Genomic DNA, 52117 nt, shown 5'->3' with positions numbered 1-52117 from the left:
GCGAAGGTCTGCGGGGCGGATACGGACAGCGTATGCGGAAGGGCCATGGGTGAATTCCTCAGCTTTTTTAGGCAGGCCATTGCTCCGCGGCAGTCTCTGCTCGGCGGCTATGGCCCCCCTATCGGAGAAATCCGGCATAGAGGGCTCATAGCGCGCGAGCGCACGCTACTGGTGCGGGCACTGTGCCCGCGTATCGCCGGCCCCGGGGGAGGAAGGAGAAAGTGAGGTGACACGACTGCCCGCAGAAGAGGCTCATGTCTGGTGGTGGCCGACGCAGGAGCGCATCGCTCCCGAGGACCTGGCGCTGCTGGGAACCGACGAGTTCCACCGCGCGCTGTGCCTGCTGCAGGAGGCGGACGCGGCCGCGTTCACCGGCACCCGGGCGGGCGTACGGCGCGCCGTCGGCGCCCTGCTCGGCATGCCGGCCGAACGGATCGGCATCGACCACCACGCGTGCGGCCGCTGCCGGTCCCGCTCGCACGGCCCGCCCCGGCTGACCGGACCGGCCGCGGGGCTTGCGCTCAGCATGTCCCGCACCGCCCGCTGCGCCGCCGCCGCGGTCGCCCCCGACGGGCGCATCGGCATCGACGTGGAGGCGCTGCGCCCGGTGCGTACCGCACTGCTCGCCGACTCCGCGCTCACCGAGTCCGAGCGCCGGCACGTCCTCGCCTTAGCGCCGGGACCCGCCAGGGACGCCGCCTTCCACCGCTGCTGGACCCGCAAGGAAGCCGTGGTGAAGGCGAGCGGGGTGGGCCTGGCCGGCACCGAACTGACCCGGCTCGAAGTGCATCCGGAGCGCTGGGGCCCGCTGCGGGTGCGGCATGTCTTCGAGGGCCGGGCCACCGCGTGGCTGGTCCAGGACCTGCCGCTGTCCCCGGCCCTGGCCGCCGCGCTGGCCCGCCCGGCGACGGCCCAGGGGCCGGTGCGGCTGCATCCGCCGGTGGATGCCGAAGTACGCGTGCCCGTCCAGTCCTTGTAGCCGTCCGACCGCGCCAAGTCCTTGTAATCGCCCGACCGCGCCAAGTCCTCGCAATCGTCCGACCGCGCCAAGTCCTCCGAGAAGGGATTCCGTACGCCATGACCGTGCAGACCATGGAAAGACCGCGCCTCAGCACAGCGGACCTGATCGCCTACCACGTGCAGCTCTCCGAACTCGCCGACAGCGCCGACCCGGGCCCTGCCGCCCCCGGCGGCTGGGAGCAGCGGGAGCGGCTGCGGGTGTCGACGTGGGTCCGGCACGCGTACGACAACCCGCTCTCGCCCGCCGTGTTCTCCGCCCCCGCCGGCGAGGCCGTGCGCGAGCTGCAGCGCAGCCTCGCGGCCGGCCTCGCGGACCGGATGAGCGGCACCGGGCACGGCACCATGCCCTCGGCCGAGGTGCGGGCGATGGCCGCGGTGGGCGCCATGTGGGCGATCACCACGGAGGCGCTGCTGCGCGAGGACCGGCTGCCGCGGGAGCGCCTCGTACGGGAGGTGTGGGCGCTGGTGCGCCAGACCATCGCCCCGCCAGAGCGCCCCGGCCCGCGGTTTGTGCGGGCCAGGGGCTCCTGGTAGTCGTCCTCGGTGGTCATCTGAGCGGTCACCTGACCGCCGCCGCGTGGGCGGGCATCCGGGCGGGGACGTCGGCCGGGAGCGGGGACGGCATCTTGGTGGCGGCATCCGCCACCGCGCCGGGCACCGCGCTGGAGGGCAGCCCCGCCGCGTACAGCCGGATCAGCTCGTGCCAGCCGTACAACGGCCGCTCCGCGCCATCGAGTCCGGCCGCGGTGAGCAGCGCGGCGTCGGTCAGATACTCCAGCACCGCCTCCGTCTCCGCCTCGCCATCGCCCAGGGCCGCGGCGGCCGCGGTGGCGGTGAACGGCCCCACCGGACCCCAGTCGCCGAGCCGCGCCAGCGCCGCCCGTCCCGGCTCGTCCAGCCGCCGCAGGGAGGCGGCGAAGCTGCGGTCGACGGCCAGGTCGCCGAAGGCGAGTTCGCGCAGCCGGGTGCCGCTGGGGGCGAGCCGGGCCGCCAGCCTGGCGGCCGGCCAGTGCGGCCGGGCCGCCAGCCGGGCGCCCGCGATCCGCAGCGCGAGGGGGAGTCCGGCGCAGTACGCGACCAGGTCGTCCGCCGCGTCCGGGTCGGCCTGCAGCCGATCCGCGCCGGCGACCTGCGACAGCAGCCGGAACGACGCCTCCCCGCCCAGCGGCCCGAGCGGCACGGTGTGCGCGTCCGCGACGCCGGCCAGCCGCGACCTGCTGGTCACCAGCACGGCCGCCTCCGGCCCGGCGGGCAGCAGCGGCGCCAACTGCCCGTCACCCGCGGCGTCGTCGAGCACCACCAGCAGCCGGCGCCCGAAGGTGCGGGTGCGATAGCAGCGCACCAGATCGTCGAGCCCGGCGGGCGTCGCCGGCTCGCCCAGCGCCTGCAGCAGCGTGCGCAGCACCTCACCCGGATCCTTCGGCCGGCCGTCCGGATGGCACAGCTCGGCGAAGAGCCGCCCGCCCGGATAGTGCCCGGCGGTCTCTTCCGCGGCCCGTACCGCAAGCGCGGTCTTGCCCACCCCGGCCATGCCGGTGACCAGCAGCCGCCGGCCGCGCCCGGCACCGTCGGCCAGAATGCGGGTCAGGTCGCCGAACTCACGGTCCCGCCCGGCGAAGTCCTCGATGGCGGCAGGGAGCATCACCGGCTCCCCGGTGGGCGGCGCGGAGTGCGCGCTGCTACGGGCCCGGAGCGCGAGTCGCCCGTCGAGCGCGGCCTGGTACGTATCGCCCAGGTCCTCACCGGGGTCCACGCCGAGCTGCTCGGCGAGCAGCTCACGGCCGTCGTAGAAGGCCTGCAGCGCGTCGGCCTGCCGCCCGCACCGGTAGAGCGCCGTCATCAGCTGCGCCCGCAGCCGCTCCCGTACCGGGAACTCGGCCACCAGACCGGTCAGTTCGGAAACGATCTCCTCATGCCGCCCGAGCGCGAGATCGGCGTCCACCCGGCTCTCCAGCGCCAGCATCCGCGCCTCTTCCAGACGCGGCCCCTCGGCCTCCAGCAGATGATCGGTCACATTCGCGAGGGCGGGGCCGCGCCAGAGGTCGAGCGCCTCGCGCAGCAGCGTGCCGGCCCCCTCGTACTGCCGCAGCTCCAGCGCCTTCCGCCCGGACCTGGCCAGCCGCTCGAACTCCTCCAGATCCACCCGGCAGCCCTCCGCCCGCAGCAGATAGCCCGGCTGGCGCCGGGTGATCTCCACGGTGTCGCCGAGATGGGCGCGCAGCCGCGACATATAGGTATAGATCTGCGCCGCCGAAGTGGCGGGAGGATCCCACCCCCACAACAGCGTCCTGAGCCGCTCATCGGAGATCACCCGCCCGCGGGCAAGCAGCATCGCCGCGAGCACGGTGTGCACCTTTGAGCCGGACAGCTCGACCCTGGTCCTTCCGCGTCTGGCCTCAACGGGCCCGAGAAGTGAGAAGTCCATGTGGTAACCCCCGTTCCGACAGGTAGGCAAGGTGCCTGACCCAGAAACTAGGGATGACCGCTATCCCGGCTTTATCGCCGCGATAAGCACCGCGATAAGCGCGGCCCTCGGCTACACCGGATCCGAGGCAGCTGTGGCCTGTGTGCCTGCTTGCGGGTCCCAGACGGCGCCGAGAGGCATCAAGTCTTCGATGCGTACGCTCCTGACCCCCTCGGAGGTCGGCAGGATGACGCGGATGCCCGGGTGGTAGTCGAGGAGCACCTGCCGGTCCCGCCCGCAGGGCCCGACGGGCCCGCGGCCGCCGTCGCCCACCGCGACGATGGCGGCGAGCTCGCGCGCCCCTGACGCGCGGGCATGCCCGAGGGCGACGAGCTCGGCGCAGGGGCCGCCGGTGAAGTGGTAGAGGTTGATCCCGCCGAAGACCCGGCCGTCGGCGGCCCGGACCGCGGCGCCCATGGTGTGCACCCCCCGCTCACCGTCGCCGTGGTCCGCCACGATCTGCCGGGCATGCTCGACCAGCTCATGATCCGCCGCCGTCAACTCTTCACTGGGGATGCGCATCGCCGCAGCGTAACCTCCCCTCTCGCCTCCGCGACGAACAACAGAGGCCGGGCTAGGATCGCCGCATGGTGCAGAGCGCGGCGGAGGACGTCGACGGCTACATGGCCGAGGTGCCGAAGGAGCGCCAGGCAGCCCTGGCCGCACTACGCCAGGCATGCCGCGACGAGCTGGAAGGCTTCACCGAAGTCATGGCCTACGGCATGCCCGCGTACGAGCGCCACGGCACCGTCGAAATCGCCTTCGCCAGCCAGAAGCAGTACATCTCCTTCTACCTCCTGCGCACCGACGTCCGAGAGGCCTTCAAGGACCGCCTGGCCGACCAGGACATGGGCAAAGGCTGCCTACGCTTCCGCAAGCCGGACGCAATCGACGACAAACTCATCCGGGACCTTCTGAAGGCCACAGCGGCAGCCCCCGGCAAGATCTGCTGACGCCCGGGACGCCGCCCGCACGAGCTCCTGGGCGCGGTGCCAGGGAAGCGCCTGACGGGGCGGGAAGTCGTCCTGTCAGGCGCGTAGCGTCGCCAGTGCGGCTGCGGCGGCTACCCGTCCCATCGGCACCGTCCACCGGTGAGACGACCCTGGGCAGCGCCGCGGGGCAGGGTCCGGGACCCGACGCGCTCTCCAGGCACCACCAGCACGGGATCGCTCGCAAACTCGTGCTGTCTCCTGAGTACTCCCCGCCGGACCCCAGCCCCATGGGCCGAACGGGCCCAACGGCCATGCCCCTCCGATCGGCTTCGGCCGGATGGAGGGGCATTGCGTTGAGGGGGCGCCCCTGCCTGTGCGGGGACAGACAGAGGCTGGGGCCCAGCCGCTCGGGGGAAACGGCGAAGCCTTGGCCACAGTTTCGCAGAAGGATCGGTTCCAGATCCTCAACTCCCGTGAAAACAGGGGCAGTTGACGCAGTTGACGCAGTTGACGCGATACCCAACCTCGGGAACGATGGCACTCCCCTCCGCCCAACAGAGGCCGGGCAGCAGGAATGGCACCGATTGCGTGCCTACAGGGCGAGGACCCGCAGGACGTAGCCGCCGCCCACGCCGATGGCGGCGGCCACTCCGCCAGCCACCCAGCGGAACTTCACGGTGGCGTCCTGGCCCCGACCTACGGCCTCAGCCGCCGAGGCACTCGTGCGAGTCGCCGCCGGAACGGCACGCCCCCATCCCGCCGGACCCGGCGGGCGTATCCGAGGTGGGCGTGGACGCCGGCTCGTTCAACCGCCGGTCGTACGCCTCTCCGCCGACCGCCGCGAGCGCAAGCGCCAAGGCGACCACGACCTGCACGGTGGCCGAGATCGGCGCCCGCGCCCGTATCAGCCCTACCGCGAACAGCAGAGCCACGGCGGCGATGACGCCGATCCCGACGTACATCGGCGTCATGTCGTACGGCTCAGCATCGGGGGCATTGCTGCTCTGGTTGTGTCCCCAGCTGGCGATGGCGTGGTAGTACCAGAGGGCGACGACCGCGAACACCTCCAGGACGAGCAGGCCGAGCGCGGAGGCGATATCGGAACCGGCGCGCATCCGGGGTCTGCGGGCGGTCGACCGTGAACCGGTTCTTTACCCCACCTACGGGCGCCAAGCCCGCAGCTACTCCGCCGGGGGGCGGCGCCATAGCCGGATCTCATAGGATTCCAGCCCGCTGAAGACGGGTGGATCCGACGCATCCTGTCTCTCCCGCACCGCTGGCCCGCCACCGTGCCGGTACACGCGCAGCGCGTATCGGCCGGGGCCGTCCAGTTCCAAGATCGGTTCAACAGGGCCGTGCGGAATACTCCAGGCGGCCACGGATCCCGAGCGGAACTCCAACTCGACTTCCGCCAGCTGCGCCTGTTCGACGGCGGGCGGCTGCTCATCCCACAGTTCGAGGCGCACCTCCGCGTCGTGCATCCCGACGGTGCTGGTCACGGTGGCGCAGCCATCGCCGACGGCGATGTTCTCGCCACTGATCCGATCCGGAAGCCGCGGCGGCTCCGCGGCATCGGACACGGCGAACTGCCGCCGCTCGACCGCCACGACCTGATCAACCGACCTCACAACCCGAGCCACCGCACACTCCTTCGCCATACAGCGAGCGATGCGCAATCCGCAGATTCGGTCACCAGCCGGCGTCTGGCGCCGGTGCGACTCCGCCGAAGATTACGCCCGCCTGGGTCGCCTAGGCAGTCGCCTAAGCAGGGGTGCCTGTGACTGAGCGCTTCCGTCGGCGAGTCTGGTCGGCACCCTCTCGCGATCGTCTTCGTGCTGCTCGCAGCCGAGCCGCTGGAGCGTGCAAGTCGCGGCGACGCGGAGGCGACCGCCGCTGGTGCCGGTTTCGAAGGGACCAGCGGCGGCCGCTTTGGCCACGGCCGAGGTGAGGTTGAGCCGTGGCGGCCTCTCGGTGCAGCAGGATCAGCGAGCCGGTGCCGACCCAGCCTGGCGGCGGCCGGTCGCCCTGTGCGTCGAGCGGTTGCGGTCCCTGTTACCCGACCATCCGCGTGCGACCCAACTTCATTCCTGCCGCTGTAGGTGTCGACTGCGCCGGGCACGGGTTGACGATTTGGGTGAGGGTTTTCGGTGCGAAAGCCTCACGCCTATCTGACTTCGTTGTGTGTGGTTTGTGGGTTCGGGGTAAGAGCCGCAGCGCCGGCATCAAGTGCCCGTAGTTCTGTCGAGAGGGGATGCGCATGTCTGCAGGTGTTGTGGTGATTCTCGCATTTGTTATCGCGGTCGTCGTGGCCCTGATGCGGGCGCCCACCATCTTGTTCAGTAAGCGGTCGCTGCGGCGCAGATTCGGGCCCGAGTTTGAGCGAGCGCTGGCGGAGCACGACGGTGATTCCCGCGCCGCCTGCAAGGAGCTCAGCGAGCGGCTGCACCGGCACGGTGATGTGCGCGAGCAGGTGCTGCCGGCCGCGGAGCGGGAGAGGTTTCTGCTGGGCTGGGCGAAGGTGCAGGTGCAGTTCGCCCACTCGCCGGGCCCGGCCGTCGTCGCGGGGGCGCAGTTGCTGCGGCACCTGGCGGCGGACCGCGGCTATCCGGCCGACGACGACGTGGAGCAGGTGGAGGCGTTGTCGGTGCGCTACGCCGATGACGTCGCCGGAATGCGCCGGCTGTATGTCGTCGCTGAGCGCATCACTGCTGGTGCGGAGGAGGTGGGCGAACTGACGGGCGTTCTTGCCGGCGCGCAGCCGCTGTTCCACCGCCTGGCCGAGGGTGGCGTGATGGTGCACCAGGGGCGGCTTCGCCGGGGTATCGGGACGATGTCCGCGCGGTGGGCGAAGCCGTCGCAGCCGGTCTAGCCGCCGCAGACAGAGGAAGGGGCGCCGGGAGCCTTCAGTGGCTTCCCGGCGCCCCTTCGTCACGCGGGTGGGGTACGGGCGCGATGCGGCTGTGGATGCGGTAGCGGCGAGCACGGGGAGCGGGGGCGGCCTGCAGGTCGACCCGCACTGGTCCGCCGAAGCTGTAGTGCTGTTCCGCGGCATGCCGGCGCACCAGCCGGGCCAGATGGCGTTCCAATTCCTTCTGCTGTTCCGCCAGAGCGTGAAAGCAGGTATCGGGAACGACCACGGTGAAGTGGTTGGGCACGAGCGTCCGCCCGCGTCCGATAACCATGATGTGTGCGTCGCATTCACGGCGCAGCATGGCGACGACTTCCACGGATTCTTTGTCCGGCCGCACAATCGCGGCCCAAAAGGTCGTGCTCCAGCGTTCTACCGCTCCTTCGATGGTGCCTACGAATCCCATATAGGGGCGCGTGCCCCGGGCAGGCGCCGTGTATGTTCCCTCAATGGAGTGCCCTGCCGGGGAACAGGTGGCAGTTCCCCGTGCGGACGGCCGGAAAAAGGGGCACGGCGGCGTATCGGGGGCAAGAGGGTGTGCGGAAGGAGCCGGCCGCGGCCCGTGGCGGTGGCCGGTTTCGCAAACGGCACGGAAGGGAGGCCGCGATGTCCGCTCAGCGCAGCTACTTGAGCATTTCCGGCCTGGCCAGCAGTGACGGGTGCGCGATCCTGCGGGTGTCCGGGCAGCTGGATCATCACTCCGAGCACGACTTCCTGATTACCATGGGTGCGGCGGTCGCCGATGTACACCGCTATCTGATCCTGGACGTCACGGCGCTGACGTTCTGCGATTCGCGCGGCCTGAACTGCCTGCTGGGGCTGCACTGGATCCTCGATCGCCGCGGCGGCAGGCTGCTGTTGGCCGGCGCCGGCAGCCGGCTGTCTCAGCTGCTGGAGCTGACGGGCAGCTCGGCGCTGCTGCCCACCTACCGGGTCGTACGGGAGGCGCTGCAGCACATCCCCGACGGCCACCGCCCGATCTGGCCGCCGCCGACGCCGGCGGGGGAAGACGATGATGAGCGCGCCCGGCAGCCGGGCTGAGCACATGCGGTGGCTGCGGCCCGCGCAACGCGGGCCGCAGCCACCGTCAATCGAGGATCAGTCGTTAGCGTTCGCTCACGTTCAGCCGCCTGCGCAGCCGGCCTAGGATCCGGGCCAGGAGGCGGGAGACGTGGGTCTGGGAGATGCCGAGTTCGGCGCCGATCTCGCTTTGGGTCATCTCCTGCCCGTAGTGCATGGCCAGGATCTGGCGGTCCTGAGCAGGGAGTTCGTCAATGGCCGGCTGCAGGGCGATGAGGTTCTCGACCTTCTCCAGGTCCGGATCGTCGTAGCCGATCCGGTCGGCCAGGGCGTCCTCGGTCCGGTCTGCCCCACCTGGTGCGTCGAGGGAGGCGGCGGTGTAGCCGTTGCCGGCGCGCCGGCCCTCCTCGACCTCCGCGGGGCTGAGATGGAGGTGCTCGGCGAGTTCAGCGGTGCTCGGGCGGTGGCCCATCCGCTGTTCCAGGGTGCTGGTGGCGGCGGCCAGCTGCAGGCGCCGCTCCTGCAGTACCCGCGGGACCCGCACCGCCCAGGAGGCGTCGCGGAAGTGGCGCTTGATCTCGCCGAAGATGGTCGGCAGCGCGAACGTGGGGAACTCCACCTCGCGTTCGGGATCAAACCGGTTGATGGCCTTGATCAGGCCGATGACGCCGACCTGGATGATGTCCTCGCTCGGCTCCGGGCGCGAGAAGTAGCGCCGGGCGGCGTAGTGGACCAGCGGCAGGTTCAACTCCACCAGGGTGTTGCGGACGTAGGAGTATTCGGCGGTGCCCTCCTCGACCTCGTGCAGACGAGTGAAGAGCGGCTTGGACACCGCGCGCGCATCCACGGGTGTGATGTGTTCTGCGTGCAGAAGCGTCTGAAGATCTGCGCACACCTGGTGCGCCGCGGGGGACGGGGCGGGGTCCTGCCCCGGAGTATGTCGCTCCGAGGACGTGGTGTCCGTACGGGCTTCTCTCGTGCTGCGCATCGTCTCACCCCTGCGATCAGGCGCCCCCGGAGGGCTTCGACCGGCCGGGAGCGCGTCGTGTGCATCCTGTTACCCCCTACCCGGCCCGTTATGCATCTGTGATGTCGCCCGCGTGTGGTCCAGGCGTTCCGGGGCACCGGCGCCGAAGTTGCGGTGCAAGGCCGCCTGTCAGGCTCGTTGACCGACGCCCCGGCCTCTGGCGGCCGTCGGCGGTTCACCCGAACGAACCACCCCGCCCAGCGTCCTGACCTGCCCCGATTGATCACCAGGGGTGCGATCCGGTTGCCCCAGAAAGGCCGGGGTAACTGCTTGATCACACCGAGCGTCTGATCGTCCGCGACGCCACAAACGGAAGGGACGAAGACGATGACACCGACCGCACCCGCTACTCCGGACCGCCTTGCCACCCATCCCGTGGTCCACCGACATACCGCGGGGCAGGGCCCCACCCCGATCGACCACGCGCTGCCGGACCTTCCGGACTCCTTCGATCCCGGCAGCCTGGACACCGACGACGCCCGCGCGCTGTCCGCGGTGCTCTTTACCCGGCTGGCCGGTCTGGAGGAGGGCACCGCCGAGTTTTCGTACGTGCGCAACACGCTGGTCGAGCTGAACATGCCGCTGGTGCGCTTCGCCACCCGCCGCTTCCGCGCCCGGGGCGAATCCATCGAGGACGTCATCCAGGTCGGCGCGATCGGCCTGATCAAGGCAATCAACCGCTACGACCCCGCCCGCCGCGTCGCCTTCAACACCTTCGCGCTGCCGACCATCAACGGCGAGATCAAACGCCACTTCCGCGACACCACCTGGGACGTCCATGTGCCGCGCCGGCTGCAGGAGTTGCGCACCGAGCTGACCTCGGCCGGCGATGAACTGGAGCAGGACCTCGGCCGCCCGCCGAGTGCGGATGAGCTCGCCGTCCGGCTGGGCCGCAGCCCGCAGGCGGTGGCCGAGGGGCTGGCCGCGGCGAACGCCTACACCGCCGCCTCCCTGGACGCCCGCCTGGCGGACGAGGACGCCGACAGCGCGCTCACCGAGCGCCTCGGCTATGAGGACGAGGACCTGGAAAAGGTCGAAGAGCACCAGATGCTCCGGCCTGTACTCGCCGAACTGCCCTCCCGCGACCGGAAGATCCTCGCGATGCGCTTCGGCGCCGAGATGACCCAGAGCGAGATCGGCGAAGAGCTCGGCCTGTCCCAGATGCACGTCTCGCGGCTGCTCTCCCGGATCCTGGCCCGGCTGCGTACCCGTCTGCGCGTTCGCCCCGGGCAGCTGACCACGGTCTGATTTCCGACCCGCACCGTCCGAAGCAGGCCTCTCCCCCCAGCCGTGGCGTGCCACCGACGCCGTACACGCCTCACCACGGAGGTTTCCTGTCATGCGTGTAGAGGAGTTCCTCGACCTGGTCCAGTTCCGCGGCGGCTACGACACCCCGCACAGCGCCGCCCAGGCCACCCAGGCCGTCCTCGAAGTCCTCGGCTCCCACCTGGTCGGCGACGACCTCACCGACCTGGCCAATCTGCTGCCGGCTCAGTGCACGCCCGTCCTGGTGGGCACCGCACCGGCCAGCGAGCCGCTGACGCCGGACGGCTTCGTCGCCGCGGTCGCGATGCTCACCCACAGTGAGCCGCTGACCGGCCGCCGCCACACCGGGGCGGTGCTGGGCGCCATCGCCACGGTCGCCGATCCGGCGCTGGTGCGCCGTCTGATCACCCAGCTTCCGCCCGGCTACGGCGAGCTGTTCGCGCTGCCGAAGGCGCAGCCGGCGACCGCCGGCAGCAGCCGGGCGTAGCCATGGCGGACGCCCCCCGTACAGCCCGCCGCCCGGCCTCGAGCCCCGCCCCGGCGATTCGATATCCCAGACCACCGAACACCGAGACCACGGAGATCGAGGAGAGGAGGTGGTAGCGCACCAAACGGCAAGCCACGTCGCATCCGCTCCCCGGGGCCCGGCCCTTGACCGGGCCCCGGGAGCCGGAGATTTGGGTGATCGTCTGCACCCTGGGTAACAGGGCGTGCAGACCCGAGAAGCCTGGGAGTGGTCATGGCACGCACGGCATCGCACGCAGCGTTTGCCCAGCCGGCGCCTGCGCGCAACCGCAGCAGCATCGTCCGCATGCTCGTGCGCGCATTGGTCGTCGCGGCGGCGATGGCGGGCATGGTGGTCTTCGCCGCGCTGCTGGCGCGGGTGACCCTGGAGCCGTCCGCCGCGTCCGAACCGCTGACGCGCACCAACCTCCACCCCGGCGCCTCGATCCGCGACTACCTGGCCGACACCGAAGTCCGCGAGGCGATCAAGCAGATCGGCGGGAACATCGCACTCGGCGCCCCGTTCGGCCTGCTACTGCCGCTACTGGCCCCGACCACCCGCGGGCTGCTGCGGGTGGCCGCCGCCACGGCCATGGTCATGCTGGCGGTGGAGTTCATCCAGGGCAGCCTGCTCACCGGCCGCGCCTTCGACATCGACGACGTGCTGCTGAACACCACCGGCGCCCTGTGCGCATATCTGCTGCTGGGCCGGCGCCTGGGCCGGGCCGTCCATCCCCGGCCGCGCCGCTGGTGGCAGCGCTCGACCGAAGCGAAAACACCCTGAACGCGGCCGCGTGCAGGCGTGGCTTGGTACCGCCTGTACGCGGCCTGTCAAGGAGGCGCAGATGCAGTGGTGGATGTGGATCGTAACCACGCTGGTGGCAGTGCTGGTGCTGTCCTGCACCGTGCTTGCCGTCCAGGCACGACGCCGCCGCGGCCAGGTCATCGCCGTACGCCGGCCGCCGCGGCTGCGAAGGAGGAATACCCCATGAGCCCGATCATGCTGGCCTCACAGATTCCCACCCGTCCCGTGGTCACCCTCGACGGCGAGGCCATCGCGCAGGTCAAGGATGTCGTCATCGACGGCTCCACCCGCAGCATCGCCGGCTTCACCCTCAGCGGCCGCGGACTGCTCGCCGGCCCGCTGCCACAATGCCTGCTGTGGCCGGACGTGCATGCGCTCGGCCCGGACGCCGTCATGGTCGCCGACACCGACGTCCTGACCGACGAGACCGTACTGGCGCATCCGGCCGAGGCACGCCGGGAAGTCGTGCCCGGCGCCCACGTCGTCAGCGACGCCGGCGTCGACTGGGGCGAAGTCCGCGACCTCGTCATCGGCCGTCACGGCGAGGTCGTCGGCTTTAAGGTGACCGCCACCGCAGCGCTGGGCCATGAGCAGTCCACGCTGTTCATCCCCACCCACCCCGAGCATCCCATCTCCGGCGACACGGTGGTGGTGCCCGAGGCCGCCGCCCGCTTCGCCGTGGCCGATCTCCAGCAGTTCGCCGCCTCGGCGGCCGACTTCCACGCCGGCCGCCCGGCCGTGCCGGCCGCCCGTATCCCCACCGGTCTCACAGCAGACCCGGAGCACACCCACGAGACGAAAGGCAGGACAGCACGATGATGTTCTTCTCCACCACCACCGGCCGACCGGTGATCAGCTCTTCCGACGCCGCCGCGCTCGGCAGCGTCGACGGATTCGACGTGAACGCCACCACCGGCTGCGTCGCCCGCCTGACGGTGAAACTGACAGGCGGCAGCGAGGGCTCCGTCAACTGGGCCGACATCGAAGCCCTCGGCGCGGACGCGGTCATCCTGCCCGCCCAGACCGTCATCCACGGCCCGGCCGAGATCCCGGACCACGACGTGCTCAGCAAAAAGATCCTCAGCGAGCACGGCCGCGAACTGGGCACCGTCAAGGACGTCGGCTTCGACCCCGACAGCGGCGCCATTCAGACCGTGGTCACCAGCGCGGGCGAGATGGACGGCAGCCGGATACTCGGCCTCGGCTCCTACGCGCTGGTCGTCCGCGTACCGGAGTTCGCCGGCGCGCGTCGGCAGGGCTAGTCCCCGCGCACGTGTGCCGCGGTGGCTACGTCGCCAGGACCGCGCGGACCGTCTTGCCGCCCGTCCGCTCCACGCGCACCGACAGCCGGTGCGACAGGAGCTCGACCAGCGTCAGCCCGCGCCCGTCTTCAGCGCCCGCACGATCGGGCCGCCGTTTCGGCAGGCGCGGGCTGCTGTCGTGCACTTCAACGGTCAGGTGCTTGCCGGTGCGGCGCAGCCGCAGCCGGCAGCCACCGCGGCCATGCACGGTGGCGTTGGTGACCAGCTCGGAGACCACCAATGCGGCCTCGTCGGACTCGTCGGCTGCGACCATGTCGCCGTCGCTGTCATCGGTGACGTAGGCGGCGGTCAGCCGCCGCGCCCAGCGAGCCGAGGAACCCTCTTGCGCCAACGTGTACTCGGCACGGCCCGCGCGCCGGTGCGCACACATGGCCCTCACTCCCCTTCTCCTTGCCAAGCATCTGCTCAGTGCCCCACCCGGAAAGGCGGTAGACCGTGCGGCTCCGAAGCACCGGAACCACGACACACGGCGTTTCCAGGTGATGCCCGCCCGGTGGCCGTCGAACCATCCTTTCCTTTAACGCACACAGACGGCACTGGGGCACAGGCGCGGCAGGCACGGTGCAGGAAGGAGAGCGGTAATGCCACGATCGCTCCATCTCAGCCCACGGGCCGTGCTGCCTGGCGGCCGGCTGCGCCTCATGCCGCCGACCCGCTACCGGCAGGCGCTGCGGCGTACGCCCGTGTCCTTGTGGAATGACGACATCTCCGACTGGGCCGCCGCGCTGACCTACTACGCGATGCTGGCCCTGCTGCCGGCCCTGCTGGTGACCGTCTCGGTCGTCAGCCTGGCCGATCCGGCCGGGCTGTCCCGGCTCGCCGGCTATCTCATCGACATCGCCCCGGGCGAGTCCGGGGCCGCGCTGGATCGCACGCTGACGGCTATGGCCCGGCATCGCTCCGCCGCGTGGCTGCTGACCGTCGTGGGCGTGATCAGCGCCGTCTGGTCCTCATGCAGCTACCTGGCCGTCTTCCGCCGGGCCCTGCACGCCATGTACCGCACCCACGACAACCGGCCGGCCTGGCGCAAGGCCCCGCGCATCCTGGGCACCGCCGTCCTTCTCCTCACACTGCTGCTGGCGACCGCGTTCGCGCTGCTGGTCACCGGCCCGCTGGCCCGCTCCCTCGGCCAGGCGCTGAGCCTTGCCGACCAGGCCGCCGCCGCGTGGAACATGCTGCGCTGGCCGCTGCTGCTGATCCTGGCCGGAGTGCTCGTCCAGATCCTCTTCCACTCCGGACCACCCGCGACCCGCAGCCTGCGCCGCACCGCGCCGGGCGGCCTGCTGGCCATCGTGCTGTGGCTGGCCGTCTCGGCCGGCTTCGCGCTCTATCTGGGCACCTTCCACACGGTCAGCCGCCTGTACGGATCCCTCGCGGGCTCGGTCGTCTTCCTGATCTGGCTCTGGCTGTCCAACCTCGCACTGCTCACCGGCGCCCAGTTCAACGCCGAACTCGCCAAGCCCGGACGCGAGATGAGGGCCGCCGGGTCAGCGAACGGGCCTGCGCCCGCTGCGCCGCAGCTGCAGGCTGACGAAAACTAGCTCGGCCTCGAACAGCACCCCGCCGGCAACTCCCCATCGGTCGCACCATCCAGGTCCTCGTTGACCGTGAGAGCAGCCGCGGACAGCTGCTGGAGGTCTTGGACGGCATCACGCAGATGCTGGAACAGCTCGGCCTCACCGAGGACGAACGCGAAGCGCTGGGTGGAGATGCTCACGGACACGATCCGCCACATTGACCAGGCCGACGGCGACCGCTGAGAATCACGGAACTCGGTGACGGAGATCGGCCGAGGGGCGATGAGTTTGGGGACCTCGGGCGGTCTACATGTCGAGTACATGATCGCAAAGCGAGCAGCACAGCGACATCACCAGGGAGAGAGCATGTCCTTTCAGGCATACCTGGACAAGATCGAGGACAAGACCGGGCTGACGCCACGCGAGTTCATCGCGCTCGCCGATGAGCGAGGGTTTGGCGATCCGGCCACGAAGGCCGGAGCGATCCTGGAGTGGCTCAAGCAGGACTACGACTTGGGCCGAGGGCACGGGATGGCGCTGGTGCACGTCATCAAGAACGGCGCGAAGATCGACGCGAAACATGTCGGAACAACAGGCTCGCACCGCGACGAATCCGACACGCTCTGGCTCGACGGCAAGTCGACCCGGCCATGAGCACGCCGGTGGCGTGGGCCTCAGGCATCAGGTGTTGGGCGTGCCGCGGTAGACGGTCAGCGCCTCGGGGAGCTTGTCGACCAATACCGCGGCGGGGGCAGGCACGACCTCGCCGTCGTACGCCATGTGGGTGCCGTCCGGCAGCTCCGAGATCAGCAGATTCCGCGCCTTGGCGGCCGCGTACAGCCGGGTACTGGCCAGGCCGCCGGCCAGTGCGGTGGCCAGCAGCCGGGCCCGGCCGGCGCGGCCGGCGTGGGCCAGGCGTACGTCCAGCAGGCCGTCGGCCAGGTCGTCCCGGCGCACCGGGGCCAGGCCGATGCTGCGGTAGATTCCGTTGCCGGCGAACAGCAGCCACAGCGCCCGGCGGCGGCCGTTGACCACCGCATGCAGTGGCTGGGCGCCGCGCAGCACCTTGCCCACCCCGAGCACCGAGGCGAGCGGGCCGCCGATCCGCGGCGACCAGTGTTCGCGCAGGCGCACCAGCTCCGGGTAGATGCCCAGGCTGAAGGTGTTGAGGAAGTACACCGGCTCCCCGGTGAGCGCAGCGCCGCGCTCGAGGCCCTTCAGGGGCCGTATCCGCCCGACGTCGGTGCGCACCGCGCCGCCGGCCGCGATCGCGGCGCAGGTCTCCGCGATGGTCTCCGCACCGAGATCGGCGGCGAAGTGGTTGAACGTACCCCCGGGGAAGACGGCCAGCGGCACCTGGTGCCGCAGCGCCGGGGCCACCGCGGCGCTGACCGTTCCGTCGCCGCCGCACACCCCCAGCGCGCCGCCGCGGCCGGCGGCCTCCGCGGCTGCCCCGTCCAGGACCTTGGGCAGCGGGGCGCCCGCCTCCTCGCGGACGATGATCTTCGCCTGGGGCAGCAGGCTGCGCAGCTGCCGCACCGGGTCCGTCAGCTGCGCTTGTGCCCCGGAGGACGGGTTGACCACGATAACGAGCCCGTCCCCGTCGGGCAGTGCGGGCGCCTCGGTGCGCGGCCGGGCCGGGGGCGGCAGCTGGCTGCGGGACGGGACCATGCCACGGACGGCGTAGGCGGCACCGGCGCCGAGCGCGGCACCGGCCAGCACATCGCTGGGATAGTGCACCCCGGTGTAGATACGAGAGAACGCCACCGAGGCGGCCACCGGCGCCAGGGCCGCACCCCAGCGGCGCGATTCCAGCCCGGCGCCCACGGTGAACGCCGCCGCGGAGGCGGCATGCCCCGAGGGGAACGAGGTGGTGAACGGCTGCCGCGACAACTGCCGCACCACCGGCACCGCGTCCAGCAGCGGCCGGGGCCGGCCCACGGCCCGCTTGCCGAGCGTGTTGACGGCGGCCGAGGAGAGCGCGAGGGACGCGGCGCCACGGACCGCCGCCCGGCGGCCGCGGCTCCCTCCCAAGGCCCACATCCCGGCGGCGATGCCAAACCACAGCACGCCGTGATTCGCGCTCCGGCTCAACCGCGGCAGCACCTCCTCCGCACCCGGCCAATGCCGAGCGGCCACCGCTTCAAAAGCCGCCCGATCAGCGCCACTGAGCGACCCGTACACCTTGCGACCTGCCTGTCTGTTCATGAGCACCCTCATACCCGCACCCGACGCCGCGCGCCCCTATTGGTCACCCAGGCGAGATCTCATGCTGTCAGGACCGGCATACATGGAGGCATACGCGGAGGTGAGTCGGCGAAACCCTCACCTTGAAATGTCTGGAGCCCAGCGACCGGGGGCAAACGCCGCTATGGGCGACGCACATTCGATTCAGGGAGCGCAGCATGGCGAAGCGATCAGGAAATTGGGAAGACGGCGAGATCTTGTTGACGGCGGCGGGTCACGTGGCGGTGGAGCAATTCGACGGCAGTTCCAGCTGCGTGAGCCGGGCACGCGATGCGGCATCGGCCTTTCTCGCCGATCTGGCTCCCGCCCGGCCCCCGAACTCACCGGAGAACAACAACGACGTGCTCCTAGTGGTCAGCGAGCTCGCCGCCAACAGCGTCCGCCACGCCCCCGGCCCTTTCACCCTCACCCTCCGCGACACCGGCGACGCCGTCCACGTCGCCGTCCGCGACACCAGCGCACGATTTCCGCAGCTGCTCCCTATGAACCGTTTCGGGACCGGTGGCATCGGCTGGAACCTGATCCGTCTGCTGGCGTGCGACCACTACGCGGTCGCCGAACCGGACGGAAAGTCCGTGCACGTCTTCCTGCCCTGGTGACCGCGCCCTTCCCTGACCGGCAATGGCCGCGGTCACCAAAAGCGCGCGAGCACGGATTCCCGCACCCGTCCAGCCGCTGCCGCCACTCAGCTGATCAGCTCGCGCTCAGCGCGAACGTATGGCCGGAAGGATCGGCGAACACCCGCACACCCTCCCGCCCGTTGTCATCGCGGGCCTCCACCGGCCGGGCCCCGAGGCCGATGGCCTCCCGTTCGGCCGCATCCATGTCGCCGGCGTCCACGAAGATGTACAGGTGCGCATCGTGCGGATCCTCCGCCTTCGGCCACACCAGCTGCGTGTAGCCCGGATGCCGGTGCAAGGCCAGCAGGACGCCACCCGGGCCCGTGATCTCAATGAAGTCCGAGCTCGCCGTCCACCGGGCCTCGCCGCCGAGCAGGTCCGCGTAGAAACTCGCCAGCGTTTCTATGTCGTCGCATTCCAAGACGAACACACAACTCTTTCTGACACCCATGAATCGCTCCGTTCCAGAGATTGCGGCGGTTACGCGAAGGCAGGAATGGTCTGCGCCGGGGCCGCGGCGAGCAACCTGCTGAACCGGTAGCGGCCGGTTGCTGCGCTGCGCTCTCCGGCATTGATGCCCAGCATGACTCGAGCTACCCCGAATTGGTCGCCGTTCGCGCCCGCGTCCACGTTGCTGTTCTCCAACCCGGACGCCTCCTCCCGCGCCGACCAGCCCCGCGTCCCGAGGCCCGCATCGCACCCCCGGGAGGCACATCTCGTGGGGTGGGTCGGGGCTTGATCGCAGCGTCTTCTGTGGGCGCGACGAGGCCATCAGCACGCACTTCGCACCGGGCAGAATCATGCAGCAACTCACCCACAGCGAGGCACTCAGCCTCGTCTGCGAGGGTGCAGTCGGCCGCATCGCCTTCCAGCACCAAGCCATCCCCTACACGGCCGCCGATACTCACGTCCTGCGCGCCGACACATTGCTCCTCCGCAGCCACGGTGAGCCTGCCTTCACCCCCGAAGGCCAGCCGCAAGTTGTGGTCTTCGAAACCGACAACATCGACCCCGCCAACCGCACCGGTTGGAGCGTCAACATCGTCGGCCACGCCAATGAAGCCATCTTCACCGGCTTTCCCAAGGTGCCGCAGATCGTCCGCACCGGCGCTCACCTGATCTTCCGTACTCCCTCCCGACGCAGGCTCCGCGTCTTCACCGAACTCACCGACGGCTCCTACCTGTCGGTCCTGCCGAGCCAGAGGCCAATGCCCGCGGCGGCCATTCAGGGCTCCTGCGGAGAGTTCGAGGGCTGATCGTGTGCCAGAGAGGCAGCGATGCGACGCAGGCCCGCGTCGATCTCGTCTGGTGTGGGGTCTGGCGGTGCCATGAGCCGAACGCGGTCGAGTTGGCGATGGAGCTCGCGTTGGCTGACGTGCCGCCCCCACCACTCCTCGATAGCGGACACTGCGAGCGTGAGCGCCGTGTGGAGCCGTGCGCCGAGTCGCTGCTGCGGGAGCGTGATCATTTCTCCAGGCGGGCGCGGACGGTTTTCCCGCCTTCCTCGGCACGCAGGAAGTGGATCAGCTTCGCCCCGAGGCGCTCCACGAGGCGGAGCCCGCGTTGATTCTCTGCCTCGGCGGGGGGAGGTGGCGGCGACAGCGTGCCGGCTGTGGCGCCGAATGCAGGAGAGGGGTCGGATACGTCGATGAGCAGCGCTGCGTCTTCAAGGGCAGCTAAGCGCAAGCGCATAAGCTCACTGGCCACCTGTGCGTGCCTGATCGCGTTGGTCACCAACTCCGACACGATCAAGACCGCGTCATCGACGTCCCCGGGCCACGTCCAGAGCGTCAGCACGCCGCGAGCCTGTATCCGGGTGAGCCGCACAGACCTGTCGACCATGGTGTAGTCCATGGCCCACTCCGGCACTCGATGGCGAACTGCTGGTTGTTCCCAGCGTGGCCGGGTTCGCGACGGCTAAGTGCCACAAACTTGTGGCACTGCTACAGACCCACCCAGGCCGCCATGTGATCGAGAGTGTCCCGGGGGTGCGACGCGCTTGGCGGACGAGGGCGCGAATGGTTTCGCGGGCCGGGGGGTAGTAGCGCGTCTGCTCGGGCGCAATCCGCCGAGCCTTGAGCATTTGTTCCAGCTGCGCGGGAGGTGGACCAGCCGCCCGGGAAGTGCAGGCCACGGGACTGCTCGACAGCCTCCCCGTACTGCCTCATTTCGATCAGCGTGGAGGTGCGGTGGAGATTGACGTTGGTGGGGCCGAAGCTCATCCACAGCACGTCGCCGGCCTCGCCGGTGCGCCTCGCCAACTTCTCAGCCTCGTCGAGGTGCTTGGTGACAGAGCTTTCGTTGCGGGCGCGGGCGTGCAGTACGGCGCTGCCGAGGTGCAGCTGGCCGGACACGGCGAGACCCTCGCGCCCTGGGCCGGCCTGCTCAAGGTGGCGGCGGCCGAGACCAATAAGACGATGCCCGATGGCGCATTCGCCGCCACGGAAGTAGGCCAGGGCGCGCATGTACTGGCGGGCGGCACCGAGCAGCGGGTCCGAGGCGCGCTCAGCAGCCCAGCCCATGCGGTCCAGAGCGACCGTGGACAGGTCGGGGAAGCCAAGCTTGGTGGCGACGTCGTGGGCGGTGCGGTATGTGGAGCCGAGAGCTTGCCACAGCTCGGTGGCCGGTGCGCGATGGGCGGCGGCGGTGAGCTGGTCGGCGGTCCGGACTGGAAGGTCGGGGTCGTCTCCAATGTCGTACAGGTCGAGTGCCTCGCGGATCGGGCGGATCAGACCGAGGAGGCGGTCTTGCTGAAGTTCGGTCACGTAGGGCTGGCCTTTGAGCGCGGCGACGTCGATGCGGAGTTCCTCGGCGACGGCTGCGATCAGGCCGGAGGACGCCGTGCGCGTGCCCTCCTCGACCGCGCGAAGCAGGCTGTAGGAGTACGGGATTCGGGCAGCGAGATCGGGGGCGGGCATCCTGGACTCCGTTCCGTGCAGCCACTCGGAACCGTACCCCCGCTGGACAGCGAGGGAACTGCGTTCGCCTCCACGGGCTTTGCTCCGTGGAAGTGTCGTCGTGTGGTGGGATGAGGCATGGCCTCCCGCGTTCTGTACCTGTTCGGATCCGCCGCCCCGCCCGTCTTCGATATCCGCGGCGTTGTGAAGACCGCCCAGGCGGACGGATGGGACATGTGCCTGGGGCTGACACCGACCGCGGCCCGCTATCTGGACGAGCAGCTTCCGGAGCTGGAGGCGCTGACCGGGCACCCTGTGCGCTCGCAGTACAAGCTGCCCGGACAGCCGGACGCGTGGCCGTCGTGCTCGGTGGCGGTACTGGCACCAGCCACGTTCAACTCGATCAACCAGTGGGCGCTCGGCATCACGGAGAAGTTCGTGGTGGGGTTCCTCGCGGAGGCCATCGGCAAGGGCATTCCGCTGGTGACGATGCCGTGCGTGAACCTCGCTTTCGCCAAGCACCCGCAGTTCGAGCAGTCCATTGCCGCGCTGCGCGGTGCCGGCGTGGAGGTGCTCTACGGGGACGGCGGCTTCGTGCCGCATCCGCCGGGCGGCAGCAAGCCGAACGAGTACCCCTGGGAGCTGGCGCTCGATGGGGCAGCCCGCCGCACACGCTGAAACCCCTTTCGCCCGGTGGTTAGGCGAAGGGGCGTCGTCTGCGCGGCTCGGCCTGTCCTGATCGACTGGGGGCATGGACAGCAGGGTCAGGACGGCATTCCGATGGGGCTCCGCGGGGTAGCTCCGCGTCCAGGTCTGGCCCTGGTGACAGCGGCCAGCCTTGATCCCCCGTAGGCCTTTACTCGAACAGGCAGCGGTTGGAGCGGCTCCAGGCGAGCCGTTCCTCAAGTTCCTCTAGTAGACCCTCGCGGACCCAAGTCACCTGCGGCTCGTGCCCCTGGGAGGCCAGCCGACGCACGAGATCGAGGTTCTGCTGCTGTCTGTCGATCACGGCATCCACGACGCCGACGGTTGTGGTGAGGCCGTAGGAGTTGCAGAACAGCTCCAGGCGGCGGCGTCGGTCGGGCGGTTCTGGATAGCGCAACCAGCGCAGGCACTCGGCGTCATCACGGAACGGCGCGACGTATTGCAGCGCGTAGGCCACATCGTGCATCCGCGGCGCCGGTCGGGCGAAGTCCCAGTCGATGATCCCCGCGGGGCGGTTGCCCTGCCATACCACGTTCCACGGGCCGAAGTCGCCGTGGCAGACCACGTGGCCCTTGCTGGGTGCGATGGCGCCGTCGGCCCAGGCCGCGTCGTCCGGCGGCGAGAAGCCCGCGGTCGCGTCGTGGTACTCGCGCACCATCCGGGCCATGGCGGACAAGCCCTGGTCACCCACTACTTTGGCCCACCCCGAGGATCCGCAGTCGCCGCTGATAAAGGTGAGTACCTCCCGGCCCTGCTCATCGAACCCCAGGGGCCGGGGTGCGTAGGGGAAACCCACCGCTTCCAGGTGCCTGAGCAAGGCATGGACCGTCGGAGTCCAGGGCTCGGCTGGGCGGCGAATGGTGTCTCCGACTCGTACCACCTTCCGGTGGGGCTGGTCCTGCAGCATGTGCTCGCTCACCATGCGCGGGACGCTACCGCCTCATGGCAGCCCTCAGCCTCCCGATTGCGGCCGGCAACGGGCGACGACCAGCGACAACGAACAGAAGGAGGGCGACATGTCCGCCATACGCGACAAGCGCCCCAGGCATCCTTCTGCGTGGCGCCCACGGCAGGAGCCGCGACGGAGGGCTGGCCGTGGGGGCGGGGTTGTGATCATCGGAAATGTCCTGATGGTGCAGATGGCCGGCCGATTGCCGCGAAGCCGGCAGCGTCGGCGGGGCAGCGAATCGGCGCCCGCATCTCTGGCATAACTTTTGCTAGAATCGCGTCATGGCTGACGACGAGCTGACGGCTGACCAGGATCCGACGGTGTCGGTGTCCGTGTCGTTCCACTCCAGCGTGATCGGTGCGGTCCGCGGCAGGGTCGGGAAGCGTGGTGTGTCCTCGTACGTTGAAGCCGCGGTGCGGCGGCAGATAGAGCGCGACAACCTCCAAGCGCTGGTGGAGGCGAACGAGGAGATCCATGGCGAGCTGACCGCGCAGGAGATCCAGGCAGCGCGCGAGGAGATCTACGGATCCGGCGCGCGCGGCGCGGTCGCGTGAGCGGCACCTGGGTGCTGGACAGCGAGGCGTTGTCCCTCTATCTGCGGGCTGACCGGAAGATGACGGCTCGACTCGCCGTCGCGGTGGAGGATGACATCCGAGTGGTTGTCGCGGCGGCCACGATCGTGGAGGCCGACCACGCGTCGGTGCACCCGGCCCGCCTGGACTGGGTGCTGTCTCAGCTGGCCGTCGTGCCGCTCACCCGCGATCTGGCGCGTTCGGCGTCCCGGCTGCTGAAGAGCGCCGGCCTGCACGGCCACAAGTACGCGATCGATGCGATGGTCGTCGCGACGGCGCTGGCGGCGGCGGACAAACCGGTGACGGCGCTCACCTCCGACCCGCAAGACCTGACTGCCTTGCTCGCCCACCGTCTGGACCGTGGTGGCCCCGGCCGCCCGGCCGATCCGTCCAAGGCGCGGGTCCTGCCTGTCTGACGCGCTCACCTGCACAGCCTGCCCGTCTCCTGCGTGGATTTCCGTCCCGAGTGCCCCGGAAGATCGCGACGCTCGCGGAGGCGGGTGGATACGCTGACCGGGCGCAACCTGCCGAACCTGAAGGAACAAGAAGGCGGAACAGGAGCGAGAGGCAAAGGAGGGCGGCCGATGAGTCCGGCTCGTCGCTGGCAGGACGTGAAGGCGGAGGCGCACCAGCGTCACCCGGAACTGGCCGATCCGCGGCTGCGGGAGCGCGCGGATGCCGAGCTGGATGCTCAGGTCGCCGGCTTCCATCTGGGTGAGCTGCGCAAGCTGGTCGGCAAGACCCAGGCCGAGGTGGCGGCCGCGATCGGTGTATCCCAGTCGCGCATCTCGCAGATCGAGAATGGTGACCTCGACGCCATGGAACTGGAGACCCTGCGCGCCTACGCCGCCGCTCTCGGCGGCCATGTCGATGTCACCGTCAGCATCGGCCCGCACGCCGTGAAGGTCGCCTGAGGGCTCCGTCGGAACTGAGCTTCCTGCTGCGGGGGACCGCCCTCGGCGCCGACTGCGATCACTGCAGCTTCATGGCTGCCTGCCAGGCCGGCCCTGCCGGGAACCGTAGGAGAAAGCCTGGACTGACTGCAGGCACCCGATCGTGAACAACGTGAAGATGTGAGGGAATTCGTCGATCGGGACGACAACGGCTGGACACCACCGGAGACTGCCCGGCGAGGACGCTGGGGCCCGCCGTCCAGGCTGCGCATAGGCACCAGGCGCCGGTGCTCCGCGAGGTACTGGAGTACTTCGCCGTCGGCGGATCCTCCGAGTGCTGTCCGGCCGTCCCGGGCTACCGGAACGGACACGGTGCAGCCATGTTTTGAGTGCCCCCTCGGACTCGAACCTGCGGTTGGCTGCCGATCGGCCCGTGTTCTAGACACGCGGCTTTGACCTGGGCTTTCCCCCTATCCGGGGCAGGCCCCCGCCGGCTCGACTCGCCTGGCCTTCAGCGAGGGCGCACATCGTGGTCCTCCACTGCGCCCGGAACACGCACCTGACCTGCGGTTCCTCTGAGGCAGAGGCGACCGCAGGTTTGCGCCCACGGCAGGGCGCTGGGCAGAAGGATGGTGGGGGTGAGCAGGGGCGGGGCTTTGGCCGGCTGGTGATCAGCGGGGCCTTTGAGCCGATGAGGGCCGGGCGATGGGGGTGATGTCTCCGGTGGCCTGGGCGGGCCGGCGGAGTCGGGGTGGGGCTCTCGATGTGTATGTGCGCAGTGGCTGTGCGGTGGTGGTCTCGGGCGTGGCCGCGTACTCGTCGTATGTGCATCAGCGGGCATTCGCGCTGCAGGGCGGGGCCGATCCGGTGAGCGCTGCTCTGTGGCCGCTGTCCGTTGACGGTCTGCTCGTCCTGGCGACCGTGGGACTGCTCCGGCTGGATAGTGCTGCAGGGCGACGGGAGCGCTGCGTGATCTGGGCGGCGTTTCTGCTGGGCATCGTGGTGTCCCTGGCAGCCAACATCGCGGTGGCTCCCGCGCTGGCTTGGCGCCCTGTGCTGGTGGCGGGTTGGCCGCCGGTGGCGCTCTTGCTGTCCGTTGAGTTGCTGCTTCACAGGCGTGGAGCGCGGGGTGTTGTGCAGGCTGAGTCTGCCGGTGGGGATTGTGAGGATGATCCATTGAGCCCTTTCCAACCTGACGGCGTGGCCTGGCGGTTGGCGGGCTGTACGAACCGGCGAAGCTCCTGGTAGACGGGTTCACGACCAAGATCACCCGTGCCGACCAGGAGCTTCGTGTGCTTGTCTATCCATCGGCGATCGATCTGTCCAGTGCCCACCTGCGCCGCCTCGCGGGGCATCTCACGGTTCGCCGCCGCGAGATCGGCACCCGGTGGCGCCGTGTCACGCCGGGCCGTCAGGCTCTGCTGGTCCTGGCCCATCTGCGGTGCGGCGACACCTATGCCCAGCTCGCCGCCGGGTTCGGCATCGGGATCGCGACGGTCTACCGCTACGTCCGCGAGGCGATAGAGGTCCTGGCCGCGCTGGCTCCCAGCCTGGCCGAGGCGATGCGGACCGCGAGCCGCCTGGCCTTCGTGATCCTCGACGGGACGCTGCTGCCGATCGACCGGATCGCCGCCGACACCCCGTACTACTCCGGCAAACACAAGCGGCACGGCATGAACGTCCAGGTCCTCACCGATCCCTTCGGGCGGCTGCTGTGGGCCTCGCCCGCGCTGCCCGGCTCAACCCATGACCTGACCGCCGCCCGCACCCACGGCATCGTCGACGCGCTCGCCGAAGCCGGCCTCAAGTGCTGGGCCGACAAGGCGTACCAGGGCGCCGGCGGACCCGTCCGGGTGCCGTTTCGTGGCCGTCGCCTCAAGCGGTGGCAGCGTCAGCACAACAGCACACACGCCAAGATCCGCTGCCTCGGCGAGCAGGCCATGGCCACCCTCAAGGGCTGGCGCCTCCTGCGGAAGCTCCGGTGCAGCACGAACCGCATCACCAACTTCGTGAAGGCCATCCTCGTCCTTCACCACGCGTCAGTGTGAGGTTGGAAAAGGCTCACTGATCGGGTGACGTGATCTGCGCCCGCACCGCACGAGGCTCCCGCGCCGTTGAGGGAGGTGTTCGAAGTCTCAACCCATCGGCACAGGAGATGCTGCCTCGTTGGTTCCCTATCCTGCCGCACTCGACCTGCCTCATGCGCTGGTCGAGTGGGTCACCATGCTCGTCGTCACCCGCGAGGGTGGCCGTCGCTGCAAGCTGCCGCCGCACCAGCGCGCGCTGGTCGGCCTGGTGTACCTGCGTCGGCACGACACCTTGTCGCAGCTCGCGGCCGGGTTCGGTATCTCGGTGGGCACTGCCCACGCCTACATGGCGGCGGTCATCGACCTGCTCGCCGGCCGCGCGCCCGGCCTGCTGCGCACCCTCCGCGAAGACGATCCGGACTACGTTCTGCTCGACGGCACCCTCGCCGAGTGCGACCGGGTCGGCGACAGCCGCGCCGACTACTCGCACAAACACCGCCGGCACGGGGTGAACGTCCAGGTGATGACCGCCCCGTCCGGGCAGGTGCTGTGGCTCTCGCCCGCCCTGCCCGGCCGGGCCCACGACCTGACAGCGGCCCGCACCCACCGCATCATCCGGATCTGCGAACGCCAGGGCGTCCCCATCCTCGCCGACCGTGCCTGCATCGGCGGTGGCCCCTGGGTCACTACACCCCGGCGGCGTCCGCCCGGCCTCGAACTGCCACCGACCGAGCACGCCCTCAACCGCGGCCTCGCAGCCGTCCGAGCACCGGTAGAACGAGGCGTCGCCAGGCTGAAGTCCTGGCGCATCTTCCGCAGATCGCGCTGCAGCCCGAATCGAATGTCGCCAATGGCCAGAGCGGTCCTCACCCTGGAGCGGCAACGCTGAAAGACCTCACTGAGCCTCTTTCATCCCGTCCTACGGGAGGGGAAACGGACTGGTCAGCGAGGATGGTGACGTGACAGAGCCCCTCGTCGGTGGGGTGTTACGTTCGATGTCCCGAACGAGCTCGTTGAGAGGACGTTAAGTCCGTTTCTCGTATTGGCCGCGTCGGGGCTGGGTGAGGATGCCTTGGCGGGCGAGTTGTCCCAGGCGGGAGCGGGTGACGTTCACCGTGGCCTCGTCGGTGGGCAGGCCGAGCAGTTCGTGGAGTTCGCGTGCTCGGAATGGCTGGCCGGGATGGTTGTTGAAGACCGCGAGGATCTGCTGGTAGGTGTCCGCGGTCGGCTGGTCCGGTCCGGCCGGTGATGCGTCCTGGGCGGGGACCAGGCTCTCGAGGTTCTTGCGGGTGACGGCCAGCTCGGCGAGTCGGCCCTCGGCCTCATCGAGTGCCGCGGTCAGCTCCTGGATTCGCCCTCGCAGTCCGTGGGCGTGTGCGGTGGCCTGCTCGTGCTGCTCGCGCAGGAGTTGAAGGAGTTCGGTGACGTTCACGCGGCCAGCTCCATGTCGTCTCGCCAGGGCGGGGTGCGGGTGGTGAGGCGGCTGAGCATGCCGGCGGTGGCGGCCCAGTAGACGCGGGAGGCGGCGTTGTCGGGCCGGTGGTCGTAGTCGCGGGCGAGGCGGCGGTGCAGCATGAGGGTGCCGTTGACCTGCTCCACTCGCCACCGCAGGGGTTGGGAACGAAGCCTTTGCCCTGGTCGGCGGCGTTGCGACGGACGACCTCGAGGGTGATGTCGTTCATCGCTCCGTGGATGATGACGGCGTCCTTGAAGCCCTGGTCGACCAGGGCCTTCTCCAGACGCATCCCGCAGCGGTCGGCTGCCTGGTCCAGCAGCGTGATGCCGGCCACGTTGTCGTGCGCGCTGGCCGGCAGGACCACCACGCCGATGATCAGGCCCGGCGTGTCGACGGCGAGTCGGCGTTTCCTGCCCGGCGTCTTCTTGTTCGCATCCAGCCCCGTGGTCTCCTTCGGCACCCCGGCCGCCGCGCGGACGGACTGGGTGTCGATAATCACCAGCGAGGGGTCCTCTAATCGACGGGCCCGCTCCCTCACCAGGCACCGCAGGATCTCCTGTATTCGCTGGTCTAGGCCGTCCTCGCGCCACAGGGTGAAGTAGTAGAACACCGCCGACCATGCCGGGAAGTCATGGGGCAAGAAGCGCCATTGGCAGCCGGTCCGATGCTGATAGAAGATCGCGTTCACGACCTCCCGAAGGTCGCAGGACCCGGGATCCCCGGTCGCCGACCGCGCCACTCGGTCCTGCTTCCAGGCCGTGATTATCGGCTCGATCAACGGCCACTGCTCGTCCGGTAAGTCGCTGGGGTACCGCTCTCTCTTCATGGCCCGCACCTGAACATGAACATGCCCACCAGCTGACCCGGACAGCGATCAGTACCACGATCGAGCGATCATGAACCGGGGAAGATCAGACTTAACGTCCTCTGAGTGGCTCGGGGAGGACTACGTGGCCGCACACCCTCGCGGCATAACCGTCACGTGTCCAAGATCGCGGGGAAACTTCAGGGCCGCGGGGATCTTGGAGAAGGCGTGGAAGTCGAAGCCTTCCAGGGTGACCTGCTGCTCGAACCGGGCTTTGCGCAGGCGGCGTTCGAAGGCGACGGTCTCCCGGCGGGTGATCTCGTCCTGGCAGAGGGCCTGGAGGGAGTCGAGGTGGCCGAGTTCGCCGCCGTGGGCATGCGACAGGCGGGCATCGAGGGTCTCGAGCATCCCGGACAGCCGCAGCGTCTTCAGCGACTCCCGCAGGGCGGTGGTCATCACGCTCATCAGGCGACACCGCCTTGACCCTGGTCATCGCGGTCTGCGGTCTCCGTGTCGGGGGTCGCGGCGGCGCCGAACAGCCGCTGCGGCCCGTGCAAGAAGGCGGACGCGCCGGCGTCCCCGCTGCCCTCGGGCTCCGGAGCGGTCTCGGTGGCGGCGATCAGGATGCCCTTGATGGTGCGATAGGACGGGTCACCGACGGCGATGGCCTTCGCGCAGGCGGCCTCCAGCCGGCGCTCGCCGTACGTCTTGCGCAGACCGAGAATCCCTTGGGCGGCGCGGAGCCGATAGAGCGCGTTGACCTCCAGCAGCTAGGCGACGACCTCGACGCAGGCATCACCGACCGCGGCGGCCTGAGTGCGGCACCAGGTCGGCGTCCGCATGTGGAAGGCGATCTTCTCCGGCGGGTAGTCCGCGTTGTCGGTGCGCTTGCCCTGCTCCAACGCGGCATGGGTCTTGACCAGCTCGCCGTGGTGGAAGACCTGCACCATGGTGGCCGTCGAACGGATGTCGACCTTCTGCCCGATCAGCTTCCAGGGCACCGAATACAAGGTGCGGCCCTGGCTGCGTGAACACTCCGGTGCCGAGATCATCTGCAGGGATCGGGCGAGTGCGTACTCCAGCGCGATCCGCGACGCGGCCCCCGAAGCACAGGAGATCGCCGACCGCTGGCACTTGCTGGCCAACCTCTCCGCTGCGGTCGAGAAGACCTGCCACTAGCATCGCCCCTGCCTGCGTAAACACGCCGAGGCAGAGCGCGATACGGCACCGTCACAGGTCATCAACCCGCTGCCGCCACCGACCCTGCCGCCGTCAAAGATGGCTGTGGTTGCTTGACCAGAGGAAATCGATCTCCGGCATCGCCCGCGAACTGCACCTGGATCGCAAGACCGTCCGGCGCTTCCGCGACACCGGCCTCGACGAGCTGCTGGCCTCCGCCCGGCACGGACGCCCGAAGGGCGTGTTGGAGCCGTTCACCGAATACCTCACCGACCGCTTCACCGCCGGGATCACCAGCCCGACCGACCTGTTCCGTGAGATCCGAGACCGCGGCTACCGGGGCAGCGACCTCCCGGTCCGCCGCTACGTCGCCGGGCTCAAGGCCGGCACCGTCGAGCCCGCCCGCGGCGCCATCCCCAGTCCACGCAAGATCACCAAGTGGATCATGCTGCCCCGGGACAGCCTCAGCCGCCACGAGGAAGGCCAACTCCTGGACGTCCGCCTGGCCTGCCCCGGCATCGCCCGGGCCTGCGACCTGGCCCGCACCTTCCACGACCTCCTCCAGCACCGCCAAGGCGACCAGCTGCTGGCCTGGGTGCGCGAGACCGAGCGCAACGCTCCCGCCCCTGTCCTCACCTTCGCCCAGGGCCTGTGCCTCGACCTGAAGGCCGTCACCGCCGGCCTCACCCTCCCCTGGAGCTCAGGCATCGTCGAAGGCCACGTCAACCGCATCAAGACGATCAAGCGGACCGTGTACGGCCAAGCCTCGTTCCGCCTCCTCCGCACCCGAATCCTGCTCCGGGCATGAGCCGGGGATTCACGGAATCGATGCTGTTGGTGATCTTCAGGTCGTCAGTCTCCTGCAGAGTTGCTGGAGTTTGCCCTTTGGACGCGGTGGACGCCGGGGTGTGGTGCCGGGTGGGAAGCACTCGCTGAGACGGACAATGTTGGTTCCGGCTGCGGTCAGGACGTGCTGCACGTGGGTCTTGGCAAGGCCGTGGTAGCGGCAGTTCCGCAGGCCGTGGGCATGGACAGTTTCGGAGACCGTGGCCTCGCAGCCAGCGCGGATCGCATATCGGCGCTGCCAGGGGTCGGTGTTCTGCTCGTGCCGGATCCGTGTCTGGATCTCCTGCTGGGGCTGTGGCAGCAGGAATATGTGGCGTCCTTTGCCGTCGGTGTTCCCGGTGCACCGCAGCCGGTCGACGCACTCACGGCAGGCTTTGCGCGGGAAGAGTACGGACAGCCGCGGGTGCCCGTCACCGAAGGCCGGTTTCCAGGGCGGACTGGTGACACCGTCGGGGCAGGTGAGGGTGCGGGTCTGCCAGTCGACCTGGAAATCCTCCTTGGAGAATCCAGGACGCTGGCCGGCCAGAGGATCGTCACGGACCGGTCCGAAGAGGGTGATGCCCCACTTCTCGGCGGCGTGGTGGATGCTGTCCGGGGTGCTGTAGCCGCCGTCGACCACGTGCTCCACCTGCAGGAATCCTTGGACGGTCAGCCCTTGGTGGATGCGTTCGAGGGCGTCGATGTCCTGTTCCGGGGCGGGACGGGTGACGACCTGCACGATCACGTTCGGGCCGGTGTCGTCGCAGGTCTCCGTTTGATGGTCGCGGTAGCCGATCCAGTCGCGTTTCCCGGCCGCGGTGATCTTGTGGCTGTAGCGGGCCTCGGGATCGTGCGGGGTGACGATCTCGAGGCTGGACCAGGGCACCCGAGCGGTTGCCGGGTCCGGCCGGCCATCAGCAGAGGTCCTGCCGGTGCTGCGCTGTTCCATCTTCCGCCGGCTGGCCCGGTCCCGGGTTGACTTGGGTCCCCGCCAGCGCAGTTGGCCATCCTCGTCGTACCAATACTGCTGCACCCACACCTGCCGCAGGACCTGAACGGCAGGCAGATGCCGCAGCCTGGGCGGGGCGTCAGCCTCATGGGTGGCGCGCAGAATGCGCATGCCGTCCGCGCCGACCTCCAGGACATAGGCGAGCAGCGCCTCCCCGCCACGCGGCAGCCGGTCGTAGCGCACCGGGCGGCCGTAGCGGTCGGCCCACTGCGGTGTGATGAGACCGGCAAGCCAGTCCTCGGCATGCACCGCAAGTTCCTCCAGGGCCAGCCGCAAGGTCTCGGCGACCAGCTCACCTCGGTTGAGCCGACGGACCGCCGCGAGCACGTGAGTGGAGTCAGTGCGCAGCCGTCCGCGCCGCTTGACCAGGCCCGCAGCCGCCAGGCGCTCGACCATCAACGCCAGCAGCCGGTCCGCCCGGTCCCCTTGGCCCATGCGGTCGCGGAACTCGCTGAGCACCGAGAAGTCAAACCCCGCGTCGTCCAGCTCGAGTCCCAGGCAGTACTTCCAGTCCAGGCGACAGCGCACCGCCTCGGCGGCCTGCCGGTCGCTGAGGTTCTCCGCGTACTGCAGCACCGACACCAGCGCCAGCCGGGCCGGCGACAGCCCTCGCCGACCATCAGCCGGATACCAATCAGCGAAGTCCTCGTCCGTGAACAGCCCGTCCAGGCGGTCCCGCACCCACATCGCCGCCGTGCCCCGCGGATTGCTTGCCCGCGCCATCCGCACCGTCATCGGCGGAATCACCCGCCCGGCACTAGATCCCATCGCCACCACGGCCACCCCCTCCGACCGCCGAATCAACCCCGCCACCTGCAGCAGAGCATCCAGAAGGCCGGCAGCGAAACGCTGAAATCGGGCGAACACGCCGCCGGACACGATGTAGATCACCAACAGCATCCGGAATCGCGGCCTGAACCATTTCCGCCGTCGTCGACAGCTGCCCGAAACGGATCACCTCAAGCGGCACCGACGGAAGAACTCCCGGCCGAGTTGGAGGCATCCCCGCGTCTGCGGGGAGCACGGCGAGGCGCACTTCGCGATGTCGATCTCGCCGGGACCATCCCGCGGGAGCGGGGCAGCTGAGCTGGAGTACGGCCTGCTGAGCGATGGACGACGGAACGACCCGCGGAGATTCGCGATCTGCAAGTTCGCCATGGAGCACACCCGGGAGCATGGCGAGCCGCCGACGCTCCGGCAGGTCGTTGATCATGTCGGGCTGCGCAGCACGTCCAGCGTGTACCACCACCTGAAGTCGGCGGGCATGCTCGGGCTGATCCTGCAGGCGAGCAGAACGCTCTAGGACGGACTCAACCGAGCCGCAGGTGGTGCAGCATCATGAGCGCGGCGACGGCGTTGGCGGAGCGGATCTCGCCTCGGGCCGCGAGGTCGGGAATGTCCTTTAGCGGTACCCACTCGCGGCGCTCGGACTCGAAGTCGTCTTCCGGGTGCCCGACGTACTCGGCGCCCTCCGACCAGTACACGTGATGGCGGGAGTCCGACAGCCCATTCGATGGCTCTACCGTCAGCAGGTGATGCAGCTCGCCGGTGGGCTTCCACCCGGTTTCTTCCAGCATTTCGCGGGCGGCCGCCGCCGCCAGGAGCTCGCCGTCCTCGACGACTCCGGCGGCAATCTCCCACCCCCACGAGTCGGTGATGAACCGGTGCCGCCACAGCAGTAGTACCTCGTTCGCCTCGTTCACGGCGGTGGCAAGGGCTACGGGCCGCTGCCGAAGAAGGTAGTGGTCGAGGTGACGGCCGTTCGGCAGCTCGACGTCGGCGAGGTTCACCCTCAGCCACTGGTTCTCGTACACGGTGTGCTCGCCGAGGTTCTTCCAGACCGACACGCGCGCGCCCTTTCTCCTGGGTATTGCTGCCCCGCCCATCCAACACGGCGTGGGCCTACAGTGGGAATCTGAGGGCATCGTCGATCTGCTCGGCTGCTTCAGCGGTGGCGGTGTTGCCGTGCTCGGCGAGGGTCTGGCGTACGGACCGGAAGCGGTCGCGTAACCGCTGGGACTCAATGCCCTGGGCTGTGCCGACCATCTCCATCGCCGTCGCTGCCGCCTGCTCGGCGTCGCCTTTGCGTAAGTCGACGTTGGTGAGCGTGGCCAAGCGGTGGACGCGGCCTCGGGTATGGGCTTGGGCCCGTACGGCTTCGCGCGCGAACTTCTGCGCCGGGCCCATGTCCCCGAGGCTCATTAGCGCTTCGGCGAACTGCACCTCCACCAAACCAGGCTGTACATAGCCGGTCTCGGCGGGCTCCTCGTCCCGGCGAATCCTGCCGACAGCCTGCTCGGCAAGGGTCATGCAGCGGTGAGCGCCGTTCTGGTCGCCCATCCGCGCAAACGCCTTCGCCTGCATCGCGTACAGGTCAGTGGCCAGGGCGTGAGTGATGTGCGCGCCGGCGGTGCGCAGGCCGGCCTCGGCGAACGCGACCGCCTGCCGGTACTCGTGCAGGTAGAGCGACTGGTTGACCAGGAGCGCTATTACGTAGCCGCCGAATCCGCGGTCGCCTGATGCCTTCGCCAGCCTCAGAGCCTGATAGAAGTAACGCTGCGCGAGCCCTTGAGCATCGGCGTCGTACGAGCAGATTCCCGCGACGGCCGCCAGGCCGCCAGCGGCACGGTGAAGCTCGCGGCCGACGGGGTCGGTGTAGGCGCCGCGGAGAAGCGGGGCGACCTCCTGGTTCAGGAAGTGCACGACGCGGGTCTTGGTGGTCACCCCACCGGTGGTGCGGTACATCTGCTCGTAGTGGCCGCGGGCGGTGCGCAGGACCCCTACGTCGTCGGCGCCGACCTGGGGGGTTCCGCGGCGGGAGACGTCGGTGTCGTCGGGTGGGTTCTCCCACTCCCATACCGGGCCCACAGCAGGCAGGCCGGTGATCACCGGTGCGCTCTCGACGTCCTTGCGCTGCTGGAAGTCGCCGCGCCACAGAGCGGTGGACCGGTTGATGAATCCGTGAAGAGGAGTGGAGGGTTGTTGCGCAGCGCCTGGATTGCCCATCCCGATGTCGTCCAGCGATACCGGTCGTTCGAGCTGATCTGCCATCACCTCACAGATCAGCTCCGGGGCGGGGCTCCGGGGGCGCTGCCCCTTGCTGATCCAGCGGATGACGGACGAGTGGTCGTAGCGCAGATGCTTCCCGCTTTGCTTGCCCCGGTCGTTTACGCGCTTCGCGAGCCCGCTGTAGGACATGCCGGCCTCGTCGAGCAGGGCGTCGAGCAGTGTGTTGCGTTCCATTGCGTGTACCCGTCTCACTCAGTGTGTGCAGCCTAGCCACACCGCGTTCACACAGCGTGTGAAGTGCCTGCTGCGGCACGCACCGTGCACACACTGCCACTTGCGGTATCAGGTCGTGATCCTGGTCGGAACGACCAGCTATCGACCAGTGCCGGGGGTCAACGTGCAGACGTACCGCAGTGAGTCCGACGCCACGCTGGACGCGGACCGTCCCGTGATCCACGAGTGGGCGATGGACTACACCATGGTCGACAGGTCCGTGCGGCTCACCCGGATTCAGACGCGCGGCGTGCTGACGGTCTGGACGTGGCCCGGGGACGTTGATGACGCGGTCTTGATCGTGTCGGAGTTAGTGACCAACGCGATCAGGCACGCGCATGTGGCCGGCGAGTTCCTGCGCCTGCGCTTAGCCGTCCTGGAAGACGCCGCGCTGCTCATCGACGTATCCGACCCCCTTCCTGTATTCGGCGCCGCGGCCGGCCCGGTGTCGCCACCACCTCCCGCAGCAGAGGCGGAGGGCAAGCGCGGTCTTCGCCTCGTACGGTGCCTCGGGGCGAAGCTGAGCTACTTCCTGCGCGCCGAGGACGGCGGGAAGACTGTACGCGCACGCCTGGAGAAATGATTATGCGCGCGCAGCAGCGACTGGGCGCACGGCCCCGCATGCCGCTCACGCTCGCAGCAGCAGCCGTCGAAGACTGGTGGGGACGGCACATCACCCAGCGCGAGCTCTACCGCCAACTCGACCGTGCCCGACTCATGGCACCACCAGACCTCACACCAGATGAGATCGACGCGGGCCTGCGCCGCATCGCTTCCTCTCTGACATGCGAGCAGCCCCCGAACCCTCCGCAGGAGCCCGGATGGCCGAGACCGCAGCACGGCGTCCCGAGATCGCCGCCCGCGCAGCCGCGGCCGTGCTGTCTGGCATCTGGTCTACCGGCGCCGGTGTGCTCGTCGCGCTGGCGTTCCCGGCCGGCACTCGCTGGGCGGTCTGCCTCACCGTCGCGTCTGCTGTCGCGCCGGGCATTGGCTGTTGGCTTGGCAGACACACGCCGCTTTCTCGATCAATTACTCGCCGCCAAGTGAAGGGTGCGAACCAACGATGAGCGCGCAACGTCCAGACCTCACCGCCGAGTTGCTGCGTCGCTTCGCCGCCGACCAGGCCGCCCGCGGCGTCCGCACCGCCTGCGCCAACGCCTCTCCCGACCTGGAGGCGATGCGCACCGTCGACAGCGCCAATACCGCGGCTCTGGAGCGGATCATTACCGCGCACGGCTGGCCAGGGCGCAGCCTCGTCGGCGAGCAGGGAGCGCACGCTGCCTGGTGCCTCGCCCAGCACGCCGACGCCGACCCCGCCTTCCAGCGCCGCGCCCTCGACCTCCTCGCCGGGGCTGTCCAGTGCGGTGAAGCTCCGCGGCGCCACTGGGCATACCTCGCTGACCGCTGCCGCGTCGCCGACCACCGGCCCCAGCTGTACGGCACCCAGTACGCGGCCGACGGCAGCCCGCACCCCATTGCGGATCCCGCCAACCTCGACGCGCGCCGCGCCGAGGTCGGCCTCGGCCCGCACGCCGAGTACGACGCCCAGATGCGGGCTCAGCACCGAGCGGGGGCCGAGTCGTGACCCATCCGCGCGCGCCCGGTCACCCGGTGACGGCGTCCATGCTGCTGACCGACCACATCGGCCGGATCCTCATCCTGCGGCCCCTCGACTGGCTGCGCGGCTGGCAGCTGCCCGGCGGGATCGTCGAGGCCGAGGAGTCGCCCCGGGAGGGCGCCCAGCGCGAGACGCGCCAGGAGACCGGCCTCGACCTCGCGGCCGGCGACCTGGTCGCCGTCGAGTGGATACAGGCCCGTAGCCGCGCCGTGCGCGACCGGCTCGCGCTCGTCTTTGCCGGCCCTGAGCTCACGCCGGAGCACCTGGCGCTCATCTCGTTGCAGCGCGACGAGGTCACCGCGTGGCGGCTGGAACGGCCCGAGCACGCCAGGGCGCTGCTGCACCCGCGGATCGCGGCGCGCATATTCGGCGCCAGTCACCCCGGCCGAACGCTCTACCTTGAGACCCGCACCACCCCCGAGAGGACCCCCACGTGAACGACTTTCCCGACCGGTCCCTGCGCATCGGTACGCGCAGCTCACCCATGGCGCTCGCCCAGGTCGATCTGGTCTCTGCCCTGCTGCGCGAGCATGAGCCAGAGCTGAAGATCGACGTCGTGCCGGTCACCACCGAGGCCGACCGGTGGCAGGGCGACCTCGCCAAGCTCGGCGGTAAGGGCCTGTTCGTCAAACAGATCGACCAGATGCTGCAGCGCGGGCAGGTCGACATGGCCGTGCACTGCATCAAGGACGTGCCCGGCGACCAGCCGTTGCCCGAGGGCCTGGTGTTCGCCGCCTACCTGCCCCGCGACGACGTGCGCGACGTCCTGCTCGTCCCCGACAGCTCCGACCGGCAGACCCTCGACGAGCTGCCGCCCGGGGCCACCATCGCCACCTCCGCCGTACGCCGCAAGGCGCAGATCCTCGCTCGTCGCCCGGACCTGAACGTCGTGCGCGTCCGTGGCGCCGTCGGCACCCGCATCGAGAAACTCGACGGCACCCGGCCGATCGACCATCCCCTCGACGCGATGGTGCTCGCCACTTCCGGCCTCGAACGCCTCGGCATCTCCCACCGAGCCCGCCAGGTCTTCAGCGTCGACGACATGCTGCCGGCCGTCGGTGCCGGCGCGCTCGGCCTGGAGTGCCGCAAGGATGACCCCGCCGTCGCAGGACTGCTCTCGCAGCTCAACCACGACCGCACCATGGCCGAGATCACTGCCGAGCGCGTCATGCTGCATGGCCTCCGCGGCCACTGCAACAGTCCGATCGCCGGGCACTGCGCCACCGAGGACGACGGACAGCTCAGCCTGCGCGGCATGGTGTTCTCCCGCGACGGTTCCAAGTTCGTACACGCGCACTTCTGGGGCGAGAGCACCAACGACCCCGCCGCACTCGGTACCCGCGTCTGCGCCGAGCTGCTGCGCCAGGGCGCCCGCGACATCATGCGAGGGCATCCCCCACTGAGAACGGCGCTGCGGTCGTGCTCCCCCGCGGGACCGCAGTGCCCTCCCTCCCGGCCTTCGGTCGGTATTCCCCGCTTCGCTCCCTGGGAGGCTCCAGCGTCCCTTACTGCCTTCACCACCGATCGCCCCGGCTCGACCAGCACGGCAGCACCGCAGCCCGCGTGGTCCAGCACAGCGGCGTCGCTTGGTTCGCCCGACTCACTTCCACCGGCTACACCCTGCGCCCGCTAGGGCCCGACCCCTTCGCTGTGGGGAGCGATCACCACGGTGATCCTGCGGCAGGTCCGTGCCCAGCAGGCCCGCGACGACAAACACCGATGCCAGTGATTTCCGTGCGACGGGTGAGGACCTCGGTGAAGAGCTCGCAGATGTCTTCCGCTATCTCGCGGCGCTTGTGCAGATGAACGGTGCCTATTTCCAGGCCGAGGTCGAAGGGAAGATCACCAAGAATGAAGGGCGGGTCTATCGCCGCAACAGCGACGGTGTTCCGGTCCGGGGCCCCGAGGTGTAGCTCCGCGTGCAGCTCTCGGGCCGGCGGGAGCACGCCCGGGGCGTGGCGTGTTTCGGTCAAGAATTCGGTGGGCCGCTGGAAGCGATCCCGTCCCACCAGTACTCATGCTGCGCCTGTTCGCGAAGGCGAGATCTGCTGGCCGGTCATGTATCGGCGCAGACGTCGCCTTGATCGCCTCGCAGCAGCCACGGCCCGGACTCGCTGACTTAATCACCGCAGTCACTGACGAATGACTGTGGTGGGCTGCACGTAAGCAGCTTGAAGTGAGTGTGAGTTGGCGTGCTTTGCTGCCCGCAGCGCGTCGCGTCGAACGGGGAACCTATCGCCACACGCGTCTGAGGATGTGGTTGCCGTGGCCGGAGGACCGCGTAGATGGAGTGGATGGTGGGCCGGGTGGGGGTGCGGCGTCGCCGCCGTACTGCTCTTGGGGGTGGCGTGCAGCCCCGAGGAGGACACTGGTCGCTCCGGAGCCTCCGAACTGCCGTCGGCGAATCTCCCGGGTAGGGATGGCGACTCGACGGACGAGCTGTCACCGCGGGAGCTCGCCGAGAAGCAGGCGGTTGCCGCGTACCGGGGCATGTGGATGAGCATGGCCAAGGCCGATCGGACAGGGTCTTGGAAGTCGCCCGAGCTGGCGAAGTACGCGACCGGGGAGGCACTGTCCGTGATCTCCCGTGGGCTGTACGCGAACCGCAAGAACGGTTTGGTCAGCAAGGGAGAGCCGAAGCTGTATCCCAAGGTGGCCTCGGTCAAGCCTGCTCGAGACCCGGCCACTGTGATCGTCAAGGACTGCGGGGACTCTACGAACTGGCGGCAATACCGCAAGAAGGACGGCAAGCTCGCGGACGACAAGCCGGGCGGTCGCCGGGACATCGAGGCCGAGGTGAAGAAGCAGCCCGACGGCTCCTGGAAAGTTACGGAGTTTGCTTTGTGGGAGCTGGGCTCATGCTGAGGCGGACGGTTGTGGTGACGACAGTCTCGCTGGTGGCTATCGCTTCGGCGGCACCAGCGGTGGCCGGTGAGCCGTGGGGAAGCGCCGGTTGTGAACAGGTTCCGCGGCCGCGCTGCAAGGTCGGGGCCGGGAAAGACGGGAGGCCCGGTTCGCCTGGAGGAGACAGGGGCGCGGTTCCCGCGCCGAGGAACGGCCGTGGTGGCGGTGGCGGTTCCGGCGAGACCGAGGATGAGCTGCGCAACCCGGACTGGAACAGGGCCCGGTGCAGCTACGTTCGCTCGGACTACGAGCCGCCGGCGACGTCACCTGCCGCGTACACCGGACAGGAGACTGGGCGGCTTCCGAAGGTGCTGCCGGCCGTGTACCGGGCCGTGTTGCCGGTGCAGGAACCAGGACAGGGAGACGGCGCCTGGTACATCTACAAGTGCTCCGGTGACGGAGTGCGCGACGCGCTCTGGCGACCGCCGCGGTGGATCCCGGACGGTCAGCTGCCCGAGGATGGTGGGCCGGCGCTGCCTTCGCCCGCTGAGCTGGCGCAGGCGGCGTACGAGCAGCTGCGGCTGCCCTCGCCGCAGATCCGTGCGAACCCGGACGGCGAGAAGCTGGTGACGCTGCCCACCTGGCTGTGGCTGTCCCGCGGAAGCTGGGGGAAGGTGTCGGCGACGGCGTCGGTGCCGGAGGTGTCGGTTACGGCAGTGGCGCGGCCGACCAAGGCGACGTGGTCGACGGGGGATGGGAAGACGGTCACCTGCCGCGGTCCGGGCACGCCCTATACCGCCGCGGGGCGGGATCCGCGCAGTGCCTCCCCGGACTGCGGGCACACCTACCGGCGCTCCTCGGCCGACCAGCCCGGCGACGCGTACCCGGTGTCGGCCACGGTGCGGTGGACGGTGACGTGGTCCGGGGCGGGGGAGTCGGGGACGTTGCCGGGTCTGACGACGAGTGCGAGCACGCAGTTTCGGGTGGCGGAGAGCCAGGCGCTGAACACTCGCTGAGCGGGCGGGACGGCGCGGACGAGCAGCACCACGGCATTCGGGGAGATACCGGGAGGCGGTGGCCCGTGAGCACGCATGTACCCGCACGCTTCGACCCAGACCAGCATCGTGGCGGCCGTCGGCGCGGGCAGTCGCGGCAGGACGAGAGCGCGCCCTCCAGGCTGGGGCGGGTGCCGCGGCCGAGGCGTGTGCCGTACCTGCTGCTGGGCGTCGTGCTGGTGATCGCCAGTGTCGGCGGGGGAGTGGTGGCCGGCGGGCAGCTGAGCGACCGGCAGACGGTGCTGGCGCTTGAGCGGCCGGTGACGGTCGGGCAGCAGCTCACCGCGGGGGACCTGCGCAAGGTGTCGGTGGCCCAGGGCGGCGGTGTGGCCGCGATCCCGGCGGACCGGGCGGCTGCGGTCGCGGGCAAGCCGGTGGCCTACAGCCTGCCGAAGGGGGCGCTGCTGACCGAGGAGGTCCTTGGTGAGCCGCAGATCCCGCCGGCCGGTCAGGCGCTGGCGGCGGTCGGGCTGCGTGACGGGCAGTTCCCGCCCCGGCTGCAGCCGGGCAACCAGGCCACCGTCGTGCGCGCCCCGGACCGCGAAGCCGCGCAGAGCGACAAGGACGCGGAGAAGGCGGCGAAGAGTTGGCCGGCGGTCGTGGTGGAGGTGCTGGCGCGTGAGACCTCACAGACGACCGTGGTGGTGCTGCAGTTGGCCCGTAAGGACGCCCGTGCGCTGGCCGCGGCCGAGGAGGGGCGGCTGCGCGTGGTCGTGGACCGCGGGGGTGGGCGATGACGCTGATCGCGTTGTGCAGCGTGAAGGGCTCGCCCGGGGTGACGACCGCGGCGCTGGCGCTGGCCGCGAGGTGGCCGGAGGGCGGGCGGCCGGTGATGGTGGAGTGCGACCCGGCGGGTGGCGATCTGCTGGCGCGGTTCCGGCTGCGGGCAGCGCCGGGGCTGGTGTCGCTGGCGGCTGCGGCTCGGGGCCGGGATGTCGCGCAGCGGCTGTGGGAGCACGTGCAGCGGCTGCCCGGCGGGCTGGCGGTGATCGCCGGTCCGGTGGGCGGCCAGCAGGCCCGCGCTGCTCTCGGCGAGCTCGGAGCGCACGGCGGCGGGGCGCTGCTGCACGGTGGCGAGGCGGTGCTGGTCGCGGACTGCGGGCGGGTGGAGGCCGATTCGGCGGCCTGGCCGGTGCTGCGGGCCGCGGATGCGGTGCTGTTGTGCACGGGGGTACGCGACGATGGGCTGGCCCATGTGGCGGCCAAGCTCGCGCTGCTGGAGCGGTGGGCCTCTCGACCGGAGCTGCTGCTCATCGGCGACGGCTACACCACCGGCGAAGTGGCCCGCACCTTACGCATCGGCGTGGCGGGACGCCTGCCGTACGACGTGAAGGGCGCCGCGCCCCTGGCCGGGCGGCCAGGGGCGCGGGCTATCCCGGCGCGCTCGCAGCTGGGCCGGGCCGCCGCTCGCCTGGCCCGGCGCATGGCCCTGCGCACCGACCCGGGCCAGGACACCCCCCAGCTGGAAGACGCCTCGCGAGCCGAGCTGCCCGGCGGCGCGACCGCCTCAGTTCCGGGAGGGAAGCCATGACGCACATCCCCGACCGGCAGCAGCCGGCCTCCGTGGACGGCCACCACCGGCAGGCATCACTGGATCCGGGCGGCCTGCCCGGCACGGGCCTCGCCTTCGACCCGCGGGCCGAAGAGCTGCGCCAGCACCTGCGAGGCCGGCTCTCCCAGCGGATGAGCGAACAGCTGCGCGCCCGGGAGGAGACCGGCGAGCCGTCGCTGCCACTGCAGCAGCGCCGCGCGGCCGCCGAGGAGATCCTCCTGGAGGAAGCTGAGGCCTACGCCGAGGACCTGCTCAACCAGGGCGGCCGGCCGCCGACCCGGCAGATCGAGCAGCAGACCATCGCCGCGGTGCTGGACGAGTTCTTCGGCCTCGCCGGACTCGAGCCACTGCTCCGCAACCCCGACATCGAGAACATCAACATCAACGGCGAGCGCGTCTTCGTCCGCTACGCCGACGGCCGCCGTGAACAGCTCCCCCCGGTGGTCGGCTCGGACGGCGAGTTGATCCAGCTCATCCGCGACCTGGCGGCCCGCTCCGGGGTAGAGGAGCGCCGCTTCGACCGCGCCAACCCGGGCGTCGGCTTCCAGCTGCCGGGCGGCGAACGGGTCTTCGCGGTCATGGCACTGACCCGGCGCCCGTCGGTGGCCATCCGCCGCCACCGCTACCAGCACGTCACCCTGTCCCAACTTCGCCGCCTGGGCACCGTGGACACCCTGCTGGAGTCCTTCTTCAAGGCCGTAGTCCTCGCCCGTAAGAACGTCCTGATCACCGGCGGCGCAGCCATGGGCAAGACGACGCTGCTCCGTGCCCTGGCGGCCGCCATCCCGCCGCGCGAACGGCTGATCACCATCGAGGACGTCTTCGAACTCGGCCTGGACGCCGACCCCGCCGCCCATCCCGATGTCGTCGCTCTGCAGGCGCGCGAGGCCAACATCGAGGGCCAGGGCGCGGTCAGCCAGGCCGAGCTGGTGCGCTGGGCGCTACGCATGTCCCCGGACCGGGTCATCGTCGGCGAGGTCCGCGGCGCCGAAGTGATCCCGATGTGCAACGCCATGTCCCAGGGCAACGACGGCTCCATGGGCACCCTGCACGCGTCGACCAGCCGCGCCGCCTTCACCCGGCTGGCCGCCTACGCCGTCCAGGGCCCCGAGCATCTGCCGCTGGAGGCCACCAACCTCCTGGTCGCCGCGGCCCTGGACTTCGTCGTCCACCTGAACAAGCCACGCGACGCCGAGGATACCCGCGTGGTCTCCTCCGTACGGGAGGTCGTCGACGCCGACCGCGACCAGGTCATCTCGAACGAAGTCTTCCGACCCGGACCGGACCTGCGCGCGGTGCCTGGCGCTCCGCTGCGTACCGAGACGGTGAACGAGCTGGAGGCGGCGGGCTTCGACGCGGACCTTCTGGAGCGTCCCGAGGGTTGGTGGCAGCCATGACCCGGGAACAGGCGCTGCTGGGCCTGTGCGGGCTGGGCCTGGCCACCGGATTGCTGCTGATCGTCTACGCCTACCGCGCCGCCCCGAAACAGCGCCCACCCGCCCGGCAGGCATGGCGAAGCGAAGAGCACTCCGGTCGCCGCCTCGCCACCGCCGGGGTGCTCGGAGCGCTGGTCGGGCTGGCCACCGGCTGGCTGGTCGGCGCCGTGCTCACGGCCCTGGCCGCCTGGGGCATCCCCCCGGCGCTGACCCCGGACCGGCTGCACCGGCAGCACATCGCCCGCATCGAGGCGCTGGCCTCCTGGACGGAGATGCTGCGGGACACCTTGGCAGCCGCGGCCGGCCTGGAACAGACCATCACCGCCACCGCCCACACCGCCCCCGATCCCATCCGCCCGCACATCGCCGAGTTGGCCGATCGCCTGGGGGCCGGTGAGCGGTTGCCGGACGCGCTACGGCGCCTGGCCGACCAGCTCACCGACCCGATCGCCGACCTGGTCGTCGCGGTCCTGGTGCTGGCCTCCGAACACCAGGGCCGCCAGCTGGCGCCGCTGCTGGGACAGCTCGCCGAGACCGCCCGTGCCCAGGTCGAGATGCGCCGGAGGGTCGAGGTTAGCCGGGCACGGGTGCGGACCACGGTGCGCGTCATCGTCCTCACCACGCTGTGCTTCGCCGCCGCGCTGGTGGCCTTCAACCCCGTCTTCCTTCAGCCGTACGACTCCGCCGTCGGCCAGGGAGTCCTGCTGCTCGTCGGCGCGATCTTCACCGCCGCCTTCGTCTGGCTGCGCCGGATGGCGGTCATCGACGAGCCCGAGCGCTTCCTGCTCGACGTCGCCCCGATCGCTGCCCCCGAGGAATCGCAGGAGGCCCGGATATGACATGGCTCCTGCTCTGCGCGGCCGGCCTGGGCATCGGGCTGTGGGCGCTGGCGGTATGGCTGATCCCGCCGACGCCCTCGCTGGCCGACTCCCTTGCGCGACTGAGCGAAGCTCCCGCGCAGACCCCGAGCCTGCCCCCTGCCGAGCCCCACGACCCGGGCATCGCCGTCCGTCTGGGCCGCCCCTTCACCGGCCTCCTGCGCGCGGCCGGACTGCCCCGCCCCCATTTGCACCGGGACCTAGCCATCACCGGACATACCACCCAGACCTACCTGGCGGAGAAAGCCTCCCTGACCCTGGTCGGACTGCTGACGCCCTCCGTCGTGATGCTCCTCGCCTACGTCAGCGGGTACCGACTCCCCTGGCAGTTCCCTGCCTTCACCGCGCTGCTCTGCGGCGTCGGCGGCTTCCTGGCCCCCGATGGCGTCCTGCGCGCCGAGGCCGAGCGCCGCCGCGCCGACTTCCGCCACGCACTGGGCGCCTACCTCAACCTCATCCACATCCTCCTCGCCGGCGGCTCCGGCGTGGACAGCGCCCTGGACGACGCCGCCACCATCGGCCGCGGACCCGCCTTCGCCCACATCCGCCGCGCCCTGACCACCGCGCGGCTGACGCGTACCTCCCCCTGGGCCGCCCTAGGAGACCTCGGAGACGAACTCGGCGTCGCCGAACTCGTCGAACTGTCCGCAGCCTTGCGCCTGGCGGGCACCGAAGGCGCCAAAGTACGCGCCTCGCTGGCCGCCAAGGCCGCAGCGCTCCGCAACCGCAGCGCGGCCGATGCCGAATCCCGGGCGAACTCCGCCACCGAACGGATGGCCCTGCCCGGCGTGGTGATGGCCGCCGGCTTCCTGCTCTTCCTCTTCTATCCCGCCCTCTATCGGCTCACCACAGCGTGGTGACATGCCGCTCCCGCACCGGGAGGTGCCCCAAATGACCACTCCAACCCGGCTGCTGTATCTGTGGCTCCGCCTGAGCACGCGGCTCCGTACCGCCCTCCACAGCGATCGCGGCAGCGCCTCCGACAACATCATCTGGATCGCGTTCCTGACCGGAACCGCCATCGGGGTCACCGTCCTGCTCGGCCCGAAGATCATGGAGGCCGCGAACAGCATCCGCTTCAAGTAGGGACCGGCCATGGCTGCCCGCACCCGCCGCTCCCTGGCCCGCCTGCGCGATGACCGGGGCACAGCGACGGTGGAACTGATCTATGTCTTCCCGCTCCTGTTCACCCTGATCCTGATCATCGCCCAGTACGCGATGTGGGCCCACGCCGCCCATACCGCCCAGACCACGGCCTCCCACGCCCTGTCCGCGACCCGTGTCCAGCACGCAGACGCCGCCGACGGACACGCGGAGGCACAGCGCGTCCTGGACCAGCTCGGCCGCTCCAGCCTGGAGAACCCAGCCATCGAAGTACATCGAGACAGCGAGCACGCCGAAGTGAGGATCAGCGGAACAGCCAGCGCGGTCATTCCGTTCCTGCACCTTCCGATCAACGCCAAGGCAGCCGGAAGCGTCGAGAAGTTCCGCGGCGACACCGGGAGCCGGCCATGACCACGGACAGCCGACGCGGCTCGGCAACGGTGGAGTTCATCCTGCTCACCCCGATCCTCCTGGCTCTCATGCTCTTCGTCGTCTACTGCGGCCGCGCCGCCGACACCCGGCTGCGTATCGAGGACGCCGCCCACCAAGCGGCCCGGGCCGCCACCCTGGCCCGTACCCCCACCGCGGCGGCCGCCGACGCCCGCAGCGCCGCCACGGCCGCCCTGGACGAGGCCGGCGTCGCCTGTCGCAGCCTGCGGGTCGACGCGGGCACCGGACAGCTGCAGCCCGGCAGCACCATCAGCGTCACCGTGATCTGCACCATCGACCAAAGTGATCTTGCGCTGCTCAACGTTCCAGGTCACGCCACGCTCGACGCCCGCTCCCACGCGGTCGTTGACGAGTTCCGCGGCACCGTCACCACCACCGCCCGGAGGTGAGATCCCTGTGCGCCCTCATATGCGAGACGACCGAGGTCAGGTCACCCCCTTCACCGTCGTCATCGCGCTCGCAGTGCTGATGTTCGGCGGACTGGCGCTGGACGGCGGCCTCGCCCTGGCCGCGAAGATACGGGCCATCGGCGAGGCGCAGGAGGCCGCCCGCGCCGGTGCCCAGGCCCTGGACCTGGCCGCCTATCGCAAGGACCAGAGCGTGCGCCTCCTGCCCGCCCAGGCCCGCGCACGCGCTCAGGCCCACCTGAAAGCCACAGGCGACGCCGGCACCGTAACCGTCACCGGCGAAACGGTCGACGTGACCGTCACCACGGAGCAACCGACCCAGCTGCTGCAGCTGTTCGGCATCGGCTCCTTCACCGTCCAGGGCGAGGGACAGGCGCACCCGGAGCCGGGTGTCGACGCAGCACCGTAGCGCCGGGAGGTAGCCATGGCTCGACGTCGCATCGCGCACGACGCCGTACGCGTCCTGACTCGCAGCGGTCTGCTGCTGCGCAGCCTGCTCGCCGTCGCATTGCTGCTGGCGCTGCTCACTGGCATCCCTTGGGGGCTGTGGCAGTACGTCGGCTGGCCGCTGCCCGATCATGTCCCGGACTGGGACGAGATTGAAGTGGCGCTGACGGCCCCGCTGTCCGACACCCTGCTCCTGCACATCCTTGCCTGCGCCCTGTGGCCGCTGTGGGCCCTGTTCGCCCTGGACGTGCTGCGCTGTGCTGCTGACGCTCTGCGCCAGTTCCCTCATGCGCTGCCGCGCCCGGCCGGCCCCATCCATACGTTCGCCGCGGCGCTGATCGGCGCCGTCGTATTGAGCTTCCTGGGGCAGCGGAGTGCCGCCCCTGCAGCAGAAGCCTGGCGTATCCCGCCTTTGCGGCCCATCGCCGCGGCGCCCGTCACTCCGCACGTCGAACCAATGGCCCGAACTGACGTGGATCCGACGCCTCCCGAGCCCGGCACCACCGTTGTCCGTCCTCCGAAGGACGGCATCCACGACAGCCTCTGGCGCATCGCCGACCGTGAACTCGGTGACGGCGCCCGATGGCCCGAGCTCTACGTCCTCAACAGACACCGCCCCCAGCCGGATGGCCGCACACTGACCAATCCCGACGTCATCCACCCCGGATGGATTCTGCGCCTAACCGACCATGCGACGCCGGCTCCGCCGGAACGTCCCGAGCCTCCCAGGCCGAAACCGCCCAGTCCTCACCCTCCTCCACCGCAGCCCGCCCCCAGCCAGCACCAGCCCTCACCTCATCCGCCCGACAACAAGCCGCCGCCCGACGACGGCATCACCCTGCCCACCGGCGGCTACATCGGCATCGGCCTGGCGGCCGCCGTCACGGCGCTGCTCCTCGCCTGGCGAATCCAGCGCCACATCCGATACCGCCCGGCTGCCACCGCTCGCCACGCACGGCCGAGCCCGACACCGACGCTCTCCCCGGTCATCCGCAGCCTGCGCACGGCGCACCAACAGCACACTGCCCCCGAGCCCGAGCAATCGCCCCCGAGCGAGCTCACCCCGGCGCCAGGGACCCTGCTGGCCCTGGCCAAGGAGCGTGACCGTGCCGCCGGCCAGGCCGACGACTACGCCGCCACTATCGGCACCCACCACGGCGTCCCCGTTGCCCTGGACGTGGCCCGAACCCGAGGCCTGGGCCTCACCGGCCCTGGCGCCACCGCCGCCGCCCGTGCGCTGCTACTCGCGTTCCTCGCCCACCAACAACTGTCCACGCCATCCAGCACCCATGTGATCGTCCCGGCCACCGACGCCGCCGAACTCCTCGGGGAAGCTGCCGCCCCCGACGCCCTGCCGCCGGGCATACGCCTCACACCCAGCCTGGAGGCCGCGCTCGATGCAATGGAGACCGAACTGCTCTCCAGGACCCGCCAGATCACCGAGAAAGCGGAAACAGACGACGACCGGCCCGTCCCGCCGCACATCCTCGTCGCCACTCCCTCCGAGCACACGGAACGCCGGCTCCAGGCCATCCTCGACAACGGCTCCACGCTCGGCCTCGCAGGCGTGCTCCTGGGGCCCTGGCCGGCGGGCGGCACGCTCCGCATCCGTCCCGACGGCATCGCGGGCGCCACCAGCCCACACCTACGTGAGCAGCTCGCCGGCGCCCGCTTGTTCACACTCCCCGCCCCGGACGCCGCCGACCTCGCTGCCTTCCTCACCAGCGTGGCCGGAGCACCCGCTACGCAGCCCGAACCCGTACCGGACGTGCCACCCCTCGAGCAGCCGGAAGAACGGGAGTGGAACGAGGCTGCGGGGGAGGAGCAGGCGGAGGCGGACGTCCCCGTGCTGCAGGAGGACGTCGCCGTACCGCAGGAGGGCATCCCCGCACCGGAGGAGTCGGAGTCCCGTCCTCGCATCCGACTCTGCCTCCTGGGCCGCATCCGCCTGCACTACGACCACGGCAGGAATCACCGCGACATCACCACCGCCGTCGCCGCTCGCAAGCAGCGCGCGGTCCTCGTCTACCTCGCCCTCCACCCCGACGGTGTACGCCGAGATCTCCTGAGCGACGCCCTGTGGCCGCAGCCAAGCAGCAGCCGACCCCACAACCGGCTCAACGCCACCCTCAGCCAACTGCGTCGCGCTCTGCGCCAGGCCACCGACGACACCGCAACCAATGCCGTGACCCGCAGAGATGCCTACTGCTCCCTGGACGCAGAGCTCATCAGCGTCGACCTGTGGGAGCTACACCAAGCCTTACGCGCCTACGCGGCGCAGCCGGAGGAACCGCAGCACGCCCGAACCCTGGAACACGCCATCGAGGAGCTCTACCACGGAGAGATCGCCGAAGAACTCGACGACGAATGGCTGTACGCGCCACGTGAGGGCCTCCGGCACGAAGTCCTCACGGCCGTGAGCAGCCTCGCCCACCGTGCCCTGGAGCACGATCCCCAGCACGCACTGCACCTGCTGAACCGTGCCCGTCGCCTCGACCGCCACAACGAAGCCCTCTACTGCGAAATCGCGCGCATCCACGCCCGCCTAGGCCAGCACGACGCCGTGGTCCGCACCCACTCCCTGCTGCTCTCCGCACTGGCCGAACTCGACGCCGAGCCCAGCTCCGAGACGGAACAGCTCTTCACCCGCCTGCGCCGCTCCGCAACCACGGCAGACCAGAACGACTCGGGACCAGCGTGACCGACAGGCCCGCCCACGCAAGGCGCCTGATCACTCTTCCTCCTGGCCGTCCTCCCGGGGCTGCCTCACCTCTTCTTCGCCTTCGTCCTCATCCTTGTCCCCGTGACGGAGTCGTTCCAGCTCCAGCTCGCGTGCTTTGAAGATCTCATGAGGGTGCAGGTGCGCCCATTCCATGGCCGGCACCAGCGAATCCAGAAGCTCTTCGCCCAGTGGCGTGAGCCAGTACGTACTCGTGGGCGGGAAGGTCTCGTTGCTGTGCTCGCGCTCGGCCAGACCTCGCTCCACAACGCGCTGCAGGGTGCTGGCCAGCACCCCGCTCCGGATGTGCACGTGACGGCGTAAGGACCAGGACTCCGCGCCCTCCATGGTTCTCAGCATCCTGCCGACGTCCGAGAACCTCGTTGGCCCGGCGGAGAGGACCACGAGCGCGTCGCAGACCCACACTCCTTTGATCATGTTCTGGACGTTGCGCAGCCGCGCTGCGAACTCCTCCGGCGGTAGCGAAATCATTGTGTACCTCACCTTCTGAGTGCACGAGAGATCAAGGAAAGTAATCAGGCGCTGCCCTTCGTTGCGAGGCTGAAGCGCGCAAGCCAACCTAACGTAGGTATTTGCTGAGGTGAATGACAAGTGTGTAACAGTGCTCTGGGTGCAGCAAATATTTGGAATCTGACGTTCCAGGAGGCGAGGTGATCGCAAAACTCACTTCCTGTGGGGCTTCCTCTTAGACGGGTAGCCCCCTAGGCCGGTGTTTATGCAGGTCAGGTCGCGTTTACCCCTTCCTGTGGTGCGGCGAACTGTACCCCGGAAGCGGGCGAACAGACGGAGGGTGGCTGGCGGGAGGGGTGGTGGAGGAGAGGGGGTAAGGCAGGAATGTTGCGGATTAACATCTGGCAATAGATTGCGAGTATAGAGATTTGTAGCGAGCATCGAGAGTGCCACATTATCCAAACGGCATGTATCCCTGCTGGTGAATCCATGCATTTCGCTGGCACTGGAGAGTTTAAATCCCTCACTCAAAAGCCTTGAATTCATCCGGAATGGCGGGAGAATGGAATTAGCGAGACGTAGTACATGAGGGTACGCGTCACGGGCGATCGGAGTTCGATCGTGTCAATCTCGTACGCAATGCCGCCGGTCCGTAGGCGTGGAGCATCCGAAGCATCGATCGCGGCCGGCATGAGGCAGATCAAACCGAGTGATTTCTCGGGCATTCGGGATGCTGCTCGCGCATACTGCCGGGCGATCGATTCAACGCGATCCCGCAAGCGCATGAACGGTAGTGCCACAGTGGCCATTTCGGGTCGCGCGCTGTATGGCACGGACGACGTAAGCGATGATGTCACTCAAGACGCCGTGTTGTTATTCGCGAAGCGTCTTCACGAGATCAGTACCACCTGCGAGGTAGCGGCCGTGCGGGTGGCGACCCGGGAACCGTCTGCCTGGCAATACGTGCGCCGGGATGGCGACGTGATCGTTGTCTCCAGGGAGACGCTGCGGTACTGGGCAGTGCGCGACGCGGCCGCGCGCAACGGGTACCGACGTGATGCCCGTACGAACCTGACCGACGACATGTTGTCGATCTTGGCAGTCGCCCCTCACCTGGCAGAAAGCGCTGAGGCGATCTTCCGTACGGCGTGGGCCGGCGGAGACGAGTACCCGATCTTGCGTCGCGCACTCCTGATTGCCGGCCAAGCAGATGATCTTGGGCGTGCAGGCATCTTCGGCCAGATCGCGGTAGAGCTCTACGGCGGCCCGCGAAATTCATCGTCCAAGGTTCAGCGTACGCGCGATGCCGCAATAAAGGAATGGCGTTCCCTGCGGGCGGCACTTGATGAGGCGCGGGCAGAACTAGTTCCGCGGGGCATTGAGCCTTTTCCAACCTCACACTGACGCGTGGTGAAGGACGAGGATGGCCTTCACGAAGTTGGTGATGCGGTTCGTGCTGCACCGGAGCTTCCGCAGGAGGCGCCAGCCCTTGAGGGTGGCCATGGCCTGCTCGCCGAGGCAGCGGATCTTGGCGTGTGTGCTGTTGTGCTGACGCTGCCACCGCTTGAGGCGACGGCCACGAAACGGCACCCGGACGGGTCCGCCGGCGCCCTGGTACGCCTTGTCGGCCCAGCACTTGAGGCCGGCTTCGGCGAGCGCGTCGACGATGCCGTGGGTGCGGGCGGCGGTCAGGTCATGGGTTGAGCCGGGCAGCGCGGGCGAGGCCCACAGCAGCCGCCCGAAGGGATCGGTGAGGACCTGGACGTTCATGCCGTGCCGCTTGTGTTTGCCGGAGTAGTACGGGGTGTCGGCGGCGATCCGGTCGATCGGCAGCAGCGTCCCGTCGAGGATCACGAAGGCCAGGCGGCTCGCGGTCCGCATCGCCTCGGCCAGGCTGGGAGCCAGCGCGGCCAGGACCTCTATCGCCTCGCGGACGTAGCGGTAGACCGTCGCGATCCCGATGCCGAACCCGGCGGCGAGCTGGGCATAGGTGTCGCCGCACCGCAGATGGGCCAGGACCAGCAGAGCCTGACGGCCCGGCGTGACACGGCGCCACCGGGTGCCGATCTCGCGGCGGCGAACCGTGAGATGCCCCGCGAGGCGGCGCAGGTGGGCACTGGACAGATCGATCGCCGATGGATAGACAAGCACACGAAGCTCCTGGTCGGCACGGGTGATCTTGGTCGTGAACCCGTCTACCAGGAGCTTCGCCGGTTCGTACAGCCCGCCAACCGCCAGGCCACGCCGTCAGGTTGGAAAGGGCTCATTGATGAGGGATCCTCGCGGCGACGCTGAATTGCGCGAGCGCGGACCCTTCGTCCACCTCGGGCGGGGGTCCGCTGCTATGAGGTCAAATCCCCATGGAAAAGATTCCCCTAGATCGGTATTTGGGGCCGCCTCTAGAGCGTATTTATGTGACAGCGAGAATGCTGCATCGATCGCATCGATGTCGATCTCGGTAGCTCTCTAGAACGCCAGAGGTGACGCCATGACTGTCGCCGCACTCAGCACTATCGACTTGATTGCGCTCTACGACGCGACATTCTTCGATGGCGGGTTCACCGCTCGCTACGAAGCGAACGGATCTTTAGGCCCTGCCGGGTCGGGTTACGCGGTATCCGCTGCTGCAACGCAGCGCACCCTGCCTGCGGAAGCCTCATTCACATCTTTCGCCGCGGCCGTTGAAGCGATGCACGCGCGCTATCCCGCGGCGGATGCGATTGGTGGCTGGATCGATCAAGGGCAGCTGTATCTCGACCCCGTGGAGATCCATGCGGAGCGCGCCACCGCAGAACGCCTCGGACGACTGCGGAAACAGATCGCGATCTATGACCTCGGCAACTCTGCGGAGATCCGGCTGTGAAGACAGAGCGGCCGGACCGCGA

At 69.6% G+C, this 52117-nt stretch carries 66 protein-coding genes and 2 pseudogenes (1 of these 68 only partly in view); 44 read left to right on the top strand and 24 right to left on the bottom strand.

The features are described from left to right. On the bottom strand, positions 1-47 hold the 5' portion of the coding sequence (locus ACNNMR_RS15085) for a TauD/TfdA family dioxygenase (protein WP_419995113.1). It extends 943 nt beyond the left edge of the window; the window shows 47 of its 990 coding nt (coding positions 1-47); it begins with the start codon at positions 45-47; its stop codon lies beyond the left edge, outside the window. A 179-nt stretch (positions 48-226) separates the two neighbouring features. On the opposite strand from ACNNMR_RS15085, the gene ACNNMR_RS15080 reads away from it, so the two are divergent. Together ACNNMR_RS15080 and ACNNMR_RS15075 are read left to right on the top strand one after the other, a co-directional pair. Then, entirely contained in the window at positions 227-979 is a 753-nt protein-coding gene (locus ACNNMR_RS15080; RefSeq protein WP_419995112.1) for a 4'-phosphopantetheinyl transferase family protein, read from the top strand. A 113-nt stretch (positions 980-1092) separates the two neighbouring features. Further along, positions 1093-1554, top strand: a complete 462-nt coding sequence (locus tag ACNNMR_RS15075) for a hypothetical protein (RefSeq protein ID WP_419995111.1) — start codon at positions 1093-1095, stop codon at positions 1552-1554. Between the two features lie 25 nt (positions 1555-1579). Here the strand turns inward: ACNNMR_RS15075 and ACNNMR_RS15070 are convergent, their stop codons facing one another. Together ACNNMR_RS15070 and ACNNMR_RS15065 are read right to left on the bottom strand one after the other, a co-directional pair. Then, on the bottom strand, positions 1580-3445 hold the full coding sequence (locus ACNNMR_RS15070) for a BTAD domain-containing putative transcriptional regulator (protein WP_419995110.1): 1866 nt from the start codon (positions 3443-3445) through the stop codon (positions 1580-1582). 111 nt (positions 3446-3556) lie between these two features. After that, positions 3557-4006, bottom strand: a complete 450-nt coding sequence (locus tag ACNNMR_RS15065) for a cytidine deaminase family protein (protein ID WP_419995109.1) — start codon at positions 4004-4006, stop codon at positions 3557-3559. 65 nt (positions 4007-4071) lie between these two features. Between ACNNMR_RS15065 and ACNNMR_RS15060 the strand changes: the two genes are divergently transcribed. Further along, positions 4072-4437: an iron chaperone gene (locus ACNNMR_RS15060; protein ID WP_419995108.1), complete on the top strand. Its 366-nt coding sequence runs from the start codon at positions 4072-4074 to the stop codon at positions 4435-4437. A 683-nt stretch (positions 4438-5120) separates the two neighbouring features. Here ACNNMR_RS15060 and ACNNMR_RS15055 read toward each other — a convergent pair. Continuing rightward, positions 5121-5531 carry a DUF6234 family protein gene (locus ACNNMR_RS15055; protein ID WP_419995107.1) on the bottom strand — a complete coding sequence of 137 codons (411 nt, stop codon included), beginning with the start codon at positions 5529-5531 and terminating at the stop codon, positions 5121-5123. 66 nt (positions 5532-5597) lie between these two features. Continuing rightward, a complete protein-coding gene (locus tag ACNNMR_RS15050) occupies positions 5598-6056 on the bottom strand; it encodes a hypothetical protein (RefSeq protein ID WP_419995106.1) in 459 nt (152 codons plus the stop codon). Positions 6057-6673: 617 nt separating this feature from the next. Between ACNNMR_RS15050 and ACNNMR_RS15045 the strand changes: the two genes are divergently transcribed. Beyond that, positions 6674-7285, top strand: a complete 612-nt coding sequence (locus ACNNMR_RS15045) for a hypothetical protein (protein ID WP_419995105.1) — start codon at positions 6674-6676, stop codon at positions 7283-7285. 34 nt (positions 7286-7319) lie between these two features. Here ACNNMR_RS15045 and ACNNMR_RS15040 read toward each other — a convergent pair whose 3' ends face one another. After that, the gene (locus tag ACNNMR_RS15040) at positions 7320-7730 is read right to left on the bottom strand and encodes a DUF3662 domain-containing protein (RefSeq protein ID WP_419995104.1); all 411 of its coding nucleotides are present in this window, start codon (positions 7728-7730) and stop codon (positions 7320-7322) included. Positions 7731-7930: 200 nt separating this feature from the next. Here ACNNMR_RS15040 and ACNNMR_RS15035 point away from each other — a divergent pair, with 200 nt between their 5' ends. Next, positions 7931-8365 carry an STAS domain-containing protein gene (locus tag ACNNMR_RS15035; protein ID WP_419995103.1) on the top strand — a complete coding sequence of 145 codons (435 nt, stop codon included), beginning with the start codon at positions 7931-7933 and terminating at the stop codon, positions 8363-8365. A gap of 64 nt (positions 8366-8429) precedes the next feature. Here ACNNMR_RS15035 and ACNNMR_RS15030 read toward each other — a convergent pair whose 3' ends face one another. Continuing rightward, the gene (locus tag ACNNMR_RS15030; RefSeq protein ID WP_419995102.1) at positions 8430-9332 is read right to left on the bottom strand and encodes a SigB/SigF/SigG family RNA polymerase sigma factor; all 903 of its coding nucleotides are present in this window, start codon (positions 9330-9332) and stop codon (positions 8430-8432) included. 366 nt (positions 9333-9698) lie between these two features. Here ACNNMR_RS15030 and ACNNMR_RS15025 point away from each other — a divergent pair, with 366 nt between their 5' ends. From ACNNMR_RS15025 to ACNNMR_RS15000, 6 genes are all read left to right on the top strand, one after another. Continuing rightward, a complete protein-coding gene (locus ACNNMR_RS15025; RefSeq protein ID WP_419995101.1) occupies positions 9699-10619 on the top strand; it encodes a SigB/SigF/SigG family RNA polymerase sigma factor in 921 nt (306 codons plus the stop codon). 91 nt (positions 10620-10710) lie between these two features. Next, positions 10711-11124 carry a DUF2267 domain-containing protein gene (locus ACNNMR_RS15020; RefSeq protein ID WP_419995100.1) on the top strand — a complete coding sequence of 138 codons (414 nt, stop codon included), beginning with the start codon at positions 10711-10713 and terminating at the stop codon, positions 11122-11124. Positions 11125-11448: 324 nt separating this feature from the next. Then, the gene (locus tag ACNNMR_RS15015) at positions 11449-11925 is read left to right on the top strand and encodes a VanZ family protein (RefSeq protein WP_419995099.1); all 477 of its coding nucleotides are present in this window, start codon (positions 11449-11451) and stop codon (positions 11923-11925) included. A 61-nt stretch (positions 11926-11986) separates the two neighbouring features. Continuing rightward, positions 11987-12133, top strand: coding sequence for a hypothetical protein (locus ACNNMR_RS15010; protein ID WP_419995098.1), 147 nt, complete (start codon positions 11987-11989; stop codon positions 12131-12133). Then, positions 12130-12765 (top strand): PRC-barrel domain-containing protein, encoded by a 636-nt coding sequence (locus tag ACNNMR_RS15005; RefSeq protein WP_419995097.1) that lies wholly within the window; start codon positions 12130-12132, stop codon positions 12763-12765. The genes ACNNMR_RS15010 and ACNNMR_RS15005 overlap by 4 nt, the downstream gene beginning before the upstream one ends. Next, on the top strand, positions 12762-13208 hold the full coding sequence (locus ACNNMR_RS15000) for a PRC-barrel domain-containing protein (protein ID WP_419995096.1): 447 nt from the start codon (positions 12762-12764) through the stop codon (positions 13206-13208). The genes ACNNMR_RS15005 and ACNNMR_RS15000 overlap by 4 nt, the downstream gene beginning before the upstream one ends. A gap of 25 nt (positions 13209-13233) precedes the next feature. Here the strand turns inward: ACNNMR_RS15000 and ACNNMR_RS14995 are convergent, their stop codons facing one another. Next, positions 13234-13638, bottom strand: a complete 405-nt coding sequence (locus ACNNMR_RS14995; protein ID WP_419995095.1) for an ATP-binding protein — start codon at positions 13636-13638, stop codon at positions 13234-13236. A 211-nt stretch (positions 13639-13849) separates the two neighbouring features. On the opposite strand from ACNNMR_RS14995, the gene ACNNMR_RS14990 reads away from it, so the two are divergent. Next, positions 13850-14809, top strand: coding sequence for a YihY/virulence factor BrkB family protein (locus tag ACNNMR_RS14990; RefSeq protein WP_419995094.1), 960 nt, complete (start codon positions 13850-13852; stop codon positions 14807-14809). Here the strand turns inward: ACNNMR_RS14990 and ACNNMR_RS14985 are convergent. After that, on the bottom strand, positions 14806-14985 hold the full coding sequence (locus tag ACNNMR_RS14985; RefSeq protein ID WP_419995093.1) for a hypothetical protein: 180 nt from the start codon (positions 14983-14985) through the stop codon (positions 14806-14808). The two genes, ACNNMR_RS14990 and ACNNMR_RS14985, sit on opposite strands and share 4 nt — an antisense overlap. 166 nt (positions 14986-15151) lie before the next feature. Between ACNNMR_RS14985 and ACNNMR_RS14980 the strand changes: the two genes are divergently transcribed. Beyond that, on the top strand, positions 15152-15439 hold the full coding sequence (locus ACNNMR_RS14980; RefSeq protein ID WP_419995092.1) for a DUF4287 domain-containing protein: 288 nt from the start codon (positions 15152-15154) through the stop codon (positions 15437-15439). 27 nt (positions 15440-15466) lie between these two features. On the opposite strand, the gene ACNNMR_RS14975 is transcribed toward ACNNMR_RS14980, so the two are convergent. After that, positions 15467-16993, bottom strand: a complete 1527-nt coding sequence (locus ACNNMR_RS14975) for a bifunctional phosphatase PAP2/diacylglycerol kinase family protein (RefSeq protein ID WP_419995091.1) — start codon at positions 16991-16993, stop codon at positions 15467-15469. A 197-nt stretch (positions 16994-17190) separates the two neighbouring features. On the opposite strand from ACNNMR_RS14975, the gene ACNNMR_RS14970 reads away from it, so the two are divergent. Then, positions 17191-17631, top strand: coding sequence for an ATP-binding protein (locus tag ACNNMR_RS14970; protein ID WP_419995090.1), 441 nt, complete (start codon positions 17191-17193; stop codon positions 17629-17631). A gap of 94 nt (positions 17632-17725) precedes the next feature. On the opposite strand, the gene ACNNMR_RS14965 is transcribed toward ACNNMR_RS14970, so the two are convergent. Beyond that, positions 17726-18082 (bottom strand): VOC family protein, encoded by a 357-nt coding sequence (locus ACNNMR_RS14965; RefSeq protein WP_419995089.1) that lies wholly within the window; start codon positions 18080-18082, stop codon positions 17726-17728. A 50-nt stretch (positions 18083-18132) separates the two neighbouring features. Then, complete coding sequence (locus ACNNMR_RS14960) at positions 18133-18297, bottom strand: hypothetical protein (RefSeq protein ID WP_419995088.1); 165 nt, start codon at positions 18295-18297, stop codon at positions 18133-18135. A 155-nt stretch (positions 18298-18452) separates the two neighbouring features. Between ACNNMR_RS14960 and ACNNMR_RS14955 the strand changes: the two genes are divergently transcribed. After that, positions 18453-18908 (top strand): pyridoxamine 5'-phosphate oxidase family protein, encoded by a 456-nt coding sequence (locus ACNNMR_RS14955; RefSeq protein WP_419995087.1) that lies wholly within the window; start codon positions 18453-18455, stop codon positions 18906-18908. 208 nt (positions 18909-19116) lie between these two features. On the opposite strand, the gene ACNNMR_RS14950 is transcribed toward ACNNMR_RS14955, so the two are convergent. Then, positions 19117-19506 (bottom strand): ATP-binding protein, encoded by a 390-nt coding sequence (locus ACNNMR_RS14950; protein WP_419995086.1) that lies wholly within the window; start codon positions 19504-19506, stop codon positions 19117-19119. 89 nt (positions 19507-19595) lie between these two features. Beyond that, positions 19596-20570, bottom strand: a pseudogene (locus ACNNMR_RS14945) (transcriptional regulator). Positions 20571-20687: 117 nt separating this feature from the next. Between ACNNMR_RS14945 and ACNNMR_RS14940 the strand changes: the two are divergent. Then, the gene (locus ACNNMR_RS14940) at positions 20688-21227 is read left to right on the top strand and encodes a flavoprotein (RefSeq protein WP_419995085.1); all 540 of its coding nucleotides are present in this window, start codon (positions 20688-20690) and stop codon (positions 21225-21227) included. Positions 21228-21405: 178 nt separating this feature from the next. Here ACNNMR_RS14940 and ACNNMR_RS14935 read toward each other — a convergent pair whose 3' ends face one another. Next, complete coding sequence (locus tag ACNNMR_RS14935; RefSeq protein ID WP_419995084.1) at positions 21406-22176, bottom strand: phosphotransferase enzyme family protein; 771 nt, start codon at positions 22174-22176, stop codon at positions 21406-21408. A 308-nt stretch (positions 22177-22484) separates the two neighbouring features. On the opposite strand from ACNNMR_RS14935, the gene ACNNMR_RS14930 reads away from it, so the two are divergent. The 6 genes from ACNNMR_RS14930 (at position 22485) to ACNNMR_RS14905 (ending at position 26584) form a co-directional block, all read left to right on the top strand. Continuing rightward, complete coding sequence (locus ACNNMR_RS14930) at positions 22485-22757, top strand: hypothetical protein (protein ID WP_419995083.1); 273 nt, start codon at positions 22485-22487, stop codon at positions 22755-22757. After that, a complete protein-coding gene (locus ACNNMR_RS14925) occupies positions 22754-23191 on the top strand; it encodes a type II toxin-antitoxin system VapC family toxin (protein ID WP_419995082.1) in 438 nt (145 codons plus the stop codon). The genes ACNNMR_RS14930 and ACNNMR_RS14925 overlap by 4 nt, the downstream gene beginning before the upstream one ends. A gap of 168 nt (positions 23192-23359) precedes the next feature. Continuing rightward, positions 23360-23689 carry a helix-turn-helix domain-containing protein gene (locus ACNNMR_RS14920; protein WP_419995081.1) on the top strand — a complete coding sequence of 110 codons (330 nt, stop codon included), beginning with the start codon at positions 23360-23362 and terminating at the stop codon, positions 23687-23689. A gap of 684 nt (positions 23690-24373) precedes the next feature. Beyond that, on the top strand, positions 24374-24916 hold the full coding sequence (locus ACNNMR_RS14915) for a DUF2637 domain-containing protein (protein ID WP_419995080.1): 543 nt from the start codon (positions 24374-24376) through the stop codon (positions 24914-24916). Positions 24917-24960: 44 nt separating this feature from the next. Continuing rightward, positions 24961-25716 carry a transposase family protein gene (locus ACNNMR_RS14910; protein ID WP_419995016.1) on the top strand — a complete coding sequence of 252 codons (756 nt, stop codon included), beginning with the start codon at positions 24961-24963 and terminating at the stop codon, positions 25714-25716. 118 nt (positions 25717-25834) lie between these two features. Next, on the top strand, positions 25835-26584 hold the full coding sequence (locus tag ACNNMR_RS14905) for a transposase family protein (protein WP_419995079.1): 750 nt from the start codon (positions 25835-25837) through the stop codon (positions 26582-26584). Positions 26585-26719: 135 nt separating this feature from the next. Here the strand turns inward: ACNNMR_RS14905 and ACNNMR_RS14900 are convergent, their stop codons facing one another. The 4 genes and pseudogenes from ACNNMR_RS14900 to ACNNMR_RS14885 all read right to left on the bottom strand — a co-directional run bounded on the left by ACNNMR_RS14900 (position 26720) and on the right by ACNNMR_RS14885 (position 29008). Beyond that, positions 26720-27127, bottom strand: a complete 408-nt coding sequence (locus tag ACNNMR_RS14900) for a hypothetical protein (RefSeq protein ID WP_419995078.1) — start codon at positions 27125-27127, stop codon at positions 26720-26722. Continuing rightward, a pseudogene (locus ACNNMR_RS14895) lies at positions 27124-27977 on the bottom strand (IS5 family transposase). The gene ACNNMR_RS14900 and the pseudogene ACNNMR_RS14895 overlap by 4 nt, the downstream one beginning before the upstream one ends. 120 nt (positions 27978-28097) lie before the next feature. Beyond that, a complete protein-coding gene (locus ACNNMR_RS14890) occupies positions 28098-28421 on the bottom strand; it encodes an ATP-binding protein (RefSeq protein ID WP_419995077.1) in 324 nt (107 codons plus the stop codon). Positions 28422-28726: 305 nt separating this feature from the next. Continuing rightward, on the bottom strand, positions 28727-29008 hold the full coding sequence (locus tag ACNNMR_RS14885; protein ID WP_419995076.1) for a Mu transposase domain-containing protein: 282 nt from the start codon (positions 29006-29008) through the stop codon (positions 28727-28729). Here ACNNMR_RS14885 and ACNNMR_RS14880 point away from each other — a divergent pair. Beyond that, entirely contained in the window at positions 28905-29135 is a 231-nt protein-coding gene (locus ACNNMR_RS14880; RefSeq protein WP_419995075.1) for a transposase, read from the top strand. The two genes, ACNNMR_RS14885 and ACNNMR_RS14880, sit on opposite strands and share 104 nt — an antisense overlap. A 109-nt stretch (positions 29136-29244) precedes the next feature. Then, the gene (locus ACNNMR_RS14875; RefSeq protein ID WP_419995074.1) at positions 29245-29943 is read left to right on the top strand and encodes a transposase; all 699 of its coding nucleotides are present in this window, start codon (positions 29245-29247) and stop codon (positions 29941-29943) included. A 36-nt stretch (positions 29944-29979) separates the two neighbouring features. Here ACNNMR_RS14875 and ACNNMR_RS14870 read toward each other — a convergent pair whose 3' ends face one another. Then, entirely contained in the window at positions 29980-31860 is a 1881-nt protein-coding gene (locus ACNNMR_RS14870; protein ID WP_419995073.1) for an IS1182 family transposase, read from the bottom strand. Between the two features lie 151 nt (positions 31861-32011). Between ACNNMR_RS14870 and ACNNMR_RS14865 the strand changes: the two genes are divergently transcribed. Next, positions 32012-32272 carry a hypothetical protein gene (locus ACNNMR_RS14865; protein ID WP_419995072.1) on the top strand — a complete coding sequence of 87 codons (261 nt, stop codon included), beginning with the start codon at positions 32012-32014 and terminating at the stop codon, positions 32270-32272. A 7-nt stretch (positions 32273-32279) separates the two neighbouring features. On the opposite strand, the gene ACNNMR_RS14860 is transcribed toward ACNNMR_RS14865, so the two are convergent. Both ACNNMR_RS14860 and ACNNMR_RS14855 read right to left on the bottom strand, forming a co-directional pair. Next, on the bottom strand, positions 32280-32855 hold the full coding sequence (locus ACNNMR_RS14860) for an NUDIX domain-containing protein (RefSeq protein ID WP_419995071.1): 576 nt from the start codon (positions 32853-32855) through the stop codon (positions 32280-32282). Between the two features lie 16 nt (positions 32856-32871). Then, positions 32872-34212 carry a transcriptional regulator gene (locus ACNNMR_RS14855; protein WP_419995070.1) on the bottom strand — a complete coding sequence of 447 codons (1341 nt, stop codon included), beginning with the start codon at positions 34210-34212 and terminating at the stop codon, positions 32872-32874. Between the two features lie 115 nt (positions 34213-34327). Here ACNNMR_RS14855 and ACNNMR_RS14850 point away from each other — a divergent pair, with 115 nt between their 5' ends. The 17 genes from ACNNMR_RS14850 (at position 34328) to ACNNMR_RS14770 (ending at position 48743) form a co-directional block, all read left to right on the top strand. After that, on the top strand, positions 34328-34834 hold the full coding sequence (locus ACNNMR_RS14850; RefSeq protein WP_419995069.1) for an ATP-binding protein: 507 nt from the start codon (positions 34328-34330) through the stop codon (positions 34832-34834). A 480-nt stretch (positions 34835-35314) separates the two neighbouring features. Next, a complete protein-coding gene (locus ACNNMR_RS14845; RefSeq protein ID WP_419995068.1) occupies positions 35315-35836 on the top strand; it encodes a DUF6624 domain-containing protein in 522 nt (173 codons plus the stop codon). Then, complete coding sequence (locus ACNNMR_RS14840) at positions 35833-36306, top strand: NUDIX domain-containing protein (protein WP_419995067.1); 474 nt, start codon at positions 35833-35835, stop codon at positions 36304-36306. The genes ACNNMR_RS14845 and ACNNMR_RS14840 overlap by 4 nt, the downstream gene beginning before the upstream one ends. Further along, complete coding sequence (gene hemC, locus ACNNMR_RS14835; RefSeq protein ID WP_419995066.1) at positions 36303-37502, top strand: hydroxymethylbilane synthase; 1200 nt, start codon at positions 36303-36305, stop codon at positions 37500-37502. Before ACNNMR_RS14840 ends, hemC begins: the two co-directional genes overlap by 4 nt. 55 nt (positions 37503-37557) lie before the next feature. Beyond that, positions 37558-37782 carry a hypothetical protein gene (locus ACNNMR_RS14830; protein WP_419995065.1) on the top strand — a complete coding sequence of 75 codons (225 nt, stop codon included), beginning with the start codon at positions 37558-37560 and terminating at the stop codon, positions 37780-37782. A gap of 583 nt (positions 37783-38365) precedes the next feature. Continuing rightward, positions 38366-38734: a hypothetical protein gene (locus ACNNMR_RS14825; protein WP_419995064.1), complete on the top strand. Its 369-nt coding sequence runs from the start codon at positions 38366-38368 to the stop codon at positions 38732-38734. 359 nt (positions 38735-39093) lie between these two features. Further along, positions 39094-39729 (top strand): hypothetical protein, encoded by a 636-nt coding sequence (locus ACNNMR_RS14820; RefSeq protein WP_419995063.1) that lies wholly within the window; start codon positions 39094-39096, stop codon positions 39727-39729. Between the two features lie 65 nt (positions 39730-39794). Beyond that, positions 39795-40505 (top strand): hypothetical protein, encoded by a 711-nt coding sequence (locus tag ACNNMR_RS14815; RefSeq protein ID WP_419995062.1) that lies wholly within the window; start codon positions 39795-39797, stop codon positions 40503-40505. After that, positions 40502-41299, top strand: coding sequence for a MinD/ParA family ATP-binding protein (locus ACNNMR_RS14810; RefSeq protein ID WP_419995061.1), 798 nt, complete (start codon positions 40502-40504; stop codon positions 41297-41299). Before ACNNMR_RS14815 ends, ACNNMR_RS14810 begins: the two co-directional genes overlap by 4 nt. Further along, positions 41296-42717, top strand: coding sequence for a CpaF family protein (locus ACNNMR_RS14805; RefSeq protein ID WP_419995060.1), 1422 nt, complete (start codon positions 41296-41298; stop codon positions 42715-42717). The genes ACNNMR_RS14810 and ACNNMR_RS14805 overlap by 4 nt, the downstream gene beginning before the upstream one ends. Then, positions 42714-43595 carry a type II secretion system F family protein gene (locus tag ACNNMR_RS14800; protein ID WP_419995059.1) on the top strand — a complete coding sequence of 294 codons (882 nt, stop codon included), beginning with the start codon at positions 42714-42716 and terminating at the stop codon, positions 43593-43595. The genes ACNNMR_RS14805 and ACNNMR_RS14800 overlap by 4 nt, the downstream gene beginning before the upstream one ends. Further along, the gene (locus tag ACNNMR_RS14795) at positions 43592-44494 is read left to right on the top strand and encodes a type II secretion system F family protein (RefSeq protein ID WP_419995058.1); all 903 of its coding nucleotides are present in this window, start codon (positions 43592-43594) and stop codon (positions 44492-44494) included. The genes ACNNMR_RS14800 and ACNNMR_RS14795 overlap by 4 nt, the downstream gene beginning before the upstream one ends. A gap of 31 nt (positions 44495-44525) precedes the next feature. Beyond that, positions 44526-44720, top strand: a complete 195-nt coding sequence (locus ACNNMR_RS14790) for a hypothetical protein (RefSeq protein WP_419995057.1) — start codon at positions 44526-44528, stop codon at positions 44718-44720. 9 nt (positions 44721-44729) lie between these two features. Further along, positions 44730-45149: a TadE/TadG family type IV pilus assembly protein gene (locus ACNNMR_RS14785; protein WP_419995056.1), complete on the top strand. Its 420-nt coding sequence runs from the start codon at positions 44730-44732 to the stop codon at positions 45147-45149. Next, positions 45146-45577: a TadE family protein gene (locus ACNNMR_RS14780; protein ID WP_419995055.1), complete on the top strand. Its 432-nt coding sequence runs from the start codon at positions 45146-45148 to the stop codon at positions 45575-45577. Before ACNNMR_RS14785 ends, ACNNMR_RS14780 begins: the two co-directional genes overlap by 4 nt. Before the next feature lie 19 nt (positions 45578-45596). Next, positions 45597-46004 carry a TadE/TadG family type IV pilus assembly protein gene (locus tag ACNNMR_RS14775; protein ID WP_419995054.1) on the top strand — a complete coding sequence of 136 codons (408 nt, stop codon included), beginning with the start codon at positions 45597-45599 and terminating at the stop codon, positions 46002-46004. Positions 46005-46019: 15 nt separating this feature from the next. Continuing rightward, the gene (locus ACNNMR_RS14770; protein WP_419995053.1) at positions 46020-48743 is read left to right on the top strand and encodes a hypothetical protein; all 2724 of its coding nucleotides are present in this window, start codon (positions 46020-46022) and stop codon (positions 48741-48743) included. A gap of 30 nt (positions 48744-48773) precedes the next feature. Here ACNNMR_RS14770 and ACNNMR_RS14765 read toward each other — a convergent pair whose 3' ends face one another. Continuing rightward, positions 48774-49253: a winged helix-turn-helix transcriptional regulator gene (locus ACNNMR_RS14765; RefSeq protein ID WP_419995052.1), complete on the bottom strand. Its 480-nt coding sequence runs from the start codon at positions 49251-49253 to the stop codon at positions 48774-48776. Between the two features lie 669 nt (positions 49254-49922). Here ACNNMR_RS14765 and ACNNMR_RS14760 point away from each other — a divergent pair. Further along, positions 49923-50636 carry a hypothetical protein gene (locus ACNNMR_RS14760; protein WP_419995051.1) on the top strand — a complete coding sequence of 238 codons (714 nt, stop codon included), beginning with the start codon at positions 49923-49925 and terminating at the stop codon, positions 50634-50636. Here the strand turns inward: ACNNMR_RS14760 and ACNNMR_RS14755 are convergent. Beyond that, positions 50628-51383, bottom strand: coding sequence for a transposase family protein (locus ACNNMR_RS14755; RefSeq protein WP_419995016.1), 756 nt, complete (start codon positions 51381-51383; stop codon positions 50628-50630). The two genes, ACNNMR_RS14760 and ACNNMR_RS14755, sit on opposite strands and share 9 nt — an antisense overlap. A gap of 337 nt (positions 51384-51720) precedes the next feature. On the opposite strand from ACNNMR_RS14755, the gene ACNNMR_RS14750 reads away from it, so the two are divergent. Continuing rightward, positions 51721-52095 (top strand): hypothetical protein, encoded by a 375-nt coding sequence (locus ACNNMR_RS14750; RefSeq protein ID WP_419995050.1) that lies wholly within the window; start codon positions 51721-51723, stop codon positions 52093-52095. The last annotated feature ends 22 nt before the right edge of the window (positions 52096-52117 follow it).

Source organism: Streptomyces boninensis (genome assembly GCF_048572725.1).
Classification (GTDB): domain Bacteria; phylum Actinomycetota; class Actinomycetes; order Streptomycetales; family Streptomycetaceae; genus Streptomyces; species Streptomyces boninensis.
Note: the sequence above shows the minus strand (reverse complement) of the source record. Positions and strands in the feature narration are given on the sequence as shown.

Excerpts from the sequence above, each read along its gene's own strand:
- ACNNMR_RS15005 (WP_419995097.1), top strand. The coding sequence starts at position 12,130 with ATGAGCCCGATCATGCTGGCCTCACAGATTCCCACCCGTCCCGTGGTC.
- ACNNMR_RS14860 (WP_419995071.1), bottom strand. The coding sequence starts at position 32,855 with ATGGGCGGGGCAGCAATACCCAGGAGAAAGGGCGCGCGCGTGTCGGTC.
- ACNNMR_RS15020 (WP_419995100.1), top strand. The coding sequence starts at position 10,711 with ATGCGTGTAGAGGAGTTCCTCGACCTGGTCCAGTTCCGCGGCGGCTAC.
- ACNNMR_RS14915 (WP_419995080.1), top strand. The coding sequence starts at position 24,374 with ATGGGGGTGATGTCTCCGGTGGCCTGGGCGGGCCGGCGGAGTCGGGGT.
- ACNNMR_RS14955 (WP_419995087.1), top strand. The coding sequence starts at position 18,453 with ATGCAGCAACTCACCCACAGCGAGGCACTCAGCCTCGTCTGCGAGGGT.
- ACNNMR_RS15045 (WP_419995105.1), top strand. The coding sequence starts at position 6,674 with ATGTCTGCAGGTGTTGTGGTGATTCTCGCATTTGTTATCGCGGTCGTC.
- ACNNMR_RS14935 (WP_419995084.1), bottom strand. The coding sequence starts at position 22,176 with ATGGTGAGCGAGCACATGCTGCAGGACCAGCCCCACCGGAAGGTGGTA.
- ACNNMR_RS14890 (WP_419995077.1), bottom strand. The coding sequence starts at position 28,421 with ATGAGCGTGATGACCACCGCCCTGCGGGAGTCGCTGAAGACGCTGCGG.
- ACNNMR_RS14920 (WP_419995081.1), top strand. The coding sequence starts at position 23,360 with ATGAGTCCGGCTCGTCGCTGGCAGGACGTGAAGGCGGAGGCGCACCAG.
- ACNNMR_RS14795 (WP_419995058.1), top strand. The coding sequence starts at position 43,592 with ATGACATGGCTCCTGCTCTGCGCGGCCGGCCTGGGCATCGGGCTGTGG.
- ACNNMR_RS14800 (WP_419995059.1), top strand. The coding sequence starts at position 42,714 with ATGACCCGGGAACAGGCGCTGCTGGGCCTGTGCGGGCTGGGCCTGGCC.
- ACNNMR_RS15060 (WP_419995108.1), top strand. The coding sequence starts at position 4,072 with ATGGTGCAGAGCGCGGCGGAGGACGTCGACGGCTACATGGCCGAGGTG.
- ACNNMR_RS14975 (WP_419995091.1), bottom strand. The coding sequence starts at position 16,993 with ATGAACAGACAGGCAGGTCGCAAGGTGTACGGGTCGCTCAGTGGCGCT.
- ACNNMR_RS14865 (WP_419995072.1), top strand. The coding sequence starts at position 32,012 with ATGTCGATCTCGCCGGGACCATCCCGCGGGAGCGGGGCAGCTGAGCTG.
- ACNNMR_RS14990 (WP_419995094.1), top strand. The coding sequence starts at position 13,850 with ATGCCACGATCGCTCCATCTCAGCCCACGGGCCGTGCTGCCTGGCGGC.
- ACNNMR_RS15000 (WP_419995096.1), top strand. The coding sequence starts at position 12,762 with ATGATGTTCTTCTCCACCACCACCGGCCGACCGGTGATCAGCTCTTCC.
- ACNNMR_RS14775 (WP_419995054.1), top strand. The coding sequence starts at position 45,597 with ATGCGAGACGACCGAGGTCAGGTCACCCCCTTCACCGTCGTCATCGCG.
- ACNNMR_RS15075 (WP_419995111.1), top strand. The coding sequence starts at position 1,093 with ATGGAAAGACCGCGCCTCAGCACAGCGGACCTGATCGCCTACCACGTG.
- ACNNMR_RS14780 (WP_419995055.1), top strand. The coding sequence starts at position 45,146 with ATGACCACGGACAGCCGACGCGGCTCGGCAACGGTGGAGTTCATCCTG.
- ACNNMR_RS15015 (WP_419995099.1), top strand. The coding sequence starts at position 11,449 with ATGCTCGTGCGCGCATTGGTCGTCGCGGCGGCGATGGCGGGCATGGTG.
- ACNNMR_RS14760 (WP_419995051.1), top strand. The coding sequence starts at position 49,923 with ATGAGGCAGATCAAACCGAGTGATTTCTCGGGCATTCGGGATGCTGCT.
- ACNNMR_RS15010 (WP_419995098.1), top strand. The coding sequence starts at position 11,987 with ATGCAGTGGTGGATGTGGATCGTAACCACGCTGGTGGCAGTGCTGGTG.
- ACNNMR_RS14750 (WP_419995050.1), top strand. The coding sequence starts at position 51,721 with ATGACTGTCGCCGCACTCAGCACTATCGACTTGATTGCGCTCTACGAC.
- ACNNMR_RS15065 (WP_419995109.1), bottom strand. The coding sequence starts at position 4,006 with ATGCGCATCCCCAGTGAAGAGTTGACGGCGGCGGATCATGAGCTGGTC.
- ACNNMR_RS14885 (WP_419995076.1), bottom strand. The coding sequence starts at position 29,008 with ATGATCTCGGCACCGGAGTGTTCACGCAGCCAGGGCCGCACCTTGTAT.
- ACNNMR_RS14970 (WP_419995090.1), top strand. The coding sequence starts at position 17,191 with ATGGCGAAGCGATCAGGAAATTGGGAAGACGGCGAGATCTTGTTGACG.
- ACNNMR_RS14785 (WP_419995056.1), top strand. The coding sequence starts at position 44,730 with ATGGCTGCCCGCACCCGCCGCTCCCTGGCCCGCCTGCGCGATGACCGG.
- ACNNMR_RS14855 (WP_419995070.1), bottom strand. The coding sequence starts at position 34,212 with ATGGAACGCAACACACTGCTCGACGCCCTGCTCGACGAGGCCGGCATG.
- ACNNMR_RS15030 (WP_419995102.1), bottom strand. The coding sequence starts at position 9,332 with ATGCGCAGCACGAGAGAAGCCCGTACGGACACCACGTCCTCGGAGCGA.
- ACNNMR_RS14825 (WP_419995064.1), top strand. The coding sequence starts at position 38,366 with ATGAGCATGGCCAAGGCCGATCGGACAGGGTCTTGGAAGTCGCCCGAG.
- ACNNMR_RS14995 (WP_419995095.1), bottom strand. The coding sequence starts at position 13,638 with ATGTGTGCGCACCGGCGCGCGGGCCGTGCCGAGTACACGTTGGCGCAA.
- ACNNMR_RS14765 (WP_419995052.1), bottom strand. The coding sequence starts at position 49,253 with ATGATTTCGCTACCGCCGGAGGAGTTCGCAGCGCGGCTGCGCAACGTC.
- ACNNMR_RS15070 (WP_419995110.1), bottom strand. The coding sequence starts at position 3,445 with ATGGACTTCTCACTTCTCGGGCCCGTTGAGGCCAGACGCGGAAGGACC.
- ACNNMR_RS14845 (WP_419995068.1), top strand. The coding sequence starts at position 35,315 with ATGAGCGCGCAACGTCCAGACCTCACCGCCGAGTTGCTGCGTCGCTTC.
- ACNNMR_RS14790 (WP_419995057.1), top strand. The coding sequence starts at position 44,526 with ATGACCACTCCAACCCGGCTGCTGTATCTGTGGCTCCGCCTGAGCACG.
- ACNNMR_RS14805 (WP_419995060.1), top strand. The coding sequence starts at position 41,296 with ATGACGCACATCCCCGACCGGCAGCAGCCGGCCTCCGTGGACGGCCAC.
- ACNNMR_RS15035 (WP_419995103.1), top strand. The coding sequence starts at position 7,931 with ATGTCCGCTCAGCGCAGCTACTTGAGCATTTCCGGCCTGGCCAGCAGT.
- ACNNMR_RS14940 (WP_419995085.1), top strand. The coding sequence starts at position 20,688 with ATGGCCTCCCGCGTTCTGTACCTGTTCGGATCCGCCGCCCCGCCCGTC.
- ACNNMR_RS14930 (WP_419995083.1), top strand. The coding sequence starts at position 22,485 with ATGGCTGACGACGAGCTGACGGCTGACCAGGATCCGACGGTGTCGGTG.
- ACNNMR_RS15040 (WP_419995104.1), bottom strand. The coding sequence starts at position 7,730 with ATGGGATTCGTAGGCACCATCGAAGGAGCGGTAGAACGCTGGAGCACG.
- ACNNMR_RS14810 (WP_419995061.1), top strand. The coding sequence starts at position 40,502 with ATGACGCTGATCGCGTTGTGCAGCGTGAAGGGCTCGCCCGGGGTGACG.
- ACNNMR_RS14950 (WP_419995086.1), bottom strand. The coding sequence starts at position 19,506 with ATGGACTACACCATGGTCGACAGGTCTGTGCGGCTCACCCGGATACAG.
- ACNNMR_RS14980 (WP_419995092.1), top strand. The coding sequence starts at position 15,152 with ATGTCCTTTCAGGCATACCTGGACAAGATCGAGGACAAGACCGGGCTG.
- ACNNMR_RS14880 (WP_419995075.1), top strand. The coding sequence starts at position 28,905 with ATGGTGGCCGTCGAACGGATGTCGACCTTCTGCCCGATCAGCTTCCAG.
- ACNNMR_RS14770 (WP_419995053.1), top strand. The coding sequence starts at position 46,020 with ATGGCTCGACGTCGCATCGCGCACGACGCCGTACGCGTCCTGACTCGC.
- ACNNMR_RS15055 (WP_419995107.1), bottom strand. The coding sequence starts at position 5,531 with ATGCGCGCCGGTTCCGATATCGCCTCCGCGCTCGGCCTGCTCGTCCTG.
- ACNNMR_RS15025 (WP_419995101.1), top strand. The coding sequence starts at position 9,699 with ATGACACCGACCGCACCCGCTACTCCGGACCGCCTTGCCACCCATCCC.